General features: G+C 46.5%; 47 protein-coding genes, 7 tRNA genes and 1 other RNA gene (1 of these 55 running past the window's edge). 12 read left to right on the top strand and 43 right to left on the bottom strand.

Going from position 1 to position 57,671, the window contains the following annotated elements; translation table 11 throughout:
* The 3 genes from OXH39_18925 to OXH39_18935 all read left to right on the top strand — a co-directional run.
* The coding region (locus OXH39_18925; GenBank protein MCY3552541.1) for a hypothetical protein at positions 1-277 on the top strand (277 nt) is incomplete at its 5' end.
* Positions 278-446: 169 nt separating this feature from the next.
* Entirely contained in the window at positions 447-1,277 is an 831-nt protein-coding gene (locus tag OXH39_18930) for a LamG domain-containing protein (GenBank protein MCY3552542.1), read from the top strand.
* 50 nt (positions 1,278-1,327) lie between these two features.
* A complete protein-coding gene (locus OXH39_18935; GenBank protein MCY3552543.1) occupies positions 1,328-2,158 on the top strand; it encodes a hypothetical protein in 831 nt (276 codons plus the stop codon).
* 35 nt (positions 2,159-2,193) lie between these two features.
* Here the strand turns inward: OXH39_18935 and OXH39_18940 are convergent, their stop codons facing one another.
* The 27 genes from OXH39_18940 to OXH39_19070 all read right to left on the bottom strand — a co-directional run bounded on the left by OXH39_18940 (position 2,194) and on the right by OXH39_19070 (position 26,257).
* On the bottom strand, positions 2,194-6,000 hold the full coding sequence (locus tag OXH39_18940; protein ID MCY3552544.1) for a hypothetical protein: 3,807 nt from the start codon (positions 5,998-6,000) through the stop codon (positions 2,194-2,196).
* Positions 6,001-6,214: 214 nt separating this feature from the next.
* Positions 6,215-7,297: an NHL repeat-containing protein gene (locus OXH39_18945; protein MCY3552545.1), complete on the bottom strand. Its 1,083-nt coding sequence runs from the start codon at positions 7,295-7,297 to the stop codon at positions 6,215-6,217.
* Positions 7,248-7,883, bottom strand: coding sequence for a hypothetical protein (locus tag OXH39_18950; GenBank protein ID MCY3552546.1), 636 nt, complete (start codon positions 7,881-7,883; stop codon positions 7,248-7,250). Before OXH39_18950 ends, OXH39_18945 begins: the two co-directional genes overlap by 50 nt.
* 45 nt (positions 7,884-7,928) lie before the next feature.
* On the bottom strand, positions 7,929-8,978 hold the full coding sequence (locus OXH39_18955) for an ROK family protein (GenBank protein ID MCY3552547.1): 1,050 nt from the start codon (positions 8,976-8,978) through the stop codon (positions 7,929-7,931).
* Between the two features lie 132 nt (positions 8,979-9,110).
* A complete protein-coding gene (locus OXH39_18960) occupies positions 9,111-10,337 on the bottom strand; it encodes a galactokinase (GenBank protein ID MCY3552548.1) in 1,227 nt (408 codons plus the stop codon).
* A 36-nt stretch (positions 10,338-10,373) separates the two neighbouring features.
* Positions 10,374-11,096, bottom strand: coding sequence for a hypothetical protein (locus OXH39_18965; GenBank protein MCY3552549.1), 723 nt, complete (start codon positions 11,094-11,096; stop codon positions 10,374-10,376).
* A gap of 23 nt (positions 11,097-11,119) precedes the next feature.
* Positions 11,120-11,485 (bottom strand): STAS domain-containing protein, encoded by a 366-nt coding sequence (locus OXH39_18970; protein ID MCY3552550.1) that lies wholly within the window; start codon positions 11,483-11,485, stop codon positions 11,120-11,122.
* A gap of 226 nt (positions 11,486-11,711) precedes the next feature.
* A complete protein-coding gene (locus tag OXH39_18975; GenBank protein MCY3552551.1) occupies positions 11,712-12,410 on the bottom strand; it encodes an ATP-binding protein in 699 nt (232 codons plus the stop codon).
* 187 nt (positions 12,411-12,597) lie between these two features.
* The gene (locus tag OXH39_18980) at positions 12,598-13,842 is read right to left on the bottom strand and encodes a SpoIIE family protein phosphatase (protein MCY3552552.1); all 1,245 of its coding nucleotides are present in this window, start codon (positions 13,840-13,842) and stop codon (positions 12,598-12,600) included.
* Complete coding sequence (locus tag OXH39_18985) at positions 13,835-16,234, bottom strand: ATP-binding protein (GenBank protein ID MCY3552553.1); 2,400 nt, start codon at positions 16,232-16,234, stop codon at positions 13,835-13,837. Before OXH39_18985 ends, OXH39_18980 begins: the two co-directional genes overlap by 8 nt.
* A gap of 78 nt (positions 16,235-16,312) precedes the next feature.
* Positions 16,313-16,651, bottom strand: a complete 339-nt coding sequence (locus OXH39_18990) for an STAS domain-containing protein (GenBank protein ID MCY3552554.1) — start codon at positions 16,649-16,651, stop codon at positions 16,313-16,315.
* 133 nt (positions 16,652-16,784) lie between these two features.
* The gene (gene rsmG / locus OXH39_18995) at positions 16,785-17,456 is read right to left on the bottom strand and encodes a 16S rRNA (guanine(527)-N(7))-methyltransferase RsmG (protein MCY3552555.1); all 672 of its coding nucleotides are present in this window, start codon (positions 17,454-17,456) and stop codon (positions 16,785-16,787) included.
* Between the two features lie 16 nt (positions 17,457-17,472).
* On the bottom strand, positions 17,473-19,350 hold the full coding sequence (mnmG, locus tag OXH39_19000; GenBank protein ID MCY3552556.1) for a tRNA uridine-5-carboxymethylaminomethyl(34) synthesis enzyme MnmG: 1,878 nt from the start codon (positions 19,348-19,350) through the stop codon (positions 17,473-17,475).
* A gap of 128 nt (positions 19,351-19,478) precedes the next feature.
* Positions 19,479-20,447: a M28 family peptidase gene (locus tag OXH39_19005; protein MCY3552557.1), complete on the bottom strand. Its 969-nt coding sequence runs from the start codon at positions 20,445-20,447 to the stop codon at positions 19,479-19,481.
* A complete protein-coding gene (recR, locus tag OXH39_19010) occupies positions 20,448-21,062 on the bottom strand; it encodes a recombination mediator RecR (GenBank protein MCY3552558.1) in 615 nt (204 codons plus the stop codon).
* 190 nt (positions 21,063-21,252) lie between these two features.
* Positions 21,253-21,561, bottom strand: a complete 309-nt coding sequence (locus tag OXH39_19015; protein MCY3552559.1) for a YbaB/EbfC family nucleoid-associated protein — start codon at positions 21,559-21,561, stop codon at positions 21,253-21,255.
* A gap of 125 nt (positions 21,562-21,686) precedes the next feature.
* Complete coding sequence (dnaX, locus tag OXH39_19020; protein ID MCY3552560.1) at positions 21,687-23,435, bottom strand: DNA polymerase III subunit gamma/tau; 1,749 nt, start codon at positions 23,433-23,435, stop codon at positions 21,687-21,689.
* A gap of 75 nt (positions 23,436-23,510) precedes the next feature.
* Positions 23,511-23,775: signal recognition particle sRNA large type (ffs, locus tag OXH39_19025), an RNA gene on the bottom strand.
* A 24-nt stretch (positions 23,776-23,799) separates the two neighbouring features.
* A tRNA-Ser gene (locus OXH39_19030) sits at positions 23,800-23,891 on the bottom strand.
* 91 nt (positions 23,892-23,982) lie between these two features.
* A tRNA-Ala gene (locus OXH39_19035) sits at positions 23,983-24,055 on the bottom strand.
* 77 nt (positions 24,056-24,132) lie between these two features.
* Positions 24,133-24,217: transfer RNA gene (locus OXH39_19040), tRNA-Ser, on the bottom strand.
* 68 nt (positions 24,218-24,285) lie between these two features.
* Positions 24,286-24,744 carry a tRNA adenosine(34) deaminase TadA gene (gene tadA / locus OXH39_19045; GenBank protein MCY3552561.1) on the bottom strand — a complete coding sequence of 153 codons (459 nt, stop codon included), beginning with the start codon at positions 24,742-24,744 and terminating at the stop codon, positions 24,286-24,288.
* A gap of 24 nt (positions 24,745-24,768) precedes the next feature.
* Positions 24,769-24,842 (bottom strand) — tRNA-Arg (locus tag OXH39_19050).
* Positions 24,843-24,948: 106 nt separating this feature from the next.
* Positions 24,949-25,033: transfer RNA gene (locus tag OXH39_19055), tRNA-Ser, on the bottom strand.
* Between the two features lie 115 nt (positions 25,034-25,148).
* Positions 25,149-25,237, bottom strand: a tRNA-OTHER gene (locus OXH39_19060).
* Between the two features lie 20 nt (positions 25,238-25,257).
* Positions 25,258-25,345: transfer RNA gene (locus tag OXH39_19065), tRNA-Ser, on the bottom strand.
* A 267-nt stretch (positions 25,346-25,612) separates the two neighbouring features.
* Entirely contained in the window at positions 25,613-26,257 is a 645-nt protein-coding gene (locus OXH39_19070; GenBank protein MCY3552562.1) for a sigma-70 family RNA polymerase sigma factor, read from the bottom strand.
* A gap of 455 nt (positions 26,258-26,712) precedes the next feature.
* Here OXH39_19070 and OXH39_19075 point away from each other — a divergent pair, with 455 nt between their 5' ends.
* The 5 genes from OXH39_19075 (at position 26,713) to OXH39_19095 (ending at position 33,845) form a co-directional block, all read left to right on the top strand.
* Positions 26,713-28,095: an ATP-binding protein gene (locus OXH39_19075; protein ID MCY3552563.1), complete on the top strand. Its 1,383-nt coding sequence runs from the start codon at positions 26,713-26,715 to the stop codon at positions 28,093-28,095.
* Positions 28,096-28,185: 90 nt separating this feature from the next.
* Positions 28,186-30,117 (top strand): hypothetical protein, encoded by a 1,932-nt coding sequence (locus tag OXH39_19080; protein ID MCY3552564.1) that lies wholly within the window; start codon positions 28,186-28,188, stop codon positions 30,115-30,117.
* A 186-nt stretch (positions 30,118-30,303) separates the two neighbouring features.
* A complete protein-coding gene (locus tag OXH39_19085) occupies positions 30,304-30,780 on the top strand; it encodes a hypothetical protein (GenBank protein ID MCY3552565.1) in 477 nt (158 codons plus the stop codon).
* Between the two features lie 8 nt (positions 30,781-30,788).
* Positions 30,789-32,798, top strand: coding sequence for an NHL repeat-containing protein (locus OXH39_19090; protein MCY3552566.1), 2,010 nt, complete (start codon positions 30,789-30,791; stop codon positions 32,796-32,798).
* Between the two features lie 84 nt (positions 32,799-32,882).
* Positions 32,883-33,845 carry a GNAT family N-acetyltransferase gene (locus tag OXH39_19095; GenBank protein MCY3552567.1) on the top strand — a complete coding sequence of 321 codons (963 nt, stop codon included), beginning with the start codon at positions 32,883-32,885 and terminating at the stop codon, positions 33,843-33,845.
* Between the two features lie 15 nt (positions 33,846-33,860).
* On the opposite strand, the gene OXH39_19100 is transcribed toward OXH39_19095, so the two are convergent.
* Together OXH39_19100 and OXH39_19105 are read right to left on the bottom strand one after the other, a co-directional pair.
* Positions 33,861-34,220, bottom strand: a complete 360-nt coding sequence (locus tag OXH39_19100) for a DUF5615 family PIN-like protein (protein MCY3552568.1) — start codon at positions 34,218-34,220, stop codon at positions 33,861-33,863.
* Between the two features lie 2 nt (positions 34,221-34,222).
* Positions 34,223-34,462 carry a DUF433 domain-containing protein gene (locus OXH39_19105; GenBank protein MCY3552569.1) on the bottom strand — a complete coding sequence of 80 codons (240 nt, stop codon included), beginning with the start codon at positions 34,460-34,462 and terminating at the stop codon, positions 34,223-34,225.
* Between the two features lie 229 nt (positions 34,463-34,691).
* On the opposite strand from OXH39_19105, the gene OXH39_19110 reads away from it, so the two are divergent.
* Complete coding sequence (locus OXH39_19110) at positions 34,692-35,690, top strand: Gfo/Idh/MocA family oxidoreductase (protein ID MCY3552570.1); 999 nt, start codon at positions 34,692-34,694, stop codon at positions 35,688-35,690.
* Here OXH39_19110 and OXH39_19115 read toward each other — a convergent pair.
* The 5 genes from OXH39_19115 to OXH39_19135 form a co-directional block, all read right to left on the bottom strand.
* Entirely contained in the window at positions 35,687-36,778 is a 1,092-nt protein-coding gene (locus OXH39_19115; protein MCY3552571.1) for an ABC transporter ATP-binding protein, read from the bottom strand. The genes OXH39_19110 and OXH39_19115 overlap by 4 nt on opposite strands.
* Entirely contained in the window at positions 36,769-38,034 is a 1,266-nt protein-coding gene (locus OXH39_19120; GenBank protein ID MCY3552572.1) for a DNA methyltransferase, read from the bottom strand. Before OXH39_19120 ends, OXH39_19115 begins: the two co-directional genes overlap by 10 nt.
* Complete coding sequence (locus tag OXH39_19125; protein MCY3552573.1) at positions 38,031-38,720, bottom strand: MvaI/BcnI family restriction endonuclease; 690 nt, start codon at positions 38,718-38,720, stop codon at positions 38,031-38,033. Before OXH39_19125 ends, OXH39_19120 begins: the two co-directional genes overlap by 4 nt.
* 9 nt (positions 38,721-38,729) lie before the next feature.
* Positions 38,730-40,175: an Asp-tRNA(Asn)/Glu-tRNA(Gln) amidotransferase subunit GatB gene (gene gatB, locus OXH39_19130; GenBank protein MCY3552574.1), complete on the bottom strand. Its 1,446-nt coding sequence runs from the start codon at positions 40,173-40,175 to the stop codon at positions 38,730-38,732.
* 170 nt (positions 40,176-40,345) lie between these two features.
* Positions 40,346-41,119, bottom strand: coding sequence for an aldo/keto reductase (locus OXH39_19135; protein MCY3552575.1), 774 nt, complete (start codon positions 41,117-41,119; stop codon positions 40,346-40,348).
* Between the two features lie 318 nt (positions 41,120-41,437).
* Here OXH39_19135 and OXH39_19140 point away from each other — a divergent pair, with 318 nt between their 5' ends.
* Positions 41,438-43,660, top strand: coding sequence for a transglycosylase SLT domain-containing protein (locus OXH39_19140; protein ID MCY3552576.1), 2,223 nt, complete (start codon positions 41,438-41,440; stop codon positions 43,658-43,660).
* 32 nt (positions 43,661-43,692) lie between these two features.
* Here the strand turns inward: OXH39_19140 and nadB are convergent, their stop codons facing one another.
* From nadB to OXH39_19185, 9 genes are all read right to left on the bottom strand, one after another.
* The gene (gene nadB / locus OXH39_19145; GenBank protein ID MCY3552577.1) at positions 43,693-45,375 is read right to left on the bottom strand and encodes an L-aspartate oxidase; all 1,683 of its coding nucleotides are present in this window, start codon (positions 45,373-45,375) and stop codon (positions 43,693-43,695) included.
* A gap of 160 nt (positions 45,376-45,535) precedes the next feature.
* Positions 45,536-45,967 (bottom strand): PaaI family thioesterase, encoded by a 432-nt coding sequence (locus OXH39_19150; GenBank protein MCY3552578.1) that lies wholly within the window; start codon positions 45,965-45,967, stop codon positions 45,536-45,538.
* The gene (locus OXH39_19155; protein ID MCY3552579.1) at positions 45,957-48,623 is read right to left on the bottom strand and encodes a valine--tRNA ligase; all 2,667 of its coding nucleotides are present in this window, start codon (positions 48,621-48,623) and stop codon (positions 45,957-45,959) included. The genes OXH39_19150 and OXH39_19155 overlap by 11 nt, the downstream gene beginning before the upstream one ends.
* Before the next feature lie 226 nt (positions 48,624-48,849).
* Entirely contained in the window at positions 48,850-49,407 is a 558-nt protein-coding gene (gene raiA, locus OXH39_19160) for a ribosome-associated translation inhibitor RaiA (protein ID MCY3552580.1), read from the bottom strand.
* Between the two features lie 70 nt (positions 49,408-49,477).
* Positions 49,478-51,391, bottom strand: coding sequence for a hypothetical protein (locus OXH39_19165; GenBank protein MCY3552581.1), 1,914 nt, complete (start codon positions 51,389-51,391; stop codon positions 49,478-49,480).
* A gap of 67 nt (positions 51,392-51,458) precedes the next feature.
* Positions 51,459-52,229, bottom strand: coding sequence for an LPS export ABC transporter ATP-binding protein (gene lptB / locus OXH39_19170; protein ID MCY3552582.1), 771 nt, complete (start codon positions 52,227-52,229; stop codon positions 51,459-51,461).
* Positions 52,230-52,336: 107 nt separating this feature from the next.
* The gene (locus OXH39_19175) at positions 52,337-53,266 is read right to left on the bottom strand and encodes a hypothetical protein (GenBank protein ID MCY3552583.1); all 930 of its coding nucleotides are present in this window, start codon (positions 53,264-53,266) and stop codon (positions 52,337-52,339) included.
* A complete protein-coding gene (lptC, locus tag OXH39_19180) occupies positions 53,232-53,873 on the bottom strand; it encodes an LPS export ABC transporter periplasmic protein LptC (protein MCY3552584.1) in 642 nt (213 codons plus the stop codon). Before lptC ends, OXH39_19175 begins: the two co-directional genes overlap by 35 nt.
* Positions 53,803-54,675, bottom strand: coding sequence for a lysophospholipid acyltransferase family protein (locus OXH39_19185; GenBank protein MCY3552585.1), 873 nt, complete (start codon positions 54,673-54,675; stop codon positions 53,803-53,805). The genes lptC and OXH39_19185 overlap by 71 nt, the downstream gene beginning before the upstream one ends.
* A gap of 234 nt (positions 54,676-54,909) precedes the next feature.
* Here OXH39_19185 and OXH39_19190 point away from each other — a divergent pair, with 234 nt between their 5' ends.
* Both OXH39_19190 and OXH39_19195 read left to right on the top strand, forming a co-directional pair.
* Complete coding sequence (locus tag OXH39_19190; protein MCY3552586.1) at positions 54,910-56,211, top strand: MATE family efflux transporter; 1,302 nt, start codon at positions 54,910-54,912, stop codon at positions 56,209-56,211.
* A gap of 379 nt (positions 56,212-56,590) precedes the next feature.
* On the top strand, positions 56,591-57,671 hold the beginning of the coding sequence (locus OXH39_19195; protein ID MCY3552587.1) for a hypothetical protein. It continues 2,318 nt past the right edge of the window; only the first 1,081 of its 3,399 coding nucleotides appear in the window; the start codon lies at positions 56,591-56,593; its stop codon lies beyond the right edge, outside the window.

The following is a 57,671-nucleotide window of genomic DNA, read 5'->3' on the forward strand; positions in this document are numbered from 1 at the left end:
TAAACGAGGTAGAGTGACATTTCGTAATTACCCTACACCGTTGGTGTTTTCTCCTGATGGCGCGATTCTCGTCAATGGAACGAGCAGCGGAATGATCCTGGTAAGGGATGTTGAAACGGGCGAGCAAATCGCTGCGCTTGATGGGCATACGCTGGAAGTGGAGACATTGAAGTTTTCTCCTGATGGGAAAACACTCGTCAGCACTGCCATGGATGGTACAATCTTCTTGTGGGATTGGGATGAAGTCTTCAAAGATGTATCCACAGTCAACAAGTAGCACCCAATCCAATAAGGGCGAGGGAACCTTGAAGAAATACCCAAGCAAAAATTCCCTGCGGGGAGGCGAGGATACAATCCTCGCCAGCAGCCGTGGCGTGTTTTGCTTGGGTGTTTCCCTGGCTCACTCTCCTAATTCCGCATGACTATAAGAGGTTAAACAAAACAGAATGAAACGATCAGTTCTCTACGCCTCACTCATCGCTCTGACGCTTATCACAAGCGGATATGCAATCGCAGATTTTGATAAAGGTCTTGTCGTTTACTTTACGTTCGACAACATCAAGGGTAAACGGATTCTCGATGAATCTGGCAATGGGCTTGATGCTGAAGTTGTCAAAGACACCAAATTTGTTAAGGGTAAATATGGAAACGGCATCCATATTACTAATGATACCGAAGATTGTGTGAATGTCCCTACCACTGATGAACTGGAAATCAGTGAAGAAATCACGATGATGGCATGGATATATCACGACGATTGGAAGGGGAGCTCTTCTCAGTGGTTTGATAAAGGGTGTTATAGTGCAAGATCCAATAGCCTGTATGGTATGGGAGTTTTTGATGAAAATGATGATCCAGATCTCGCATTCCTTCCCAATGGTTCAGGAATTGGGATTATTTTAGGGACGCGAGAATTTCACGTGCGAATGGCGGTAGAGAACAAAATGAGGAATGGAAAGTGGCATCATGTTGTCGGCGTATGTGAGGATCTCAACGTGAGAATGTACCTTGATGGTGAAAACATTCTTGAAAATGATGAGAAACCACCTTTTATTTTTAATGGCATAAACGAGGAAGATTTGCGGATCGGATGTGCCAAAGGTAAGTCTGAGTATGCGTTTGAGGGAGGTTCTATTGACGAAGTCGCGATATGGAATCGTGCGCTCAGTGAAACCGAAATCAGAGCTGTGATGCGCGGTGCCTTGTTCGCGGTTTCACCGAAGGATAAAGTCGCCACGACGTGGGGAAATATTAAACGGAAAGCACTTCAACCGTAGCGGAAACTATAATATAATCCAAGCAGCACCCAATTTGGAGTAGCCCCATTATGAGAAGTACATCCACATTTTTGAAGGCATTTTATAGACTTTTCACTGTTTTATGCATTTGTTCCATTTTCCTCTTTCTGGATTATTCTATCGAACCGGATCGAACCTTAGAACCGAAGGAGGCAGTAGCAGAGGAAACAACAGATGGGAATCTTGAAGTTACGAGAAAAGAATTGTACGAGCAGACGTTCAAAGCGTTGCAGCGACAGTTTCAATCCCCAATTTTAGATGAAGAGTTTGAGATCCTTCACCAGATTATTAGTACGAGTCCTATCTATCTGGATTTTCTCAGAGATGTTTATCCGAACGTGCCACATCAAAACTTTAAAACATTCGTTAAAGCATCTGTTGAGAATAGCCCACCAAACACCGAATTGTATAGGGGTGTGTTAAAGAAACACTTTGGGGAGGCTATGAAGGAAGAACTTATTATCATGCACCGTATGCACCAAGCCTTCCAGAGTGCGCGGATTCTAATCTATCATGGAGCAGATAAAACCACAGCGGAGGAAAAAATCCTTCTACCCGTTTTTCAGGAAGGGACAATTTTTGAATGGGGTATCAAACGTCTACAAGGAAATGATAAAATAATTGAGTCATTTGGTGAAGATTTTGATCGGTTGAGTTTAGATATCGAGCAAGCGAATATCGAAAAAATAAAGAAAGTCCTTAAGGATCGGCGTACTGAGCAACGTCCTGATGATGGGTTCATTTGGCTTATGCTAACGGAACCCGTTTTGATGGGAGAGGTCCTCGAAAGCTTTACCGACACCGAGGTATTTCTGAAATGGCTTAAAGGGGAATTTAAGGAACCTGAAATAAGGTTCTAAACGAGCTCCTGATAGGAAAACACTCCGATTCGCGATTAGAGCTCTGCACTGACTGTCATTTCTAAACGGTGTTCGGGTTTCCGCTGTTTTGTGGAGAGCAAGCGGTAATTGAGCCGAAACAGGAGATCGGTGAATTTTCGCAATCTGTAATCTGCTGTCGTACGGACTTCGTGACTGATGCCTTCGTAGAAGGTGTATTGCGCAAAAGGTATCCCGCCGCTGCTCTCGCCATAGCCGAGTTTGTAGTTGACATCAACACGTCCCTTGCCGATGAGGCTGTAGGTGATGCGGTTTTCAAACGAGAAAGTGCGCGTTTTCGCTTCAGGTTCCTCGTCAAGTTGTTCCTCATCAATGGTGCGTTTATATCCGCCAGTCCCACTCCATCTGATTGAATTGCTCAATTCATACCGGAGGCTCAATTCAGTCGTCTGTTCAAATTGGCGCAGGTCTGAGATGGGCATTGACGGCAATTCTGCCACGTTCTTCATAGATTCGGTTTCCCCCGCGAGTTCTTCAAATTGGAATTGACTATACTTCTCGGTTTCTCGGCGTTGTTCCCAGTTGGCACCGACAGATAAGCGTTGCGTTGGGTTCACGGAGAAACCGACATCCCAAGTGTTGTGCAGTCTGTGGCGTTCTTGGTTGTTAATTCGTCGGTTGAGGGTCTCACCCGCGCGAAGGTTAATCTCGAAATTGAACGCCGGTGAGGGTGAAAATTCGAGCCGATGGTGCTGATTCAACCGCCCGAAAAGCGTTTCTGAACCTTGTAGACTTTGGAGCAGATAGAGAGACACCGCATCCTCTACTTCCTGTTCTTCGGTCAGCCACAACCGCGTTTGACCTCTGAGAGCCTTCAGAAACCATTCTACGCGGCTTTCGGCTTTCGGCTTTCGGCTTTCAGTAGAAAAGGGATCTAATGAACCAGAGTCCTCTTGCTGACTGCCGACTGCTGATGGCTGACTGCTATTTCGCGTTGGACGTAAACTATCACGCTTCATCATCAGATCCCGTTGCTGCTGTTGTCTTGCTCGGTCGCGTCGTGCAAAAAACTGACGCGGTTGAAAACGCATTCGGAATTCTGCCTCCACTGCTGTTGTCGGTTTATCTCCGACATTTTGATAGATTTTGATGTAGGTGCCTTCTTCGGGATCCTCTACATAGTGCAAGTCGTCCAACTTCACGTAGTATCCTTCACCGGGTTGGAGCAGCACACCAGTGTGTGGATGGATGTCGGTATAAACTTCGCGCCGTTGACTTGTGAGTTTTTTGTCTAATTCATAGCTGATTTCTATATCAATCGCTCGGCTAAGTGGCGTGAGTTGGAGGTTGACATCCGCGAGTTGAGTTGTTGTATTTGCACCGAGATCGGTGTGTGCTTTCAACATCCGGCGTGCAAGGTTTGCAGTCAGATTCACTCCCCCGCCGAGCAAGGATTCTTGTTGCGATAAGATACCGATTTTCCAAGTCCGTGCAGTGGTACTCCGCTGCCAATCCGACAAACCGATAGGCATGTCATCCACGGTGAGCAACGGTTCTTTCGCAAACGCCTCCTCGAGTTCATAACTCGTGTTGAGAGATGCCCACTTGAACTCAGTCAAGTCAACACGTCCAGTTGCACGGTTCCGCTTTCGGTTGAGCGTGGCGTTACGCGCCTCGTTCGATTCCACTCGTCCCAATGTTCCTAAGATTCTGAACGGACCGAGCGGATACGAAAGATTACCTTCCTGCCGTGATTTCTGCAGCGACTCCGCCCTTGTTGAATCTTCACCTTCCGTCCGAGAATTACTCAGGTAGTTGTCCCAGCGGAGATTTGGTAATTTCTTCAATAACTCTGTTCCCGCAGATGTACGCTGTTCCGATGCGCCGGTATTCGTCTCTTGTCTGTCTCTGCGTGTGTTTGCTCGGATGCCGGTGAGGGGTGCGATTCCACCGCCTGAACGCCGATTGAAGTTGACACCCCAGTTGAAATTGTTGCGGATGGTTGCGTTTGCAACAGGGAAAGGTTCTGTCTCGTCTGTGGGTTCTGTCACCTCCTGAACGGTCTTTTCACGTTCCGGTTCTCTTTCTTCACTCCTACCGACACCAGCGTCAACCTCCAGCCAATCTATCGGAATCATCTGGATGTCAAAGTTCAGGGTCCTCTCGTCCTGAGGTGTTCGCGAAGGGCCTTCGAGATTGAGCAGAAATGCGTCATCGAAACCCTCTTTGGCGTATTGTGTTTCGTAACGGGAACGGGTGCGGTTGCTGCTTGAGGCACCGACAGGCACGAAGCCAGCATCCATTGACCGTATGTCGAGATTTGTGTGTAGGAGGGGCTTGTAACCCTGATTTCGTTTATCTGACCCTATTGGGAATTCCCAATCGGCATAACCGCTCAGTTTCCATGCCCGACTCACCTCTTTCCGATCAACAGTGGAATAGGTATTTTTGTCAAGATTACTGTAAGCGAGTTCACCTTGGATCCACGCTTGTTCAGTGAAATTCAGACGGCTCTCCAATCCCCATACAGTATGTTTTTGTGGTGCTATGAGGAGGGATCCCTCTCCCTCTAAATCAAGGATATTTTGGCGAAGTGCTTCCAACTCCTCATCGTTAAAATCGATTAAAGCCTGTTCTGGTTGATTTAGATCTGCTTCAACAGCATAAGATGCCCCGAAGGTTAAACGTTCACCGGGCAGTGCGAACACGCTGCTAAGTCCGTAAAGATTCTGTTGATACGCACGCTCTTCGGGGATGTATTCAAAATCGATCCGAATTACGTCGTTGCTTGTTATCAGATGTTTGCTGTTAAACTCAACAATCGGGTCCCCGTATTCGCGGATGATGTAATCGTTGTTTTCGCCGCGCCGCATCCTTTCGCCGTTCAACCAGACGATTTCACTCCCGGCTTTCACGATGACGTATTGTCCATCGACGGTGAGCCGATATTCGCTCCGTCCTTCCTCACCCTGCAGGACTAAACTTGTGGATTGCCCCTTCGGAATGGCACTCGGAATGAGGTGAAAGTCTACCGACTTGAAATCGCCTTCAACCTGTACACCCTCTAATGCACGTGGAAAGAAAATAAACTCTGATGGACCGAGAGATCCTTCAAAATCGCCTAAGGTACCCGTCATGTTGGGATGTGTGATACGAATCAGTTTCTGATCGATGTCTTGGATATTTTCGGTTGTTCCTTCGGGTTGGATCGGCAAATCTTGGTCGGAGAGCAGTGCAAGAACACTGATATTTTCAGAGACTTTACCCTCTACGTTGACGCGAAGTTCCTGGTTTTGCGTCACGCCGCGGTTGCTGCCGACTGAGATGCCAAATGTTTGGCTTCCAGACACTTCTAATTGGCTGTCGGTTGCCGGAAGCCGTCGATTGTCAGCAAGAACATCTGTTTGCTGTGGGGAACCGTCGGTTGTCAACTGACTGCTATCTTGTTGACTACCGCCTGCTGTCCCGTAGAGATCGCGTTTATAAACCTGTTTGATCGCGAAGGGCAGTGTTCGGTAAGTTATCTCTAATCTGTACGGACGATCTGTGGACGGTTCGGTCGTGGAATGACGCTCTTCTAAAGTGATTTTTCCCAAATAGAAATCGATCTGGTAATCGACACCTCGCACAAGTACTTTTCCACCCGTTTCCCTTATCTGTTCACTGTTTGGAAGAATTGGTGGATACTTCACCGTAAATTCTTGTGTTTCTGCTTTCAGTTCAAAGCGTTCGGCTTTCTGGAGGACCGAAAAGGTAGGAAGTTCAAGGACTTTTTCTGCATCGTCGGGAGGGTTTTGCGCTGTCCTTCCAAGACTGGGAGGTATACATAAACAGAACGCAAGGAGAAAAAGTAAAATACGCATTTTTTAATTTACCTTGCGGTTCGTTTAGGGAAATTTCGCAAGAACGTTCCTGCCCGTATATCCGGTTTCCCGGCGCGATGCTTGGGCTTACAATCTCTGGCCAAAGACGCTGTAGGGGTAGGTCTTGTGCCTACCTACCATCGGTGAGACTGGATTCTCTCATCAATTGTTATATGCCAGACGTGCATAATTGACCGCAAGGAAGAATAAAAAACTATTTTTTACGGAAAACTTGGAATACCTTTATGTCATTCGCTTCGGCATCGCTCACAAAGACACGTCCTGTTTTTGAGACGGCGATGCCTGCGGGGTCTAAGAGCGCAGCGGCACTGAATTCGGTGATGGTTTTACCATCAGGCGCAAAAACTTGAATACGTCGGTTGCCGCTGTCTGTTACATAAAGATAATTCCATTCGTCCAAGGTGATGCACTTCGGTTCCCGTAGTTGTCCAAGCGCGTCGCCTTCACCGCCCCATGTATTGATAGGGTTGCCACTGAAGTCGTATTTTTTAATGAGATGGTTCCCTGTATCAACGACATAAACGTTCCCGTGAGCATCAACGTCCAAGTCTGTTGGGTTCCAGAGTTGTTCCTTACCGCTCCCGAAGCTTCCGCGTGCGACAACGGGTACCCCTGCGACATTAAATTCAATCCAGCGATGATTGCCCGTATCAACAACGTAAACCTCGCCATTTCGTCCGATACCGATGCCTTCGGGTCGGTCCAATAGAATATCATCTACGCTTTCACTGAGTGGATAGAAAATACGGTCAACGAAATTGCAGTATTGTACGCGATTGTTACCCGTATCTGCTACATAGAGGCGGTAACTGCGTTGGAAACTCAGAGCGATGTCTGTTGGATGGTCAAATTCCCCTGTTTGCCACCCGCGACTTCCGAATTCCGTCATGAAATTCCCAGCATCGTCAATCACTTGCACCCGATTGTTACCAGCGTCGGCGATGTAAATCCTGTCCGCTTCGTCTATAGTGAGTCCCAATGGGGTCCGAAATTCGCCCGCCCCTTGTCCAGTTCTACCGAGTGTTTCAATATAACGGACACCCAATATAGGTGGCGCATTCCGTTCGCGGTTTGAGGGTAGAATTTCAACCGGCTGTGCGACTTCACTTTTGGGTAGACCGCAGCTCACACAGAACAGAAGAAAAAGACAACCGAGACTTCTAATAATGGCACTTTGGGCGGACTTCAGGAGTGATGTTTGAAATTTCACTTCATTGGGGGTTTGTTTAGCCTCGCTGTACCCTGAATTTGAAGACAAATGTCGTTTGCTGTTCATTAAAATCACTTGTGACTCTGGGAACAATGATTCGCAAGTTGCTGTAATTAATGCTTCGTTTACGGAAATAGAGGAAGAATCTCGTATGTTGGCCCGGCATTACTGTCGTTCGCTCAAGGTCTGCTCTGGGAAGAACCGCCGGGGTGCCTTGTACCCGAATAGTTTTGTCCCATCGAAACACTTCTGCCCCAAACTCAGGCGGCAGCTTGGGTCTGAAATTCTTTTTTAAGTAAAAGGATTCTTGGGACTTATCGATTGTCTTCGTAACGTTTCCGGTTCCATCCAACATCTGACAGTCCTCCTTTTTGAAGGAGATCCAGTGATTCGTCCGGTTATAAATGATAACACCGAACGCGTCAACTGCCTTCACATCGTTGAGTGGGACAACCATTGCTGTGATGCCGTTTTTGACATAGCCGACAGTGCCCGTCTGTGGCATAATGTGGGCATCTGGGTCGAACACGGGGACGATCATCTCTGGTTGGAAGGTGTCTTTGATAAAGTCAGGGACCTTTGAACAACTCAGCGAAATTAATGACAGACAAAGGACTGCTAAAATTTGTAACGGATTTATTTTATTTTTCATTTCTTTTCTCCATGGTAGATTGATGAGAAATCTGAGCATTACGTCTTACAATGCCGGTCCCTCACTTTCAAAGGCGAGCACCGCTGCACCTACAATGCCGGCATCATTTCCGAGGTGTGCCTTTACGATTTTCATTTGTGCTGGAATGTCCATGGCACGTTTGGCGAGTTCAGCGCGAATCGGTTCAAAAAGGAGTTTTTCACCGGCTTCCGCTATACCACCTCCGATGATTGCGATTTGTGGATTGAGAATATGCGCTATTGAAGTGAGCGCGATGCCGATATACCGTCCTGTTTCAGCAAAAATTTCCATTGCGAGTTGGTCCCCTGCTTGGGCTGCCTCCGCTATTTGCCGTGGTGTTAGTGATGTTCCGTCGCTGGCGAGGTTTGTAACCTCGCCGAGTAAAATCGTTTCTCGTCCTGTTTTGATTCTTTCCTCAGTGCGTTCAACGATATTTTTCGCGCCAGCATACGCCTCAAGACACCCCTGATTGCCACAGCCACAGTAACGCCCGTTGGGGTCAACGATCGTATGTCCGAGTTCGCCCGCAGTATTTTGACTTCCATGATAGAGTTGCCCATCAATGACAACACCTCCACCGACCCCTGTACCGAGCGTTAATGCGACAATGCTTTTGTATCCAACACCAGCACCGTGACGAAATTCCCCCAATGTCATCACGTTCACGTCGTTATCCATACCCTTTAATATGAGTTTGTAGTTCTTGATTTGTGAGTTACGCTTTACAGCATTCTTCGGGATACTCAACTTCGCCAGTTCTGCGTTCACATAATCCACAAGTGGTATGTCACTCCAGCCGGGGAAGTTAGGAGAAAAATGGACAACACCTGTTTCAGCGATGATAAGTCCGGGTGCTCCTAATCCGATCCAAATCTCACTTGTGTCCCGGTGATTTTCAGGTGCTTTCACAATCACCTGACGAACGGCTTCCGCGATTCGAGCCGCTACGAATTTAGGACCACCTACTTCAACATCTGTAGGAAGAATGACGCGGCAAGAAATATCGCCTACCGATGAGACTAATCCTGCCTTGATGTCTGTTCCGCCGAGGTCAACGCCGATGCTGTATTTCATTTTTTTAATAGTTATCAGTTGTCAGTTTTAACCATCAACTCGCGCCTTAGCAAAAGTATCTGTAGACGAGTTGATGGTTAAAGTCAAGAAATGGCTTAGATAAGTCAGATACCTCTTTAACCGATAACCAGATTATTCCCAAAAAACTTGTGCACCGCCACTGACATTGCAGAGATAAATTTCGGGTTCAATGCCGGTCTGTTTGTGGTATTCCTTCGTCACGAGCGTTCGGAACGTTTCTAAAGCGTCTTCGTGAACGATGCTGACTGTACATCCGCCGAAACCAGCCCCCGTCATTCGGCTGCCGATCACGCCTTCGATGCTGCGTGCAAGGTCAGTAAGCAGATCTAACTCTACGCAACTAACTTCGTAATCGTCCCGCAATCCTTTGTGTGATACGTTCATGAGTCTACCGAATTGTCCAAGCGATTCGTCTGTTCGCGTCTTAAGCGCGAAGACAGCATCAAGAACACGCGCGTTCTCCTCAATCACATACCGACACCTCTTTTGTGTTAACGCCGGAAGTTCATCTTCATATTTTTTGAAATCTGCTAACGAAATATCGCGAAGTGAGGAGATACCGGGTAACCACTGTTCGAGGATGTCAACACCTCTTTCGCATTCTGCACGTCGCTTATTATATTCAGAAGCAGCGAGCTCGCGTTTTACTTTCGTGTTGCAAATGGCAATATGATGCGCTTTCAAATTGAGGGGGATATGCTCGTGTTCAAGCGAGCGGCAGTCGAGGAAAAGTGCTTGATCCTCCCGCCCCAGCAGGGAGATGGTCTGGTCCATGATACCGCAATTAACACCGGCAAATTCGTGTTCTACCTGTTGGCATAACGCGGCGAGTTCTTTGTTATCAATCTTTGGTTTTGACGGATTTTCCAGTGATGAGGTTTCAGAACTGGCGGTTAAAAAAGTGAGCGCAGCTGAGACTGAAAGTGCTGCCGAAGAACTCAAGCCTGCACCAATCGGCACATCGCCTGTAATGACGGCATCTATACCGGATATTTTTTTCCCAGATGCTTGTAGGAGGGACGCGACCCCCAAGAGGTAATGACTCCATGCTGGTGCCTGTTCAGTAGACGGAGGGCTGCTAAGGTTGAATTCGTAAGAATCTTTGACATCCAAGGCGTGTAACCTGACATATCTATCAGATCGTTGACGTGCGGCGATATTGAGATACTTATCAATCGCGACTGGAAACACATAACCGTCATTGTAATCCGTGTGCTCACCGATGAGGTTTACTCTGCCCGGGGCTGATGCGGTGAATGTGGATGGACCACCGAAGATTTCTTCAAATTTCTGCGCAGCGAAGGAGATGCGATTCTCAACCGTTTTGGTTGTTATCATGACAATATCCTTTGTGGAAGGTGTGGTTCCCGCGAGTTATACTGAAAAAAATTTCAGAAATAATCCGAGCGTACTCGGCAGCTCTTCACGAGGGACATAGCAATCAACACTTATGTTAGGCACTACGTCAGTTTCTGATGTCGGTGTCTGCGTCAGCAGTTGTTCTTCCGGTGCGTGCAGTGCGGGTTGTAAATTCGGTGGTGCTGTCTTTTTAGTGGGTGCTGTGCCCTCTGCGATAATTAATTCGCCGACGGGGAGATGCGTAGCGAGTGGATACACCTCTGTTTCAGTTAAAACAGTGATGTGGGGAAGTGAGGCCTCCGCTAACCGCTCCATCTGCATTGTCAAGTAGGTGATTTCTGTCAGAGCTGGTCGCGACCCGTTTGGTTGGCACGCGATAATTGTAATCAATGGTATCTGTTTTTGCAAGGCATTTTCAAGTGCTGTGAGAAAAAAAGAAATATCAATCTCAGTAGGGAGTACATCCATATCTGCGATGAATAGACAAGTCGGATGCTCTGAAATCATCCCTTCGGCAATGAGCCCCGTGTTCTCGGTAACTCTGACTTCCGCGGTTGTTAGATCGTCTAACAGGAACTCAAGCCGTTTTTCAGCAAGTAGTGGGAACAGTGCCCCGCAGTATGAACAGATATATAGGTTACGTTCGAGTTCACTCCTAAAAGCGAACTCTTGACACTGGGTACATTTGTGCCACAGACTAACGCTCTGTTCAGTGTCCTTAGAGATACGCGTTTCCATGTTTTTATCCTGGTGCGAAACATTTAAGCCTTCATAATTCCGGCTATCGCTTCTGCTTCTGTATTATAGCAGTCAAAAATTGTCATCAACTTTGCCATGACAATTAGACTTCTGACGTTGCCACCGAGGTTCAAGAGTACAACGTTTCCTCCACCCCGTCGGATAGCAGTATGAGAAGCGACAAGTGCGCCTAAGCCGGAGCTGTCCATCATCTGGACCCGCTCCATATTTAGAATTAAATTGAGTTTCTCCGCGTGCTCATCTTCACTATCTATTACTTGAATTTGTTGATCAATGATGGTTTTGAGAGCTAAGGCATCTGCCCCAATAATTCTTCCCTCAATATCCAGAATTGTAATACTGCCTTTGTGTCGAAGGTTGACTTGCATAGAAGTTCCTTGAAGATTGAATATACGCCCAAACCTGAAGTATAATTTCGACTTTCGGGCCCCTAAATATTTCCTATGAAGTAGGTTCGGCGATTTTCTAATACGAATAGTTGTCAGTTAATAGTTTTCAGTTTGCCTCACAGTGAGAGTTAAACACTTGGGGCGGTCACTTTTATTGTTACTGCCACAAGACGCCTCTTAACTGATAACTGAGTACTGAGTACGATTATGCGGTTTCCTTATATTTAACCATTTTGATGATGGTACCATTGGCTTCATAGGTTACAGAGTCCATACAGGCTTCCATCAAAAATAAACCTCTACCACTACTTTTGAGCAGGTTCTCTGGATCAAGCGGATCGGCGACTTCTTTGCGTGTAAACCCGACCCCTTCGTCTTTAATAAGGATCGCCAGTTTATCCTCAGCAAGCGTGAATTCGAGGGTCGCTTTTTTGTTCGGATCCTCTTTGTTGCCGTGTTTGATCGCGTTTGTACCCGCTTCAATGACAGCAAGATTAATCTGCTCTTGTATGTCCTCGGTAAAATCTGTCTCTTTCAAAATCTCCGTGACAACAACGTCAAGTAGGTAAACATGTTGCATTGAACTTGGAAGCGTAAGCGTGATGACGTGTTCAGTTTCAGTATCTTTAGGGGTAAATCCTCCGCCTTCGTCCTCGGTGTCAATGGTTAGTTTATCCTCGGCGAGAATTAACTGAAAAGCAATTTTTCTGCCCGGATCCTCTTCGTTGCCATGCTTGGTTGCGTTTGTACCCGCTTCAATGACAGCAAGATTAATCTGCTCTTGTATGTCCTCGGTAAAATCTGTCTCTTTCAAAATCTCCGTGACAATAACCTTGAGCAGACCAACATGTTGCATTGAACTTGGGAGAGAAAGTGTAATAATCTGTTTAGTTCTCTCACCCACGTTTGAAACTCCTTCTTTGGGTTCCCATTGGATATTTTCCAAAGGAAACCCCTACAAGACGGGGTTTGGGAATGATCCCGCCTTTCGTTATTTTTGCCAAGTTTTGGCATTGTTAAGATTCATTATGCCAAAAATACATTATACGGTAGGGGGCGAGGGGACCTCGCCCCCTACCGTCCGTCCTGATTTAAGTGTCTCGTTTGATAATGATTAATGCTCTGTCGTCATGAGGTGTTGTGCTTCCACTAAACACTGCTAAATCGTCAACGACCGCTTCACATAACGCGGATGCTGGCAATGCGGCATTTTTGGAAAGGCAGTCGGCGAGCCTGTCTCCACCGTAAAACATATCCATCGGTATCACATCTTGGAACGCGTCATCTTGTGTTGACTTTGTAGCCTCTCCCTGATTTTCACCGGAAACTGCGCTATCGCTGGCAGCTGTTTCAGTAATACCGTCGGTATAAAAAAGGAGGGCATCGCCCGGAGATAACGAACAGGTCTCGCTGGCAAATGTTGCTTCTTCAAACGCGCCTATCAACATGCCCCCCGTTTTTAGGAGTGTTATCTCTTGCGTATTCTTCTGATGAAATGGATAGCAGTGTCCTCCATTTGAATATGTGAAAGTTGAACTCGTTATGTCCAATATACCGTAAATCATTGTTGCGAACAGATCTGCCTCGGTGTCCCGCACCACTAAATCATTAATTCGTTTGAGGATCAACGCGGGGGTCTCTTCCTCATGACAGAGTAAACGGAGTGCTGTCCGAATCATTACCATTAAGAGTGCTGCCGGAATGCCGTTACCCTTTACATCCCCAAGAACGATCCCCATCCGTGTTTCGCTCAACGGAATGAAATCATAGAAATCGCCAGAGACAGATGTTGAACTTTGAAGTAGGGTTGCAATGTCGAATCCTTTAAGAGTTGGTGCCTGTTCTGGTAATAATTTTTTTTGAATAGCAGCGGCGGCTTGAAGATGCCCCGCGAGTCGTTGTACCCCTTCTTCACTGAACCCGTCCCCCATTGCATGCATTAATGGGTTGATGTATTTGATGGGTCGGGTTCTACCTAAAACTGCTTCGACCCGCGCCGTTACTTCACGGAGATCGAAAGGTTTCGTGATATAATCGTCTGCGCCGGTATCCAAACCGCGGACTTTATCCTCCGTCTGTCCACGGGCAGTGAGCAAAATGACTGGCACGTTTTTTGTGTGTTCCGTCTCCTTCAATTCCTCAATGACTTGGAGACCGTCTTTATGTGGCATCATTACATCAAGAAGGATAAGATCCGGCGGATCCATATATGCGCTTTGCACTGCACTCTCACCGTCATTTGCAGTCCGGACGTTGTAGCCCTCCGGTTCGAGATTCATCTTTAGCAATTCGAGGATATCAAGATCGTCATCGACAACCAAAATCGTTTCAGCCATTTTTCCCCTTTTCCAACGGGATGAAAAACTGGAAGTTGGACCCTATTCCATTATCGCCAGCATCCACCCATAAGCGTCCACCGTGTGCTTCAACGATGCCAGCGGCGATTGAAAGCCCTAAGCCAGTACCTCCGTATGGTTGTCGAGTCTGAACACTCCCAAGTTGTTGGAATTTATCAAAAACCTTTTCCCTCTCTTCAGTGGGGATCCCGGGTCCTGTGTCAACGACTTCAACGTGGACCCCTTCGGTAAGGCTCCCGTTCTGCTGAGCTTTTGATATTCGGACCGTCACCTTTCCATTATCTGGTGTAAATTTGATAGCATTTCCGATGAGGTTAACAAAAATTTGCCCAATTCGATCTGCGTCCGCAATCATTGATGGTAGATTAGATTGTGCCTTCAAGAATAGAGAGATGGCTTTCTCGTCTGCTTGTGGACGAAGTTCCTCAATTCTGCGTTCGGCTACCCAGTCTATTTTTACGTGCTCCTGCTTCAGTTCAATACGTCCCGCTTCAATCCGGGAAACATCAAGTAGATCATTAATAAGGGCGGCGAGTCGTTTCGACTGGCGATGCGCTCGACTCAGACTTTCGTGTTGTTTCTGATTAATTTTGCCAGTTTTCCCATCAAGTATTAGCGAAATAAATCCGATGATGGAGGTCAGCGGTGTTCGCAATTCGTGCGAAACAAGGGAAACGAACTCCGACTTCATTTGTTCTATTTCGTGTTCATTCGTGATGTCATCAAAAACATAAACAGTGCCAGCAACGTTATTGTGTTCATCAGGGAAATGACTTGATATAATGCGAAGAACTCGGGAACTGTCACCGTTTGATTGATTCCCGTTGACGTTCACCTCAGCAATCATCGTTTGATGTTGTGACACTTCACGTTGAGAGGAAGACAAAATTTTCGTATCAACCGTTCTTGTCTCTGTTTTTGTGCCCTCGACACCTTCTGATGTTTTCCTCCAATTGATTACACCTGCCCCTGTGTCAATGACGATAAAGTTCTCGTAATCAGCAGTATTTCCGAGATTCAGAAGACGTTCAGCCACAGGATTGACGTACAGGACCCGTCCAGTAGGTTCAACAACAATCAGACCTTCCCCGAGGTTGTCTACGATAGCAGTAAGTTTCCTTTCTTCCTGTGTGAGCTGATCGACCGCGGTTTTCAGATTCCGACGCATCTCATTGAATTCTTTGGCGAGGACACCGACTTCGTCATCACTGTCAACGGTAATTTCGCTGTCGAATTCGCCTTGCCCAACGTTACGTGCTGCTTGTGCAACTTTCAGGATCGGTGTCGCTATCCGCTGTGCCGCCCACCACGCAATTAGTATAACGATACAACTTGACGCAATGGTAACATAAAAAATATATCTGTTCAATCTGACAACACCAGCGTAAGCGGAGGAAATAGGACGCGAAGTAAAAACTATCCAGTTGCTAAAATTTTGTTGAACCTTCCAAGGTTCTGTATTTAAAGGTTGTGTCCGTGCCCAGCCATAGATGCGCGGTTCAGCGAATGCATCGGTCTCACCTTCCGGTTCATAACCGTAAAACTTTCCATCAACGCCCTTTTTTCCCTCAATAATTGCCTCCTCTACAGCGTTGCTCATCTCTATATAACTGTCTACTTGATACCCACTTTGTGGTGAGCTGGCAACTATCTTGCCAGATTCGTTTGTTAAAATCGTGTATGTTTCAGCCAATTCCGGTTGTGATTCAACTAAACTGGTGAGTTCGGGCAGAAATAGAAACGTTCTCAGCACACCCACCGTGTTATTTTTTTCTTCATTAACAACTGGCAATGCAATTGGAAGAAGATGCACGCCTCGCGTTTTATCATAGATGACATCTTCCACAAATGGGTAACCTATGCCATTGTTATAGGCTCTTTGCCACCAATACCTGTCTTGCACTTGGTGTGGGAGCATTTTTGTTGCGTCGTAATCCAGTCGTTGGTTATTCGAGCGAAGGACATACCCGAAGGCGTTGGTAATGGTTACTTCGGTTTTATAGCCTGCATACGTTTCAAGCAGACGGATGCTATCTTCGAGCCGTTCCCATGCGCTGAGAAATACGATCTGTTTGTCATTAGCAGTATTCGAATACACAACTGCTGATTGAATGTTTGGAAGTTCTCCCTGTATCTTTGTAATTTTTTCGGAGATGGCGTTGTCTGCACGGGCAAGTTTTTCTTGTGCAAGAAGAACGAGGTTTTCGCCAACGGTCTCTTTTAGCGCATTTTCACCTAAAAACTTGATGGTTAATGAAACGACAAACAACGGCATCAGGGCGACTAACAGAAATAGAACCACCTGTTGACCGCGTAAACCCACCTTAAACCGAGAGTGCTTCGTAGGATTTTTATCTTTTATGTTCGCCACGGTAGTTTACCGGCGCGTTTTCTATCTAATACCGAGAGTCATCAAGCAACACGCTACGTGTTGTCTTGAATCAAGTCTCTATGTGAAAGCGGCGCACGCGCCTTCCTCCGTATCATAAATCTCAATGACGGTGTTGAGCTGCGTTACCTCCAAAACTTCCCTAACGGCTTTCTGTGGGTTGAGTAGAACCAACTTTCCACCTGATTGCTGACAGGACTTCAAAGTGATCACGATTGCGCCTAATGCGCTGCTATCGATTAATGGAACGTTCATTAGATTAACCACTAACTTATCACGTCCAGTTTGAAGTTGCTCATTCATTTCTCTGCGAAACACATCTGCCGCATTTCCAAGAATTTTCCCTTCCACGTGAAGAATGGAAATATTTTCTCCCCCAATCGTTGTCTCGAAATTCATAGTATTTTCCTTAGTATTTTTAGTCAGCGTTTTGTATTTTTTATGATTTCGCCTTGAATCACTGTAATATGAGATACTATTGTAATTCCTGTGGAACGTGCTAAACATAAAAAAAATCACAGTGAATTCTGTTCTATAGCTTGACGCGACGCATCACAATATAACTCCGATCGAACTTTGGGTTTTGGAGGACATTTTCAATTGTTCCGCCGAGTGCCCTAAGACACGTAGCACTTTCGTCAATTTCAGATTTGATTGTTTCTTCACCAGACTTATACGCTACCCACTTTCCGGTCGGTTTCAGCAAAGGCATGCAATACACTGCCGAGTCCCGAATCGCTGCGACATAACGGGTAAATACCCAATCGTACGTTCCAATATGTTCCTGCTGTTGCGAACAGACTTCCGCACGTTCCGCGAGGATTTCAACGCTGGCTCTTCGGTGCAGGTCCAATTGCGGAACCAGAAATTTTAGAAAACCCACCTTCTTTTTCGACGATTCAACCAGCGTTAAGCGTATGTCAGGGATGTAAATTTTCAACGCAATCCCTGGGAATCCGGCACCTGTTCCAATATCAATCACGGAATCGTCTGTCTTTAGTGAGATGTGTTCCAAGACGCTCAGCGAATCAAGAAAATGTTTATGAATAATTTCGTCATTATCTGTGATCGCTGTCAGGTTAATGTGTTCATTCCACCGCAGCAGCTCGGTACGATATCGGTCAAATTGTGCTACCTGATGTGCTGTTAATGGAAATCCGTAATGATTGAATGTCTCTTTTAAATGTTGCTCGTACTTCACCACTTGCTATGCACCCAGATTACTGTGCGTTGTGTTGATGAAGGATAACCGTCAAAATTGAGATGTCTGCTGGCGAAACACCGGGCAAACGCGATGCTTGCCCAATAGAGGCGGGCCGAATCTTCGCAAGTTTCTCGCGCGCTTCTGTCTTTAATCCGTGAACATCGGTGTAATCAAACGTATCCGGAATTCGGAAATTTTCCAATTTTTTGAATTGGTGGATCTGTCGCTGTTGTCGTTGAATGTATCCATCATATTTAATCTGAATTTCCACCTGTTCTGCCACGACTGGTGACAGAATTTCAGAGGACGGCGCAATCTGGCTTATCTGCTCGTAACGAAGTTCAGGACGCTTTAGAAGCTCCGCCAACGATGTCGGTTGCTTTAGTTCACCTGTCTCGCGGATGCCCGCCAAGTTATTCAAAGTCGCAGTGTTTGGGTTAAGACGTGTGTCTTGCAACCGTTTCAATTCTGTCTGAATGTCCTCTACTTTCTTTTCAAACCGGTGATATGTATTATCATCAACCAGTCCGATCTGTCTACCAATTTCGGTGAGTCGCAGATCCGCGTTGTCCTCTCGCAGTGTTAACCTGTATTCAGCACGCGATGTGAACATACGGTAAGGTTCACGGATGTCCAAACTAACGAGATCATCGATAAGGACTGCTATATAGGCTTGTGATCTGTCAAGAATAAGTGGTTGTTCATCTTTGACCTTTAAGGCAGCGTTAATTCCCGCCATAAGTCCTTGTGCAGCGGCTTCCTCGTACCCCGTGGTGCCATTGAGTTGTCCAGCAAAATAGAGTCCCGGTACCTGTTTGGTCTCAAGCGTCGGTTTTAATTGCGTTGCTGGTGCGAAATCGTATTCTACTGCATATCCGAAGCGCATGATCTCAGCATTTTCCAACCCTTTGATGCTATGTACCATCTCCACCTGCACGTCTTCGGGTAAACTTGCGGAGATGCCGTTGAGGTAAATCTCATCAGTATCTCGTCCCTCTGGCTCCACAAAGACTTGATGCTCTGTTTTTTCTTCAAACCGGACGACCTTATCCTCGATTGAAGGGCAGTAACGGGGACCGATGCCGACAATGCGACCGCTATACATCGCGGATCGGTGAAGATTCTCGCGGATGACATCGTGTGTTTTTTCATTTGTGTAAGTTAGATAACAGGGGAGTTGCGGTTGCGTAATTCGTTCGGTTGAGAATGAAAAAGGGAGAGGATTCTCATCACCCGGCTGGATCTCCATCTGGTTGAAGTCAACCGTCTGGGCATTGACACGCGGCGGCGTGCCGGTTTTGAGTCTGCCGATCTCAAATCCAAGGCTCAAAAAACTTTCTGAGAGTTTCTCTGCGGAAGATTCACCCGCCCTACCCGCACTATATGAGACATCCCCGATGTGAATTATACCTTTCAGGAAGGTACCGGTGGTCAGAATCACAGTCTGCGCGAAATAAGCGGTTTTCGTCTGGCTGAGGATTCCAATGCATTGCCCGTTTTCCACGAGCAGCTCTTCAACCAACACCTGTTTGATGTCAAGCCGTTGTTGTGCTTCAAGGACTCGTTTCATCTCGTCTTGATACGCTTTTTTGTCGGCTTGCGCGCGACTTGAGCGAACTGCTGGTCCCTTTTTAGTATTCAAACGTCGGAATTGGATCCCAGTTTTATCAATGTTTTTTGCCATCTCACCGCCAAGCGCGTCTATCTCTTTAACGAGATGCCCCTTGGCAAGTCCACCAATCGCGGGGTTGCAGGACATCTTTGCGATGGTATCCAGATTGATAGTGACGATGAGCGTTTCGCAGCCCATTCGTGCGGCAGCAAGTGCGGCTTCGCAACCTGCGTGTCCTGCACCAACTACGATAACGTCATAATGTTTGTTATAGGTGTTCATCTTTTTTAGTGGCTTTCAGCAATCGGTTTGCTTCGCAGTGAGAACTATCAGTTAAGAGAATTTTTGTGGCAGTGAAAACATTTGCGATCGCCACAAGTATTAACTGACCGCTGATGGCTGATGGCTAATTAAAGTCCATCATAAATGATACTGATAACAAGCATGGCAGCAACTTCTAAGCTTTTCGGACTACATTTGTCGACTGTATCTTCGACTGTGTGCCAATACGGATAGGTGAAGTCGATAATATTAACCATCGGGATGCCTACCTCGATTAATGGAACGTGATCGTCCATGATTGCGTCCCCTAAGCGGTATTGAAACGGCGTTAAACCGAGTGTTGCCGCGCGCCGCCAAATTGCCTCCGTGTACCCCTGATTTGCGTTCCAAGAGTAGCGTTCTATCGGGAACGCCAAATCCTTGTCTCCAACCATATCCAGCAGAATTCCATAGTCAGGTTTCCATCTTCCCATGTTTCGCGCGAAGAATCGGGAGCCGATAAACATATGCTCAATGGATCTGCCATAGTCCTCGCCATCGAAAAGAACAATAACAACTCGCCGTGGCGGTGGGTGCGTTTTTAAGACTCTCGCCATTTCAAGAAGGACAGCGACACCAGAGGCACCATCGTTGGCACCGAGGATCGGTTTGTCTTGATTTTCGGGCTTTGGGTCTCTATCAGCGAAAGGACGCGTGTCCCAATGTGCAGCGAGTAAAAGTGTCTCCCCACCAGTTGATGGTCCGAATTCTGCCAAGATATTGTTCAGTTGAAGCGTTACCTTTCCAGCTTCATATTGATGCGGTTGGAAGTCTACGCTGTTCGCGTATTTCTGGAGTTCCGTGAATAGGTAATCCCGCGTCTCATTATGCGCTGCGGAACCCGGCGGTCGTGGTCCAAATTCGCACTGTTTCTTCAATATTGCGAAAGCGCGCTGTGCATCGAAAGCGGCACTCGCCGCGCGTGACGTACTTGCACGAACTCGAGCAGTGTTTTTTGATTCAGCGTTTGGACTATTTGCGTCTGACTCCGCCCATGCGATATTCAATACACTGTAACACACGCTGATTAAAAGTGCTGCAAACCACTGCTTTCTCATTTAAGCCTTCCTTCTACCTTCCAATGCTTTTGCGAGGGTTACCTCATCAATGTACTCCAAATCACCACCCACAGGAATACCATAAGCGATTCGAGTTACAGCGACTTCAAACGCTTCCAAGTGTTGTGTAAGATAGAGGGCCGTCGCTTGTCCTTCTGTTGTCCAGTTTGTCGCGAGGATGACTTCTTGCACCGGTTCTGCGTTTACAGCGGCAGTTTGAATTCGTTGAAACAGCGTGTTAATTCCGAGTTCATCGGGTCCAGTCCCGTCAAGCGGTGAAAGAACACCACCAAGTACATGATAAAGTCCTTTATAACCGTTGGTCCGCTCGATTGCCCAAAGATCATCGGATTCTTCGACAACGCAGATTACCTGCCGATCGCGGCGTGGACTTGTACAGATGTAACACGGATTTGTGTCGGTAATAGTGCCACATACGTCACAATAACATAACTCTTGTTTCACCTGCGCGATAGCTTCAGCAATTTGAGCCGTCTCGGTGTCAGGTAACTTTAGCATAAAAAACGCTAAGCGTTGTGCTGTCTTCTGACCAATCGTTGGCAGCTTTTGGAGCTCTGTGATGAGTTTCGCCAGCGGTTTTGGGTATTCTTGCATAGATTTTTTGTGCTAATTCCCACAGCACGGATGAGGATTAAAAGAGCGGTAGGGTGATGTCGTGACGATACCCACTTCGGTTTGGCAAAAGGGCCTACCGTTGTTAGAACATCGACGAGATTACCCATTTAAATTCTTAATCTTCATGATGAGGTAGAGACACCTGTGCCTTCACCTTTTACGCTTCTTATTACGGGAGCCCTGGAATTTTAATGCCACCGGTTAACTTGCTCATTTCTGCTGACATCATTTCTTGTGACTGTTGCAGTGCTTCATTGACAGCTGCGACGATTAAATCTTCGAGCATTTCCGTATCTTCTGGATCAACGACTTCCGGTGTAATACGGAGCGATACAACTTCCTGTTGTCCATTGACGACAGCGGTTACCATTCCGCCACCGACGGTTGCTTCAACGGTGCGATTTGCGAGTTCCTCTCGAATTTCAAGCATCCGCTTTTGCATTTGCTGTGCCTGTTTCATCAGGTCATTCATCTTCATAATTCTGGTCCTGTCCCCAAGCGGCTTTGTATCATATCTGTGTGGATTTTCGTCTTGGTACAAAAATACTTGGAACGTTAGAAATTTCCTTATAGAATCTGCTTCTCCAATTTGGAAAGAAGCGATTATTGGGTTTCAACAACTGTTGCCTCAAAAAGTTCGAGTGCGGTTTTAAGTTGTGGATCATCTTGGGCTTCAAGTTTACGCATGAGCGGTGTCTTTCGTGTCGCTTCCTTTGTCTCATCCTCGGCGGCTATCGGTTGCGGGACGGTATCTAAGGCAACTAACTCAATTTTCACAGGTTTACCGACTTCTTGCGTTAGTGTTTCGGCTATAGCTTCTTTGTCTTTCTCTACTATCATGGAAAGGTATGAGGGTGAACATGCGATTTGAACTCTGTTTGCGCCGTTCACAGTGGGGACAGCTCCCTCTAACAAGCCATGCCTGAGTTTTACTGGGAGTTTTGATTTTACCGCGTCCCAAAATGATGGCAGATTTGCTAGATCTCGATGTTCAGGTGAGACAGAAAAAGAAGTTGACGCGTTTAAGTCCAATGAAGGGGGCGTTGCGGTTTGTTCTTCGTAATGTGTCCTTGCTGTTTCCTTGGAGGTAGGGGTATCCTGGTTTGTGAGAAGAGGCATCTGTGGTGATGTCTCTTGTGGATGTGGTGCGGATTGCCCCGTTGCGGAAAGTCCTGCTGAATCAAACTTCTGTTCCAACGCAGACAATTTTTTGAGAATTTCCTCAAGTGGGATACCTTCTTCAAGCGAGTTTAGTTGAATGAGTGCTGTTTCTAATTGAAGTTGAGGATAACCGTATTGCTTGATATCGCGACTGGTGTGCATCAAAATCTTGATAATCCGTGAGAGTCTACCTACGGACATCCGTTCTGCCTCTTGCTTGAGTTTAGGCAGATCTGATCTCGGACTCTGAATCTGTTCACTAAGGGCATCATCAATTGCCAAAAGCCGGAGGTCTCGGAAATGGTCTATCAGTTGATCTAAACATTGCGACAAATCAGTCCCTTGTTTCATTAGATTGTTTAGTGTTTTTAATGCGTTTGCCAGATTTCTTTCCGTAATTGCCGCCGTAAGCTCCCCAAGAAGCGAGCTCGAACTAAGCCCGATAGTCTGCTCAACGGTTTCAACCGTCAAATCCTTGCCTACAGAAGATATAAGCCGTTCTAATAGGTTTTCTGCGTCCCGTAAGCACCCCTCGGATTGGCGCGTGATAAGGGTGAGTACGTCCAAATCAGCTGAAACCCCTTCCTCCTTGATGAGTAATTGTAGGCGTTCAATTATCTTTTCATCTTCGAGGTGTCGGAAATCGAAATCTTGACAGCGAGAACTGATTGTTTTTGGGATTTTGGCATGTTCAGTTGTTGCCATGATGAATATGACATGCGACGGTGGCTCTTCAAGCGTTTTCAGCAAGGCGTTGAACGCCTCCGGTGAGAGCATGTGCGCTTCATCTATGATGTAGATTTTGTAGGTACAGGTGGCTGGCGAGAGTTTGACGTTTTCACGGAGGTCTCGGATTGTATCAATACCGCGATTGGAGGCGGCATCCATCTCAATAACATCGAAGGATCTGTCTTGGGAGATGTCGTTACAAAATTCGCATTGATTGCAGGGTTCCGCGGTCTTGATGGAGTCAAATTCGGTTTCTTGAAATCGGTTGGGACAGTTGACAGCTTTGGCGAGAATGCGAGCGACTGTGGTTTTACCAGTGCCACGTGGTCCCCAGAAAAGGTAGGCATGCCCGATACGTCCAGATAGGATCTGATTCTTTAGCGTTGTCGTAACGTGCTCCTGTCCGACAACATCACTAAAGTTTTGGGGACGCCATTTTTGGGCGAGAACCTCGTAAGACATTAGGCAATCCTTTTTTGTACGACCCGAGTTTAGGCATGCAGTGTGGTCAGTCCAACGAATACGCCCGAAAAATGACTATGCACCCAAGGTTGACAAATTCCTCCAAGCGTTGCCCACGTCGTTAACTCAGGCCAGGCACCCTTGCGTCACACGAGGAACTCATCTACCGCTGCTTCCTTCCGGACCTGACGGGGTTCAACAAGCACTCGTTGCTCAAGACCCAACCATCAACACCACGTGCGCGGGACAGGCCCCACAGAAACAGGCCGCATCCTGGGGATTCAGTTCTGCTTTAGCGGATTGCAGATACAGGGCACCGCTACCTCCCCACCTAGCATAGCCAAGGCGTTAATTATTAAAAAACTGGCGGAGAGAGTGGGATTCGAACCCACGGTACTGCAAAACAGCACACATGATTTCCAGTCATGCCAGTTCAGCCAACTCCTGCATCTCTCCGTTTTATAGTTTTCAGTTAAGCGCGAGTTTAAATCGACAAACTCCCCCTTTAACCAGTAACTGACGACTGACAACTGAAAACCATTAAGTATGGAGCAGACGGGATTTGAACCCGTGACCTCATCCGTGCGAGGGATGCACTCTCCCAACTGAGCTACTGCCCCACAAGCCGCAAAAATTAGACATTTCGCGACAGTAAAATCTTTTTGAGTCCTATTATTAAGCGAAAGCGAAAAAAAAACGGAGAGAGTGGGATTCGAACCCACGGTGACTTGCGCCACAACAGTTTTCGAGACTGTCCAGTTCAACCACTCCTGCATCTCTCCTTCTGATGTAAGCTATCTACCCTTTAGCGACGGGATAGTGCGTACGTCCGAACTTTGATAGCCTCTTCTTAAAATGGACGACGACGTTCTTGAAAAAAGGATTTTAACAGGGTGCTGCTCTCTTCTGCTAACACGCCACTCACCACTTCAACCCAATGGTTCAACCGTTCATCTTGGAGGATGTTATAGAGTGTCCCGGCTGCCCCTGATTTTGGGTCTGTTGCGGCGTAAACGACCTTCGGGATACGCGCTAATACGATTGCGCCTGCACACATCGGGCAGGGTTCTAAAGTTACATAAAGGGTCGTATCAGTGAACCGCCAATCGCCGATTTTTTCGGATGCTGCTTGTATGACGAGCATTTCTGCGTGGGCAATAGGACTGCCGCACGATTCTCGCAAGTTGTGCGCTTCAGCCACCAAGGTGTCACCACTCACAAGCAGAGCACCAACTGGAACTTCATCCTTTTCCCCTGCTTGCTGCGCTAATTTAAGTGCTTGTCGCATCCAGAAAGAATCGCTATCCAAATTCTATCCAACAAATGGGTTTGAAGCGCCTGAGAGGATTCGAACCCCCGGCCTTCTGATCCGTAGTCAGATGCTCTAATCCACTGAGCTACAGGCGCGTATAGTAATAGTTATCAGTTAAGACGGGTTGCAGCGCGCAAGCAAAATGGAACTGCCACAACAAGTTACTCAAAACTGACAACCAACAACGGATGATTATTAGAACGGAGAGGGTGGGATTCGAACCCACGATGGCTTTCGCCATAATCGCTTAGCAGGCGATCCAGTTCAACCACTCCTGCACCTCTCCTTATGACGGTGGGAGTAGGATTCAAACCCACGATGGCTTTCACTATAACGCCCTTATCAAAAGACAAGACCGCCGCATTCGTCCACCCCAACCGTTTTATCTTTATCTATTATAATGGCGGTGGGAGTAGGATTCAAACCCACGATGGCTTTCGCCATAACGCCCTTATCAAAAGACAAGACCGCCGCATTCGTCCACCCCAACCGTTTTATCTTTATCTATAATGGCGGTGGGAGTAGGATTCGAACCCACGATGGCTTTCGCCATAACGGTTTTCAAGACCGCCGCATTCGTCCACTCTGCCATCCCACCTATACTACTTAGTTTCCGTATTAATTATACGATATATAAAATATTGTGTCAAGGAAATTATCACTTTTTTCGGCGGTGTATCGTTTCAGCCTATCTTCTAATGGTGTTTCAGGGATTTTCTAAGACGCTTGAAAGGTAAGTTTGTTTTTACGCACTACAATTAAGAGATCATCGTTACAGAATTGCATTAACGAAAGTTTACTTTTTAATGTAGTGCGGGTCGCGGATCCGCAAGCCAATTTCCTTAAATATCTATTGCAGCGTCTACTAAATTTCTCCATGCCACTCCAGTGGTTCGTTTCGTAAATAAGGAAGCAGCATATCTTGGAGCCGCCGATGTGCATGGTGCAAGTGTGTTTTAATGGTGCCTTCCGACCTGTTTAGCAGCACTGCTATCTCTTTAATCGCGAGCTCTCTCCGATGTCGTAGATTGAAAACGCGACGCTGACCCGGCGGAAGTTTCCGCACTGCCTTTCGAATCATTTTACCAAGTTCCTTTTCTTCAAGGAGTTTCTCAGGCGATGGGTGAGAATCCATCATTGTTAGGACATCGTCCGCATCAAGTGGTAATTCTTCAAACGTAAGAAGTTTACTACGGTTACACTGCCTCTGAAAGTCGATGCTGCAATTGATAGCAATCCGGTAAATCCAACTGTAAAACGCGGAGCCACCTTTGAAGTTGGGCAGTGCTTTAAACGCTTTCAGAAAGACCTCTTGGCAAAGGTCTTTTGCTGTCTCCCGATCGCGAACTCGCTGGTACATGAGGTTATAAATTTTCTTTTCATATTTGAGGAAAAGGGGATTAAAAGCCTCTGTGTCCCCATCCTTAAACCGATTGACAAGCGCATCTTCGTCAATCTGTTCAAGCTCCGATTCTGTGTACGCGGTGGCGAATTTCTGCGGATAAGTCATGCTTGTTACCTCCATATTGAACGAAGTTAAATTTGAGGGACCTAAATTTGTAATGCCATCATTGAAAGCAAAATATCTTAAAGATTACACACTATAAGCACCAGAAAGTTCCCATTTTTTTCTGTTTTAAAGTTTCCATTTCCACATACTATTTAGACAGATTTGATTAGGATTTTGTTCGATTAAAATCTTTGTCCGCCGAACCGCATTTCTCGTAAAAATTTGCAAAATCGTAATGTGCTTTTATATATGACCAAATAGATTCGCTATCCTAATTGCTCCAGTTGACAGGTCAACTGCTTTCGGTTATACTAAAGACCACCTTAGCATTTAAAGTTATCTCGTAAGTAAAAAAATAGGTTCCTATTGTTAGTGACGCGATTTGTTGGGTAAAAAGGTGCAAAATTTCAGAAAAACTGAAATTTTGTAGGAAAAATTAAAAAAAGAAGGTCCCGATGCGTCGGTATAGCATTCAAACCAAAATTGTTCTTCCATTTCTGCTCCTTTTTGCTTGTGTCACTGTCTTTGTGCCGTTGCTAACCGTTGAGCTTTTCGCGTGGAAGTACAGTGAGCAGTTTACAAGTGAAACCCAAGGCTGGCTCGACACCATCGTAGAAACTGGGTTTATTCGGGAAGATAGTGAGAAGGTCAAGAAAGCATATAGTGTAGAAATTATGGTTTTCGGTTCCGATTACACGCTTAATGATAGCACATTGGTTGGGCTTTCCGACGCTGAGCGAGATTGGACAAATTTAGCGAAAAAGATGCGGCTGAGTGAGGTAAAAAAGCACTTCCAAGAAGCGGATGGCCCCCCTTTCACGCACGATGTAACGCTCGCTGGAAAGCCTTATAAAGTTTTTTATCTTTCAATCAATCCTGGACGTTTCTACTGCTTGTTGCGTCCGATGGATAAGATCGCCGAAGCGAAGCGAACCCTGACGTGGTATATGTTAGGCATCGCTGTTCTCGTTATGGCACTGATTGCTTTCATCAGTTATCGTATTGGGAAGAATTTGACGAATCCGATTAAAATTTTGGTCGATTCTACGACTCGCGTCGCAACAGGCGACTTGGATGAGCAGTGTGAGATTAAAACACACGATGAAATCGGTGATCTTGCTGCTGCATTTAATCAGATGACGCAGGACCTTAAGCAGTCAAGAGACCAGTTAATTCAAGCGGAACGGTTGGCGACAGCAGGAAAAATGTCTGCCTCGTTTGCCCACGAGATTCGTAATCCGTTGTCGTCGATGCGGATGTTAGCACAGATGTTAATGCAGAAATCTGAAATGTCGCAGGAACAACATCAACAATCTCTCCGCTATATCCTTGAGGAAATTGAACGGATTGACACCATAGTTAAAGGGTTGATGGACTTCGCGCGTCCTTCGACCCTTGACCTGAAGCAACAATCCCTCGCGCCTGTCCTACAATCTGTTTTGGATTTGATGGAAGCCAACTTAGCACATCACAAAATCCAGTTAGTCTTAGACTTGTTACCTGAAACCCCAGAAATCCAATTTGATTCAGATAAATTGAAGCAGGCGTTTATGAATGTGGTCTTGAATGCAATGGAGGCGATGCCGCAGGGTGGTGTATTGAAGGTGTCTACACTTATGGAAGACGACAGCGTGTGCATAAAGGTTGTGGACACTGGCGTTGGAATACCAGAGGAAGATTTAGAATATCTGTTTGAACCGTTCTTTACCCGAAAAACGAGAGGGACAGGACTTGGATTGGCGAATGTCAAGCGGATTCTTGAGGAACACGGTGGTAGCGTAGAAATGGACAGCACGCCGGATGAAGGGACACAAGTATCGTTGTGGTTGCCGTTGTAAGATGTATCGTTGAAATGGAATTAGATTTTAGAGAAAAAGAGACTGTGGTATACTGTGCTGTGTTATCAGGATAGTCTGTAGAAATCTTGTTTGAAAGGCAATAAATTGATTCAGGAACGAACCCGAGATAGTCTCACATGGCGTGCTGTGCTGATCGGTTTGACATGCGCCACTATTGAGTGTCTCTTTGCGCCTTATAACGATTACGTCATCCGCAATATCTTCCTTGCAGGTGGCCACTTTCCTGTCGCGCCCTTCTTTGTCCTAACAATTTTTGTGTTGGGTATCAATGTTTTCCTGAAACAGGTCCACCCTGCCTCGGCGTTCTCACCTGGGGAACTCGTCACAATCTGGTGTATCATGATCGCACCGGCGGGCATTCCGTCTTCAGGGATGATGCGCTATGCTCTCAGTCCAATGGTGGCGTATCAATATCTCGCCACACCGGAAAACGACTGGGAGTCACTATTCCACCACTACATTCCACACTGGCGCGTCGTTCGCGATCACACCGCAGCGCAGTCTTTCTTTGAAGGTTTATTCGCAGGAGAATCCGTGCCGTGGGGGGCATGGATAGTTCCTATCTTAACATGGAGTGCCTATGTCCTGGTGGTCTATTTCGTGATGATCTGCCTCTCTGTACTGCTCCGCAGACAGTGGGTGGAATATGAACGCTGCGCTTTTCCACTTGTTAAGTTACCTGTGGAGATGGCAGCGCAAGGCAGAGGTAGCCTCGGTCCGCTCTTTAAAAACAGCGCGCTCTGGTTCGGCTTTGCGTTCCCAGTATTCCTTCATACGATGAATGGTCTCCATACGTTCTTTCCGTCCATGCCGCATGTTCCACGCGATTTCTGGCTCAATCAATATCTCGTCGAGCGTCCTTGGAACGCGTTACGTCCGTTTCAGATTGTCATTTTCTGGTCGATGGTAGGGTTTAGTTATCTACTCACCCTGGAGGTATCTTTTAGCATCTGGTTTTTCTTTGTGTTCTACAAACTCCAATGTCTTTTGGGTGTAATGCTCGGCTTCCAGCTCACTTCGGGACCCGGTGTGCAGTGGACAGGTAAATCATTTAGTGCTGCACAGGAAGCGGGTGCATGCCTGACGTTTGTTGCCATCGCACTCTGGAAAGCGCGACATCACATTAAAGGCATGTTCCAGTTCCGACCTTCCGACGAAGCCTTACCGCATGGCGTTACAATCTTCGGACTTCTCGGCGGTATCTGTGTGCTTGCGTTTTTTAATCATTTGATGGGGATGTCCCTCATATTCGCGTTCGGCTTCGTTCTGTTTCTGCTTGCGATGTATGTCCTGCTAACGTGGCAGGTGATTAACGGCGGCATTCCGTTCATCAATCCATCGTTTTCACCACAGAGTTTCTTCCTGACCACCTTAGGCACCTCAAAAATTCACCCTTCCACGTTGACTTCGCTGATGATGCACCCTGTGTGTCTCACATTAGACCTTCGCGAATTCATGATGCCAAACATCATGAACGGACTAAAAGCTGCGGATGAGGCACGCGTCAAACGACGGCAGCTACTCATCGCTATGGCAGTTGCAATGGTTATCGGGCTTGGTGTTTCCTATTACTCTGCGATTAAAGTTAGTTATGCACACGGGGCACCTTATACCGGTGGTAGTTGGTTTATGCGTCAACTTGAGGGATTGCTTGTAAGCCCGAAAACAAGCACGAATTGGACAAACACAGGGTTTATGGTATTCGGGAGCGGGTTCACGATTTGGCTGATGTGGATGCGTCAGACCTTTGTATGGTGGCCCCTGCATCCGCTCGGTTATACGATGCTGAGTTCGTGGGCGACGTTTAAACTCTGGTTCTCTATATTCTTGGGGTGGGGCTTAAAGTTTAGTATCGTGAAATATGGCGGCTTGAAGGCGTATCGGAGTGCAAGACCGATATTCCTTGGACTCGTTCTCGGAGAGATGACATGTGCTGGACTCTGGGCGATTATCGGGATGATTACTGGGATTAGCACGGGGTACCGTATCTTGCCGGATTAGATAATAGCAGTTAGCAGTCAGCAATCAGTTACTATTTGGTGGATTGGGATGGTTATTAGGGAAAACGGAATGGCTCTGGTCAGAAGACGTTTTGCCTTGACATTCAGATGAGAAGCATGTACCCTATTAATGGCGTTTAAGGCAGCAGGTAAACACCAATAACCTCTATTACTAAAAGAAATTCTGATGAGAAACTGGATAATAGTGATTTGTCTCTTATTTACGTCTTCGGCGTTTGCCGAATTGACACCCGAAGATATCCTAACGATTTCCGATATTGTAGAAAAAGCCGTTACTGCATCGGAGAAACGGACGCGTGAATATATTGATAAATCGGAGGAACGCATGCGCGCATATATTGATAAATCAGAAAAGCAGACGCGCGAATATGTTGATACAAAACTTGAATCACTTGAACACAAACTCGACGGTAGAATAGGGCGTTTGGAGGGTAGATTAAATGGTACCGACAGAAACATAACGATAGTTGTGGCACTGGTGGTGGGTGTCATGGCATTAATTGTGTTAGCAGTTGGTATACCACAACTCATCCTCGTCTCCAGACAAAGTAATCAAAACGCGATGCAAAAAGAACTTGAAGCGATGCGAGTTGAGATACAACAATTCCGTAAAGAACTTGCCCTTCTGTTGCAGGAGCACTAAGCGAAAAGATGAAAAATACAACTCTTACAATACTACTCACATTCTGTTCGTTATGCCTTGGATTACCTTCCGCTTTTTCGGTGGATTTTATCCAATTAGAGCGTGAATTTGCAGGCAAAGGCTCAACACAAGGACGGTTCGGTAAGGATATTCATCTCGCCTTTGATAAGCAGCATATCTACGTTAGCGACGCTGAGAATCGACTTATCCAGAAGTTGTCGGCAACAGGAGAATTTCTGTTTCAGATCCCGGAAGCACCGGAATCGCTGGATAATATCTTACGGAAACCGGGGCATCTTACTGTGGATAGTTTAGGAAACATCTACGTTGCCGATGTGACCGTGCATCATATTGCTGAGAGCAAGGATCCGAAAGTTTATATGTTCGCGCCGTGTGTCTACAAGTTCAGTGGGACGGGTGAATTGTTAGACACTTACTTTGTTGATCCGGTGGATGTCCATCCCAAGGTTGTTTTGCCAGTGAATCTTATCATTGACGAAGAAGGGAAAACGGCTTTCGCCATTCAGCCCAAGGGACACGACAGAGCTCTCCGCGTCGCTCTCAATTCCCAAAATGAACTTTATGTTTTAGACGCAGAACTGGGGCGAGTTCATAAATTCAGTGCTGATGGAGAAAAGTTGTTTGCCTTTGGTAGATATGGCGCAGGTGAAGGTGAATTTGATATGGATGCCGCGGACATCGCCATTGATGCGCGTGGGAACGTCCTCATTGCAGATACCGGTAACCACCGCATTGTGAGATTCGATGCAGCAGGGAAACCTCTCGGTAGTTTTGGGAGAGAAGGACGCGGCAACGGTGAATTCGTGAAGCCAATGGCACTCGTTACCTTGCCCACTGGCGAAATCCTCGTTAAAGATGCCAGCCAATTTCGTAGGAAAGTCGGTGGACTGCCGGAGGTTATTGCGCTCTCTCCCACATTGACGCAGCTAACGGAGAGTACGCCGGGGCAAGCTGAACTCGCGGATACTATTGTCAATGCGACGCAGTCACGATACGGTCCGTTTGCACAGAGTGCCGCTGCAGCTGCCGACACTGCCGCCTTGAATAGACGTGTACGGTTATTGGAAGAAGCAGAATACAGTCGATATTACGCCGATGAAACCTATGACGAGGATAAAGAAGAACTCGCTGAAGAACTCAAACGGAAAGACATCCGCTTGACCCTCTTTCATAATATCATCTCACGCGTTCAGAAGTTTGATCCCAACGGACGGTATCTGGGACGGATCGTTTATGAAACAGATCAGCTCAGCGAGGAAAAACACGATCTGACCTTCTTGGATTTGGATGCTGCGGGGCACCTTTATCTACGGGATGCCAGCGATTTTACGATCGCGCAGTATTCTGTAAGCGGATTTACCGTGAAGCCCTCGCACATGAACGGATTTTACAGTGTTCGCGCTGCGAGTTTGCACAACAACTATCTGGAAGATTATGAGGACATTGACTTTTCAACCGATGTCCAAGATGAACTCAGCCAGTTGGAACTTAAAAATCTATTTGGATGGACCTACAGCCTCTCGGAGCGGTGGCATTTGACGTTCCTTGACGAATTAACGTACGGCGAACAAGATGAACGCTATGTTACCCCGGCGAAGGTAGAGGATAGTTACGATTTTGAGACACAGGCGTTAGAGAATGCGTTCGCCGCGAACCTGAAGTTTATCACGAATCCAAATCCATATCGGTATAAGGAACTCAATTTGTCTGTTGGGCGCGTTGATGGCACGTCTGATTTGATGCAGGACGCGCTCTTTCCTGACCTCAACAAACAGCGCAGAATAGATACCGGTGATGCAAGTTCTACGGTTGTTGAACTCAATTGGGATATCTGGTCAAGGGCAAATCTTTGGCTTCGCTATGCTGATCTCAACCCTGCTGAAACGAGTCGCAATTTTATCCGTCGGTTTTACGATGTCTCCGGGGACCTCTACGAGGTGTTTGGGAGCCGCAATGAGGCGCGCCAGTTCCTTGGAGAGTTGACCATAAAGTTTTAAAGTAGTAGGCACAGTCCCTGTGCCGTTCCAAAAGTAGTAGGCACAGTCCCTGTGCCGTTCCAAAAGTGAGGTCTATCAATAAAAATGGAGTTTCGCGCCCTTTACCCTGAAGAATTGGAGGCGTGGCTGGACCATGTTACGACTGTCTTTACAGGGGGTCGCCAATATTTTTCTAATCATTGGCACAACGATCCCTGGAGAGATCCTGAAGGCATTCGTGTTGCCGTTGACAATGGTACGATCGTTAGCACAGTGCGGGTTTTTATTCGGAAGATGTTTTTGCATGGGGAGCCGATAACCGTCGGTGGTATCGGTGAGGTCAGCACGCGCTCAGAATACCGGCGGCGTGGACTCGCTTCACAACTGCTTAAGGATTCGATCGAGTTTATGGAGTCCCGTGATATTGCCGTCTCTTTGCTCTTCGGAAGCCAACGCATCTATTCCATTGAAGGATGGGAAAAGGTACCTCGCTATTACGCAAGACAATCTTTCGCAGCTGAAAAAGGTTCGGAATGTGAAGTTCGTCCAGCTAATTTTGATGATGACACCGAAGTTAAGCGAATCGCTGCACTTTATGACGGATACGCCCGCAAATTCAATGGCACCATCGTCAGAGATGAAATAGCGTATTGGACAAAGTGGGTACGAACCGAGTCACCGAATGCTTGGGTTGCTGAACGGGATGGGGATATTGAAGGATATGTTTCCGTCGTTCGGAACGAAAGTCAACTAAACGTTAAGGAGTTCATCGCCTCAGAACCATCCTTTGCCCAGGAGAAAGGTAAACAACTTTTTGAAAGCATGCTCTCTAATATTATAGCCCAAATGGATGTGGAATCATTTGAGGTCGTCTATCCAGCACCTATTGCAGACGGTTTTAATGCTCCAACGATTGACGAACAGAGCAGTGCGATGTATCGCATCAATCGACCCGACGCACTTCCGAATTCTTATGATTCAATCCCGAATCTATTACACAACCAACCACAGTCTTTATCACAAGGCATCAAGTCGCATCATATCTTTTGGTATACCGATGGGTATTAGGGGACATACCTTACCCTAAAGTCGACGAAGCCTTAGGCGTCCAGATCGATACACGGCGATCAAAGGCGGAGTCCAATCCACCTGCATTTTGAGTAACTCTTGTAGGTCATCAATTACTTCAATTGGCGTACGCCCACCTGGACGCAGAAGGATAATTCCTGTAGTAGGGTGTTTCCGATAGACTGCAAGTTTCCCGAAATCGGAATCGTGCGTTAGAACAAACCTACTCATCATATATGCATTAGCGAGAATGTCCTCGTCTTTGTAAAGATGCCACCCCTCTTCAAAAGCAGAAACTACATCAACCCCTTGAGAGCGTAGAAACTGAACAACTGGGGTCGTTATATTCATATCCGCGACAAGTGGGGGTAGCATTGTCAAGATGCTCCATCGCGCGGAAAAGGCATATCTATGAAGATGTCGTTTTGCAATGCGCGTGCTGCGTAGCCAAGGACAGCCCGAATGCTTTCTTCACTTAATATCGGATAAGATTCAATAATCTCCTCGTTTGTCATACCTTTTGCCAATAAACCCAACACCTGTTCCACGCTTATACGCGTGCCTTCAATTACCGGTTTTCCACCAAGTATTTCCGAATTAGCGATAATTCTAACCACAATTATTTTCCTCCATAATGAGATTGGTTAATCTTGCATGGATATTTTATCATAATTTTCGGTTTGTATCAAATCGTTTTGCTGAATTACCTACCGATCCACCACAAAAAATTTGACTTCTAATCTGATGCGGTATATAATCGCTTCCGTAGCAAAATAGTTAATCTCGTAGGCATTTCGTTTGCAGTTTTCCATAGTTTGAAGTTACAGGATATAGGGGGACATAGACATGGCAAATTTACGTGTTGGGGTTATTGGGTGTAGCGGTATCGGCACGACACATGCATCAGGGATCGTCGGGCTGCCGAATGTTGAATTAGCCGCTGGCTGCGATTTTGTTCAGAGTACGTTAGATGCTTTTAAGGAAAAATATCAGGACAATTGGGATAACATCTCTCTGTATACCAACCATCAGGAGATGCTCGCCGCTGAGAATTTAGATGTCGTGACGGTGGCGACTTCTGACCATCGGCACGCGGACCTGGTTGTTGACGCAGCGAACGCCGGTGTAAAGGGTGTTTTCTGTGAAAAGCCGATGGCGACGAGTGTTGAAGATGCGGACAGAATGATAGAGGCAACCGAGCGAAACGGCACGATTCTGTCGATTGACCATACCCGACGGTGGCAACCCTTATGGCGGCATACGCATGATGTGATTGTCGGTGGTGGACGCATCGGGGATGTCCAATATGTCATCGGTACCTTGAGTGGTGGTCGCGCAATGCTTTTCCGTAACGGGACACACCTTGTCGATGCTATCTGCTATTTCGCAGACTCGGATCCAGAGTGGGTCTCTGCCGAATTAGAGGACGGCTACGAGGACTACAACGAATATAAAGGTGATGGCGGACACGTTCCAGCAACGGAACCGTCGGCGCACGGATATATTCATTTCGCAAATGGTGTGCGCGGTTACTATGCTGGCGGTCCGAAAACGACACTCTCCGGGTTCCGTGTAGAGATTGTTGGCACCAACGGCTATATTCTTATCAGTGACAAAGGGGCAACACTCCACCAAGACGACGTTGTCGAAACGATTGAGGCACCGACATGGGATATGACAGGTATCCCCGCAGGCGTTCGAGAGTTGGTAGGTCTTGTTGCAGAGGGTGGGCAACCCGTTTCGCCTGGGAGCGAAGGTTATAAGGTCGTCCAGATTATCATCGGCTTCTTGACCTCGCAACAGCAAGACAATGGGAAAGTCAAACTGCCGTTGTCTGGCGGTTAGTCTTCTTCAGTTTTCAGGACAATCGCATTTTCAGGTGCCCATTGCAGATAGACCTTATCACCGCGTTGGAAGTGATGTGTGTCTCTCATACCTGTATTCTGTTGCTGAGCGATAAGTGGCGTTGGGTAATCGGTCTGCACCGTATATTGAAGCGTCGTGCCGAGGTAACTTTCGTCCTGAATCGTGCCTTGTAAGAGATTCACGGCATCAGTGGTCGGAGTTGTTGTTAAGTCAATACGTTCTGGGCGAATCGCAACGGTGACAGGTGTGTTCAAGGGAATATCGCTGGTCGGTGCGCAGACAATTTTAGACGGTGGTTCTATTGTCAGGGCAACCGCGTTTTCGCTGATAAGTGTTCCTTCAAGGAAATTGGAGGTGCCGATAAAGTCCGCGACGAAACGACTCTGCGGTGAGTCGTAGATTTCAGCGGGTGTTCCGACCTGAAGGATTTTCCCGCCATTCATTACCGCTATGCGATCAGAGAGTGCCAACGCTTCACCTTGATCATGCGTGACATAAACGAACGTAATACCGACTTTACGTTGCAATGCCTTTAGTTCCGATTGCATCTGTTTTCGGAGTTTTAGATCGAGTGCTGAGAGCGGTTCATCTAACAGCAGGATGGTGGGTTCATTGATTAATGCACGCGCGAGTGCCACGCGCTGTCTCTCGCCACCGGAGAGTTCGCTCGGTTTCCTATCCGCGTACCCTGGTAACTGAATTAAATCTAATGAACGTTCAACGGCATCTGAAATTTCTGATTTCGATGCCCTTTTCATTTGTAGTCCGAATGCAATATTCTGTGCGACGGTTTTGTGCGGGAACAGGGCGTAATTTTGGAAGACGGTGTTGACTGGACGACGATAAGGCGGTGTTTCTGCCATCAATTCATCGTTGATGTAAACCTCTCCAGTGGTAGGGTACACAAATCCACCGATAATACGAAGCGTTGTCGTTTTGCCGCATCCACTCGGTCCGAGCAGTGAAAAAAACTCGCCGCCCTCTATCTGTAACGATACATCATCAACGGCGACCGTATCGCCGAACCGTTTTGTTACAGATGTAAGCGTAATCTGTCCTACAGACATGTATGAGTCGTCCTTTGGCAAACGACGATGTTTTCTTCGTGCATTGTTGTGGAGGTTTGACCTGCAATATTGGAAGGGCTGTTCTTCTTTGGCATCCGTTTGTTTGGAATGTTTCTGACAATAGTTGCCTTATGGGTAAAGCCGTGCTGACCAAATGCTGAAACAATAAAGGCATCAGTTGGCAGCATAACCTCTTTGACGCGACGATTGCCAACAACATAGCAAATTGTAGCATTTGATGAAAGCATTTGTGCCACTGAATTGATGCTACGCTCAAGATCAATATAAAACGCTGACACTTCACACGCTCGTTTTTTGTCAACCGAATGAATTTTCTCAATGGCAGACGATACTGGTGAGCCTGTCAGCGTTTCTTTTGAACGCTGCCCACCCATTGCGAGTTTGTCGATTTTGCGAGCATTCGGCAAGCCTATCCATTCCGCTGCAAGTCGAGAAAACTGTCCATAAGCTACCGTGGTATGCGAATCTCCATAAGGAGGCGATGTAATCACCATGTCATAACCGCCGAGTGGACGCGGTAGTGGGAATTCACCTTGAACAGTGTTTGCATCGGATACTGATGCCTCAACGCTTTTCCGTTTTTCGAGAAACGCTGCCAAACCTTGCCGATTTCTGTTGAGTTTTTTGCTAAAAATTCCGAAAACGTCTGGGTTGAAGTCCTTGAGTTTGTCAGTAGGCATGCGGTATAATTTAAACTCTCCGTTCCGCGTATAGGAGACTTCACGAACCGTTTCCGAAAAAGCGACCAGTATGAAGTTTTGGGCAGTTTTGTCTTCTACCTTGTTAATCCAATCACGTAGATAAGCGAGACATTTGATAACCTCTTCAGAGAACCAATACGTCAGATTGAGGATATTCGGAATCGGCGCGTCAGGTATCTTGTCCGTTCCAAACTCGACCTGAAAGAGATCGGCATTCAACCTGTTCAGCACTTTGTCTAAGGTAGATAGGCAAATCGGAGTTGATTTGGCAGTTGCTATGAGGCGCACGAGGGGGTTAATGTCACATCCAACGCTGTGCATGCCGAATAGAGATGCCTCAACCAGAGAGGTACCGGTCCCACAATACGGATCAAGCAGCCATCCGTTTTCTATACCATACTCCTTAAGAAGTTTCCGTGCGATTTGCGGGATCATCATTGCTGGGTAGGTGTGGAAGCAGTGGGAGTACTCTTTGGTATCAGCGACTCGGAAGTCCCACGTTTCATCTTTATATTTCAGATTGTCTGTGCTCATATCAGTTTTTCCCGATTACCAAAGCATAGATTCCAGAATCTTTCGTCAATTCTAAAAGCGGTGCCGTGATTTCTAACTGATCCACTTTCTTTTAGGTGCATTCTCACATCAACGACAATAATATCCTGTTTAATTAAATCCAGTAAATTATCTTCATTTGGTTGTGTTAGGTAGAATGCCTCATTAAACCAAAACTCTTCCTTTTCTTCTGAATTGATACGGGTATCTGCATAAACAATAACCAGGGCAGGCATCTTCTTCATGAAACTATTAATTAAGTTTTCACCTGCCCATTCAGCACCGAGGGACCCATCTACGTGATAGAGCCTGACTGCTTCCTGCTCAACTTTCACGTAAAGTCCCTGATTGTTCGGTTTGCTATTGACGGTGCAGTATAAGGACGAACGGTCGTTTGTATCTATATAACCGTATTTCTCAATCAAGGACTTCTGTTTCATCTTCCAAGTCCCACGGTTGAAAGTGAACATAGTTACCCGATTGCTAACTCCATTTCTCTGGGATTTCAGTTCGACATCCCCAAAATCAGGGGTCTTAAGATTGTTTTCCTCCAATCCAAGTAAAGTCTCCAGCGTGTAGCCTATGCCAGTATTACTTCTCCGCAATGAAACGACAAAGCCCATCTGTTTAATCTCAGACAGTTTGTCTTTTAACTGGGCTATGTCCATTCGGGGCCCTCAATCTGTCGATAAAACCCGCGCCAAAATCTGATTCACGAGTTGTGGGTTCGCCTTTCCGCGAGTGGCACGCATCACCTGACCTACAAGAAATCCAATCGCTTTTTTCGTGCCGTCTCGGTAATCTTGGGCGGGACCGGGGTTTTCCTCTACAACTTGTAAGACGATCGCTTCTATTTCCGAGGTATCCGTAATCTGCGCTAACCCTTTTTCCGAAACAATCTCTTTCGGCATTTTGCCTGACGCAAATGCGTCGTCAAGCACGGATTTAGCGATTTTACCGCTGATGGTCGCATCTTCGATTAACTGGATGAGTTCATTGAGGTGTGCTGGCGTAACCTTTGAGTCTTGAATCTCAATTTCCACCGTGTTAAGTAGACGTGTCAAGTCTCCCATCATCCAGTTTGCACAGGCGTTAGGTTCACCACTGAGTTGGGCAGCTTCGTCAAAGAACTCAGCGAGTTGTCGGGTACTGGTCAGGAATTCGGCGTTTTCGGACGAGATGTCGTAGTCTGAAATGAAACGCTCTCGGCGGGCAGCGGGGAGTTCGGGGAGTGTTGGCTGAATTTCCTCAACCCATTCGTCTCTTATTTCGACATGGACGAGATCCGGTTCAGGGAAGTAGCGGTAATCGTCCGCTTCTTCCTTACCACGCATCGCAACGGTTTTGCCCGTACTTGCGTCAAACAGGAGTGTCTCTTGGACAACTTCCTCACCTGCATCTAAAATTCGCGCCTGCCGTTTTACCTCGTACTCCATTGCTTCGATCAACTTTTGGAATGAGTTTTTATTCTTAATCTCTGTGCGTGTACCGAGTTCTTTACTGCCCTTGGGTCGCAGGGAGAGATTCGGCTCGCATCGCAGGCTTCCCTCTTCCATGTTGCAGTCGCTGACTTCAATATATTCTAAAATTTCCTTAACAGCACGGCAATAGGCAATAGCCTCTTCGGGAGAGTGGAGTTCCGGTTCACTGACGATTTCAAGGAGGGGCACCCCAGCACGGTTGAAATCCATAAAACTACGGGTTGGATCGCCAGTGACTTCGGCATGGATGGATTTCCCAGCATCCTCTTCCAAGTGAATTCTACGAAGGGCAACAGTGCGAGTTTCCTCTTCAAATTCAAATGTTACTTGTCCGTTTTGGCACAAAGGGATGTCGTATTGCGAAATTTGGTAGTTCTTCGGCAGGTCAGGATAGAAATAGTTCTTCCGATCAAATTTACTGGAAGCGGTGATTTCACACTCCATCGCCAAGCCTGCGCGAACCGCGAACTCTACCGCGCGTCTATTGATGACCGGTAATGTTCCCGGCATCCCCAAGCAGATCGGGCAGGTGCAATCGTTCGCCGCTGCCCCGAAAGTATAAGCACAATTACAGAAGAGTTTACTCTCTGTGCACAATTCCGCGTGGATTTCCAATCCAATAACTATCTCATATTTTTCCATATTTTTAATTTACCTTGCGGTTCGGTAAGCGTGGATTCAACTGCCCAAGCACCTTTCCGTATATCCGCCCTCCACTGCGTTACGGGCTACGGTATTTGCCGCAGATGCGCCAACCTACTAACTCCGCATCTTTAATGTTCCTTGCGGTTCGGTAAATGTGGATTCAACCTCTAAATACCCTTCTCCGACAGTTCGTTAACGACAGCAACATTCGCTTCCACTTCACTCTCAGAAGTCATACCGATGGTCATCGCGTGTACACATGGAAGCCCCATCACAAATTCAATTGCTTCCCGCTGGCTCTCCGCATCTTGTGCCAGTTTCCCCATACCTAAGACTTTCATACCGTAAATACCCTTGCCAGCAAATGCCATCTGTTCCATTGTTCGGATAACATCAGCAGGCGATGCGTCCATGCTAACCCCGGCGTGATTAATCCGTGCCAACACAACTTCGACCCATTCTGTCATCGCGGAGGTTTGGAACGCACCGTAGTCGTGACAAGATACGCCGTGCGCCCGAATCAATCCCTGTTCCTTACAACGTGCGAGTGCTTCCATAGCATCTGGATAGCGTTGTGGCCAGTCTACCTGCGTGAGACAGTGGAGCAGTACAATATCCACATAATCAGAGCCGATTTCTTTGAGAAATCGCTTTACGTCTGCTTCTACGGTCTCTCGCGTTCGAGATGTAGTTTTTGTGGTGATAGTGACACTCTCACGCGGTAATTCTTTCAGGGCTGCCTTGACGTGTGGGTGACTTCCGTACTGGTCGGCGGAATCCCAAAACTTTACACCTTTTTCATAAGAAAACAGCAATAGGTCCCGGAACGTTTCAAATCCTAAATCTGTCTGATTTGAACGACCATTCCAACCATTTGATCCGGTTCCAATTGAAAGCCGTGAAACGTTTAAACCTGTTTTTCCTAATGCTACAATTTCCATTGCGATTTCTCCTTTATTTCAAGGGACAATTTGGTTAACTGCAGTAAGTATAACATAATATATCCAATTTGACAACCGAATTTATAAAATTCGCAGGTTCACTTAGTTCTCCATATTTTTGCTGGTTTGTTCACTTTTTTGTTGCTTTTCGTCTTTAAGAAACGTTACAATATCATTATGATAATGGAGTCAAGAAAAATCTATGTTCATTTCAATTGAATCCGCAGGAACTGACATGAGGAGGACCCAAAAAAGGGCGAAATGAAATATTTGAAGTTTTTTCGCAGAAACCGAATACGATCCAGCAGAAAAATAGGTTTGAGTGCTGCGTTAGATACTATCATAATCCAAAAGTTTTTTTTAGGTTTGCTCGCGCTGGTTTACGGCTGCTTATCCATCGGAATATCGGTTTCAGCTGATGAGGTTCGTAGTGCTGCATGGCAAGAGGCTTTCGCATTGGTTGATAAAGGTAACCGCAGAAAAGCAGTCCTGAAACTGGAGGCTTTATTGCAAACCGACTTGTCTGAGTCAGAAAAGCTTGAAATTCATCATGCACTCGGCTATAACTATGAGAAGCTTCGGAACCGTCCGAAAGCGGTTGGTCACTACGCACGAGTTGCCACGCGGAGTTATCCGCTGGCGGATTATGCTGTTTATCGCTTAGCAAAACTTTACGAAGATATGAATAACAACACGCGGGCGATAAAGTGGTACGCGCAGCTTGTTGAAGATTATCCTACAAGTTTTTATCTCTTAAAGGCAAAGTGGGCTTTATCGCAGCTGCATCTGGAGCAGAAAAAGTATGCGGCGGCGAAACCACACTTGGTGGATCTCGTCGATCATCCACACTATGCGAGAGCGGTCAACTTCGGCTTGGCACGCTGTAATGAAGAATTTGGTGACATTTCCGCAGCGTTCGAGGCTTATCGCGAACTTATTACAGAGAAACACTCCGATGGTGTCGCAGAGGAGGCACTCGGTCGACTCAAACAACTTGTGAGGACCAATAAAACTCTAAAGCTTACTCCGACGGATCGGCTTAATTGTGGTTTAGTCTTTTTTTCTCATAAGCAGTGGCGGGCTGCCGTGGCAGAATTGGAATTAATTCCTAAAACTGTGGAGTTCAATCTACGAGCACATGCGCTCTATCTTATCGGACAGAGTTATCAGGGACGAAAGTGGTATAATACAGCGATTAAGAGGTTTGAGGCTGTGATTGCACTGGGTGATAAGAATAAGTATATTACGCGTGCTACTTATCAAATAGCTCAATGTTATCGTCGGAAAGGACATATTAGAACTGCTATTACTCGACTTGAGAATTTTGTGAAGACTTATGCTTGGAGTGAGTTAGTGGATGATGCATTGTACGATATTGCACAGCTCCGCGAAAAGCAGGGCAAATCGGAGTTAGCACTTGATGCGTATTCACGCTTGATTAAGGTCGCACCTAAGAGTCCTTACGCGGATGTTGCCGCATGGCGAACCGGTTGGAAGCGTTTTGACGAGCGTCGTTATGAAGAAAGTTACAATGCGTTCAAGGTGTTGAAAGAAAACTTCCCCGGAAATCGCTATGCGATGGGCGCGCACTTTTGGATGGCGAAGATCCGCGAACGTCAAAACAAGCCTGCCCTTGCACACAAGTTGTATAAAGAAGTCGCAGAGGCGGATTATTGGTACTACACAGCAAGGGCGAAGGTGATCTTGGATATTTCTATACCTGCGTTAGATCCAAAAGCCGTTCAGGATGCAAAATTGCCAGCACGTGCGGAATGCCCACCACAGGTGTCAGTGTTGATGGAACTTCGGCTCTATGACGACGCAATCACACAATTGAACGAACATATCAATACAACTCCGCTCTCCGAACGAAAGTGTTTTTATGATTTGATCACCTGTTATGAGGGACTCGCGATGTACGATAAAGCGAGAAAAGCAACGGAACAGTCCCTTAAAAACCCTGCTTTTGCAAATGCAACGCGTGTGGATTTAGAGACCCTTCAGCAGAAACTCTATCCACGCTACTATGCTGATACGGTTGAAAAATATGCGAAATTATATAACGTAGACACTTTCTTAGTTGCCGCAATGATTCTGGAAGAGAGTCGATACAATGCAGCGGCAGTTAGTTGGGCAGGCGCGATTGGACTGATGCAGATTATGCCAGCGACTGGAAGGGAGCTCGCACAGCAACTCAAAATTCGTCGCTTCCGAACCTCAATGCTTAAGCAGCCCGATGTTAATATTCGGATGGGGACGAAGTATATAGGAGACCTCAACTCGTGGTTTGATGACAACGCGATGCTCGTAATCGGTGCATATAACGGTGGTCCCGGACGAATGAGACGGTGGGTGAAATCCAAGAATATTAAGGACATTGATGAATTTGTTGAGAAAATTACGATCCGAGAGACCCGACTTCATATCAAGAAGGTCATTGACAGCCACGACCGCTATGTTGCACTTTATGGAAAAACGAAAGAACCGCCTGCCATGAATTCAGCAACGGAAATCGGAGAAAAGCGGTTAGAAGGTTTTTAAAAGTTGTCCCTAAATCGTAACTTCGTGTTTTGCTATAAGGGGATTACTTCTGGTGAGTTATCGTGTGTCATAAGGATACGGTGGTGCCAATTCGTATCGTCTTGTGTCGGACAGTCAGCACGGTAGTGTGCACCGCGACTTTCAGTCCGCATAAGGGCAGATTGTGTTATCATCAAAGCAACATCAAGCATATTAACCGTTTCGATCACCCGGATAGCTGTCATTTCTGGTGCTGCTCGCACCTCTTCTAAATGCACCGCTAAATCTTCCAATTCGGCGAGGGTTTGTCTTAAACCTTCGCCGTTTCGTTCAATACTCACATTTTCCCAGAGCGTTTCCTGGATCACATCCTTTACCGCTTCTATAGAATAGTTATCGGTTTTCAGTTTTCGGTTATCAGTTAAAGAATCTCTCGTGGCAGCTCCAGCCGCGTCTTGTAACTGACGACTGATAACTGATGGCTGATGACTATTTGCAAAAGTTGCTGCGTTTGTACCAGCGCGGGTCCCATAAACGAGGCATTCCAGCAGAGAGTTGCTCGCCAAACGGTTTGCCCCGTGCACGCCAGTGCATGCCACTTCACCACACGCGTAAAGCCCTTTAAGGTTCGTTTCTGTATCGGTATTCGTGCGGATGCCACCCATCATAAAGTGAGCACCGGGACGGACGGGAATTAAGTCAATGCTTATATCTAATCCGTAGCGTTTGGTAGTATCAGAGATGGTTGGAAATCGCTCGTGGATAAACTCGGCAGGTTTGTCGGTGATGTCAAGGTAGACGCATGGGAATGCAGTCAACTCCATCTCTTTCTGGTTGGCACGGCTAACGACATCACGTGGTGCGAGTTCGCCTTTTTCGTGATATTTCTCCATAAAGCGTTCACCACGAATGTTAATGAGTCGGCCACCTTCACCACGGACCGCTTCAGAGATTAAGAAGTTGGGGGCACCATCTAAGTAGAGCGTCGTTGGATGGAACTGAACGAATTCCATATCAACCATTTCGCATCCAGCGCGCCATGCTGCAGCGAATCCATCGCCTGTTGCCACTTTTGGGTTAGAGGTACAGGGATAGACACGTCCGAGACCACCAGTCGCGAGTATTGTGGCTTTCGCACGAATACAAACGACTTCTTCTTCTACAATTGCAGTAACACCGTAGCATGTAACAGGTTCTCCACGCTCCTTTGCAACGTCTGCATCCGTTAAAAGGTCAATAGCAAATGTGTTTTGCAGGACATGAATGCGTTCAGTGTTAAGGACACGCTGAATGAGAACATCCGTTGTTTCGCGTCCGGTTGCGTCCCCTTTGTGGACGATACGGCGACGACTGTGCGCGGCTTCTTGCGTGAAGCGCGGGAGCGTACCTTCCCAATCAAAGTTTGCACCCCAATCTAAAAGTTCGGCGACGCGTGGAATGCCTTCAGATACCATCATCTCAACAGCTTCAACATCACAGAGTCCAGCACCTGCATCGCAGGTGTCCTTTATGTGCAAGGCGATCGTGTCATCAAGATTCATGGCAACTGCGATACCGCCTTGGGCGTAGTGTGTGTTGCTCTCTGTCAGCGTAGTTTTGGTGATTAACGTCACATTCGCATGCTCACTCGCAGCAAGAGCAGCACGTAACCCTGCAGCACCGCTACCGATGATGAGAACATCCGTGTCCCAATTTGGATGCCCTTTTGGATTCATCGCAGATGTTGAATTTTCCATAAGTTTCTTTGATAGACAGGTAAACCTCGCAATCAGTCGTCAGTTAAACGTGTGGTCCTCGCAGACGTTTTCAATTCCACAAATGGGTTACTGAAAACTGATAATTATTCCGCAAAAGTGTTTCTTCAACTTTTCTGTTGCACTTTTTTCAGGTAGACGCTTATGGCGTTGGTGAGTGAGGTGCGAAACTCTCACCAACCGGTACGACCTTACCAGTACCCGTAGCAATGAGGGTACCATCACTGAGTGTCACCTCTGCTTTCGCCTCGACTAACCTTTTGGAAACCTTAATACGCTGTGCACATACATGGAGTTTCACACCGGTTGGTGATGGTTTGCGAAAACGGACTTCAAGTTGTGCTGTTACCGCGGGTTGATCAAAGGTGCCTATTCCGACATAAGTAATCGCTTCATCTAATAGCGTGCTGAGGATGCCGCCGTGTAGAATATTTGCCCAACCTTGTAAATGTTCATTGGGCGTACATTCAATGCGAACAGATGCCCCGCCATCTATAATTTCAGGTTTCACCTGAAAGCCGAACGGATTTTTCATGCCGCAAACAAAGCAGTTGTCATTGTTTTCAATCGCCATTTTCACTTCCTGATTCGGTGAGCATTGTGAGGCTCCGTGCTAATTTTTCCTGCTCCATCATTAGCCGCGCGAGTTGCGCTCTTTTTTGTTCGACAACTTTTTCGGGGGCGCGCTGAATGAAGTTTGGGTTATCTAAAGTCTTCTGTGCTGCTGCAACGTCTTTAACTGCCTGTTGATGCCGTTTGCTGAGTCTCGCGTATTCCGCCTCCAAATCAATGATGTCAGCAAGGGGAATATAGATGGCAAGCTCACCGATCACTGCTTCCGCTGAGGCAGTGGGTTTCGGCAGTGATTCGGCGATAGTAATGTCTGCTACTTTTGTGAAAGCGGGCAAGTACCGTGCGAGATATGTTTCCAGGCGTTGACGCACCTCAGCCTCTGGTGATTGGATGTGAACGTCTACAGATGCCCCGATTGGAACGTTCAACTCACCTCTAATACTACGAACACTATCAATGACTTCCATTAGCGTAGTCATCGTGGTTTCCGCTGTCGGATTTTCCGCTATCGGTTCTGGCCAAGAGGAAACTGTTACAGAGCCTTCTTCTCTTCCACCACCGTGAGGGAGTTGTTGCCAGATCTCTTCGGTTAAGAAGGGCATGAGCGGGTGAAGGAGTCGCATTGTCTGCTCTAAAACATCGGCGGCTACCCAGAGTGCCTCTGGTTCATCTTGCGCGATCCGCTGTTTGGCGAATTCCAGATACCAATCACAGAATTCATGCCAAAGGAAGGCATAGAGTGTTTGTGCTACTTCATAGAACCGGAAATTTTCAAGGGCATCGGTTGCTGTCTTGATGGTATGGCTAAGACGACTCCGTATCCACGTGATTTCTAATGTTTCCTCTGTAGTTTTCAGAGCTTCCGTTTCTGTAGGAACCGGGTGTTTCTCTAAATTCATCAAAATGAACCGAGCGGCATTCCAAATTTTGTTAGCAAATCGCCTGCCTGCTTCAATCTGAGGTTCTTGAAGCGGGACATAGGGAATTGGGGTGCTTGTGCTTGCGAGTGCGAATCGGAATGCATCTGTTCCGTAGGTGTCAATCGTTTCCAACGGATCGATGCTATTTCCCTTCGATTTGCTCATTTTCTGCCCCTTTTCATCGGCGACAAGCCCGTGTAGATAGACAGTACGGAACGGAACTTCGTCCATACACCCTAATCCTAACATAATCATTCTCGCCACCCAGAAAAATAGAATGTCCCAGCCGCTTACAAGAACGGAGGTCGGATAAAAGGTTTTCAGTTCTTCCGTTTTTTCTGGCCATCCCATTGTAGAGAAGGGCCACAACCCAGAGCTGAACCATGTGTCTAAAACGTCTTCTTCCTGATGAAAATTGGTGGCACCACACTCACATTGCTGAGGAGCTTCCATTGCTGCGACGACTGCCTCACATGCGTTACAATACCATATTGGGAGTCGATGTCCCCACCACCGTTGGCGTGAGATGGGCCACGGCTCGATGTTTTCCATCCAGTGGTAGAAGCGCGCTGTTTCCCGTTCTGGGATAAACTTTACTTCACCTTTTTGGGTTGCTTCAATGGCGCGCTGCGCGAGCGGACGGACATTCATGAACCATTGCAGCGATATAGTGGGTTCGACAATCGTGCCGCACCGATCATGATGTCCAACGGCGTGCCGATGCGGTACAATTTTGACGAGATAATCCGAATCTTGCAAATCTGCAACGACCCGTTTGCGACAATCCCATCGTGCTAAACCGACGTATTTCTCAGGTGCATTTTCGTTTATGTATCCATCTCGTGTGAAAATCGTGAGCTGTTCGAGGTTGTGTCGTCCGCCGATTTCGTAGTCGTTGGTATCGTGCGCGGGTGTAACTTTGAGGGCACCGGTGCCGAATTCTCTATCTACATAAGCGTCTGCGATTATCGGAATTTCTCTGTCACAGAGCGGTAGGAGTGCCGTCTTTCCTATCAGATGTTGGTAGCGTTCATCGTCAGGATGCACAGCAACAGCGGTGTCCCCCAACATCGTTTCTGGACGTGTTGTGGCAATTTCAAGTACGACATCACTGTCCCTGATTGGGTAATGGATGTGATAAAAGTATCCATCTATCTCAATAGGTTCGACCTCAAGGTTACTTAAGACAGTGTTACAATTCGGACACCAGTTTGCCATATAAGTATCGCGATAGATAAGTCCTTGATTGTAAAGCTGAACAAAGGCAGTATTTACTGCTGTAACGAACCCTTCATCATAAGTGAACCGCTCCCGCGCCCAATCGCAGGAGCATCCGATCCGTTGGAGTTGAGAGATAATATAATCGCTAGTTTCCGCTTTCCACTGCCACATCCGTTCGACAAACTTTTCTCTGCCGAGCGCGATCCTACTGGTGCCTTCATCAACGAGATTTCGCTCCATGATGAGCTCAGTCATGATACCTGCGTGATCGGTACCGGGCATCCAGAGCGTGTTATACCCTTGCATGCGCCGCCATCGGATGAGGCAATCCTGGAGTGTATTATCAAGCGCGTGCCCAATGTGTAGGCTGCCCGTAATATTCGGTGGCGGGATCACGATCGCGTAAGGCGGTTTTTCAGAAGTCGCCTCCGCGTGGAAGTAGCCGTTTTTCTGCCAAAATTGGTACCATTTCCCCTCAATTTCCTGAGGGGTATAGGTTTTCGGAAGATTTGTCATTTTTTTAGTTGTCAGTTATCGGTTAAGAGATTTTCGTTTAAGAACGGTTCCTCTTAGAACTGATAATTGATAACCATTCCTCATATTTGCAGTTTTTAGTTTGCCTCGCAATGAGAGTTGTCCGTTAAAAGTGGTTTGTAACAATTGATCGCTGCCCTGAAATATGTAGGGGTTGGGTTTCCCAACCCGTGCGGGCGAGGTGACCTCGCCCCTACAGAGATAACCATTAGGCAAAGAGGGGTTCTACCCACCCGTATTTTCCCTTTTCCATTTCATAGAGTAGATTTACCTGTCGAGTTTCAGCGTTTAAAAAAAGAAGAAAGTCCGAATTTGAGGCTTGAAGTTCCATTGTCGCTTCTGCTACAGTCAGGGGTTTCGACGCAAATTTGTCTTGTGTTGACACAACAACCGGGGCATCATCAGTATCAACTTCTGGCAATGTTTCTTCCATGTTTGGATTGAGTCGCTCCACCACTTCTCGGTGCGGTGCGTTATGTCGTCTGTCTTTCACTCTATCCCTGTATCGTCGGATCTGGCTGACGATCTTATCTGTAACGCTGTCCAATGCAGATAAAATCTCATGTGTCTCGCTTTTTGCATAGAACGATACGCGTGGCGCTGTCACTATCATCTCAGCATCAAAACGATGCTTCTCGGATTTAAGCACCACATTTAGTTCCTGCATCCCGTCGAAACGTGATTCGATTTTATCGGCACGCTTGAGGATGTATGCGTGAATGTCATCGGTAATCTTTAAGTTATGTCCGGAGTACGTTACTTTCATTTCAAGCCTCCTATTTTTTCTTTTATGAATAATTTGAAAAAATGAATCCCTGCTTGTAGGGAATCTGAAATCAGCCAGCACGGGGGCTATCGGGTGAAGCAGACCTTTCACGTGATGTAGGAATGCCTAATTCGTCCCGATATTTTTGGACAGTTCGCCTCGCGAGCAAAATACCCTTCGCCTTCAAGGCGTTACTAATTGCCTGGTCGCTCAGTGGTTTCTTCGGTGCCTCAGCACCAACCATCTCTTGAATGAGGTTTTTCACCTGTTTGGCGGAGACACCTTCTCCTTGTGTAGTTGCCAATTCATTGCTGAAGAAAAATCGGAGTGGGTACATGCCGTGTGGAGTTTGCACGTATTTGTTGCTTGTTACCCGGCTAACTGTTGACTCGTGAATGCCTACTTTTTGAGCGATGGTTCTCAGCGTTAGGGGTTTAATACTTTTAGCACCCTGTGTTAGGAATTCCGCTTGCACCTCAAAAATCGCTTCGGTGACTCGGGTGATTGTGCTGCCTCGCTGAGCGAGACTGTTGAGCAAATTTGAGGCATCACGATACCGCTTTTCTATCCATCCTTTTGTCTCCGCGTCTAAGGTATCTTGACGGTTCCGCATCAAATTCAGATAATAAGGATTCATCTGTAAGCGTGGTATGTAACTGTCAACAGAGATGGCTTGATATTTCCCGTTAAGGTATTGTATCTCCACGTCCGGTGTGGCGAACTCTGTAACGGAGGATTTTCTGAACGAGCGAGTTGTTGGATCAGTGAAGTAGCGACCCGGATAAGGCGATAGTTTGCCTATCCACTTTGCGACTGTATCAATCACTGTGAGGTCAACTTTTAGCGTTTCCGCTATGCAATCCCATTGCTGATTCAAAAAGGCATCGTAATGATTTTCAATGACTTCTCGGGCAAGGCACTGCAAAGGCACATTTTTATGTAAAAAATCACGCGGTGCGTTACATTCTACTATAGGGGTTGTATTGTTCTCTGCTTCGACCACATCAGAAATCTGCAAGTCGTACGCTATATCCACTCCTTCTTCTGGCTTCCGGTTGCGGATCTGGATGATCAGTGCTTCCCTAACATCTCGATGTGCTATACCGAGGGGTTCAAAGGTATCTTGTATCTTACGAAGGACAGTTTCAACGAGTTGCGTATCACACCCAACTGCTTCGGCGATGTCCTCCAATGTCAGTTGATAGAAGTTAAGGGCTGCTTTGTAGGGAATTGGTGTCTGTTCGTATAGAATCGTATACGTTTTTTTATTCTCTGGATCGTTAATTTTCCACGCGCGATTCGGGCATACACCTCCGTTTTCTATGGAGATGTACCCGGTATTTTTCACGGTAATTGTGGCATCTGTTGAGAATTGGATGTCCCTGTTGCCTGTGGTCGTTTGTAAATTTTTCTGAATAACCCTATGCAGTTCCGGCGAAAGGTTTTCTTGATCCAGTTCTGTCAGGAATTCGCACGGGATTTGAAACAATTTGAGTTCCAATTTCCCGTCATCGTTTAGATTTCCGAGAATCTGTTCCCCAATGGCGCGTTCCGTTTCTGATCCTATAATGTGGAGAGGGGCAAGTTCTAATTGTTCGGCGAGATGATCGTATAGCGAGCATTCGTATGGTAACTCTGATAGTGATTCCTCGTCAGCGTCTGAGTATCTGGAGTTCGTCCCTTCACTAAGGGACACACGGTCTTCAAAAGCAGCTTCCCAGTCGATATCAATGGTACTATCTTCGCGATCAATATCTTCTTCCGGTTCACTCCATTCGAGTGCCGGATCGAATTCCTCAGCGGTCGGTGCTGTTTCATCGTCTTCTTCGAGTTCGAGGAATGGATTCTGTTCGAGTTCTTGGGCGACGAAATGTTTCAGTTCCTGCAGCGGCATGTTCAGCACTTTAAGTGCCTGTTGTAACCTCGGTGTAATAGACTTCTTCTGCGTCAGTTGAGGGGTTTGGGTAAGTTGCGCTTTGTACATTTCATCAAATCTCCCGATTATCAGTTATCGGTTTTCAGAAAGGGAATCCTCTCTGAGTAATAACTAACTAATAATCTGTCGATGTTCCAGGAGCGTTGCTACCCAGCCGATAGGAGAAATTGTGTCCAAAATAGAGATCTCTTGCAGTCTCACTGTTTATGAGTTCCATAGGCGTTCCGGTAAGGGTAATTTTTCCGTCAACAATGATGTATGCCCTATCAACAATGTCAAGAGTTTCAGCGGCATTATGGTCCGTAATAAGTACCCCCAAGTTGCGGTCACGCAAATGTGCAATGAGCTGCTTAATGTCAGCGACAGCAATCGGATCTATTCCAGAAAGCGGTTCATCAAGTAAAATGAAATCGGGTTGTGCAGCGAGGGCTCGTGCTATCTCTGCCCGACGACACTCACCCCCTGAAAGCGTATATGCTTTGCGTGATAAAAGATTTGAAATACCGAGTTCGTCTGTCAATTCACGGATACGAGGCTCCCGTTCTGATTTCGGTACGCCTTGTACTTCGAGAATCGCCTCAATGTTTTGTTGAACCGTCAGTTTACGGAAAATTGATGTCTCTTGTGCAAGGTAGCCGATGCCGAGTCTCGCGCGTTTATACATAGGGTAGAAGGTGATGTCCTTATTGTCATAAGTGATCCTACCAGCATTCGGACGGATCAACCCTACAACCATGTAAAATGTGGTCGATTTTCCGGCACCGTTGGGACCGAGTAAACCGACGACTTCGCCCTGCTGGACTGACAGGCTTACCTCGTTAACAACGATGGGACCACGTCGTGTATAACGTTTTACGAGTCTGTGTGCTTGTAATTCTATTGTCATGATTTTTTTAAGAGTTATCGGTTTTCAGTTTTCAGTTAAGAGATTTGCGTTTAACACGGGAAATCCACAAAAACACCTTCTTGTCACTGACAACCATTCCTTATATCTTAATTATCTTCAGATTCTTCCGTTTCGGTGTTTGAATCTGCGTCATCAGGATTTTCAGCATCCGTATCAGTTTCTTCTTCCGAATTCATATCCTCAGAGTTGCCAGCATCTGCATCGGATTCTTCTTCTTCTGCATCACCTTCAGCAGTGTTGGTCTCAGTGTCGATGTCTTCTTGAGTCTGATCTCCAGTTTCTTCAGGAGCAGTTGTAGAAGTTTCTTCTTCGCTGGTCTCTGCGCCACTCTCAGTGTTTTCGGTTTCTTCTGTAGTTACCGGTGCTGCTTGTGTAACAGTAACCTTAAATTTGACATCGCCCTCAGCAGTCTGTTTTCCTGTTATCCGATTGAAAGTAAAGAATTTAGTTTCGAGCCGGTCCTTATTTTGTAAGACGACGACGTTATCTTTAAGGATAATAGTACTTGTGAGGTTGTCCATGGTAGCGTGGTCACAGGTAGCAAAGATATCTTGATCGCGGATTTCTACATTGCCCTCAGCGACGATTTCTTTTGTATCTCCGGTTTCTAAGTCACGCTTGAGGGTGATTCTGTCGGCGTTGAGAAACCCGATCTCAATTCCCTGCTCGTTACGCCGAACCGTCTTGGCTTCGCCAATAAGAATCGTTATGCCTTCCTGCTCGTAACTTTCCATCCTTTTCGAGGTGCCGGTGATTATTTCTTTCGCCATTTCTACTGGAGCACCGGTAACTTCAGCAGCACCGGTTTCTTGTTCAGTGTTCTCTGTGGTTGGCGTTCCCACACTGCTGGCTGAAGAAGATTCTTCCGTTGCCGTGTCCTCCGCGGCGAGAGTCAGGGAGACAAGACAGACAAAAAGGGTTAGGAAACCGATATATGTGCAAAGATTACAAAATTTGCGAAATTGAGATATGTGTTCGTACCTACTCTGGTTCAGTTGGGGTTTTATGGTGTTCATGCGTTTTCTCATCTTTTGAGTGAAGTTTGAATTGATTGTTTTTCATTTCTACGGTTTCCAGGGTCGGATTTGCGTACATTTCTACACCGACCCAAGTGGAATCTCCGCGTACGAGTGTCGCTTCGTCAGGAGCGTATAGTCTGCCCATCCGGTTTTGCCAATGGAGTGTATCGGTATACAAGGTGCCATCTTTACCGATACCGACGACGTTACCTGAGAGGTGCAGATTGTCCTTTTTGCCACCCGTGAGAAATTGTTTGCCTTTCTGGCTACTCACAGTGATAGAAACGGCACCATTTTCAAAAATTTCGACAGTCGGGTTTTCCACTTCAATGTAACTTCCATGGAACGTTGAAGCGTCTCCGACAAGTGTCCATTTAATAATGCCTGCCTCGGTGTGTTGCGTAGAAAACCCTTCCAATTTCTGTGTTGGAACCGCTTCTACAGATTCGTCAGTTACACTGACCGGGATGTCTGTGTTTTTACAACAAATTACGCAAAGTAGCAGACAAACGGACAACCACGCGCCGATCTTGCTAAGGTTGTGTTTTCCACCGTCGATGCATCCAAATCCACTGCGCTGGGTATTGTCGAATGTAAGATTCAATGATTTTTGTGAATCTCTGTGTATTGATAACAAGATCTTTCTCTTTCGTATCTGTCCGTTTCAACGCCAAGGGTGGTTCAATAATTGCGCGGTGTGAGCCATTGGGTTGACGAATAATAAACGTTGGCAGTATCGCCGCCCCTGTTTTGAGGGCAATAGCAACTGGGCTATACGGCGTATAGGCGTGTCGACCGAAAAAATCGACAAAAACGCCGTTCACGGCTGTATCTACATCGGCAACGATTCCAAGCAATTCGTTACGCTTGAGACACCGAAGGGCATGGCGTACCCCTGTATCTCGATCAATAGTAGCATATCCCGCTTTCTCTCGGTAACTGGAGACCAAGGCGTTCAAACGAGGCGAACGCAATTCACGAACAATAGGCGTGAGAGGAGCAACTGTGGCGGAAATACTCGCAGCGAGAAGTTCCCAATTCCCAAAATGCCCAGTTAGAATGATTGCCCCTTTCCCTTTTGCAAGCGCTTGCTCCACATGTTCAGTCCCTTCAAAAGTAACATATCGTTGAATCTGCTGCTTGTCTAAGCGTGGGAACTGCATGAACTCTATGACAGTTTTCCCTAAGTTTTTGAAGCACTGTTTTGCTATTGCTTTGACCCTGCGTTCGTCCACGAGCATCAAGCTGCACCTTAAATGTTCACATGTCAATTTTCTTTGCTGGGATGCCAGCCGAAATATGAAAGCACCTAACCATCCACCCATAGTCAGTGTTACTGGGCGCGGCAGTCGAGACACACAGAATCCGATCAATTTGGCAGCAAACTCATAACACCAGTCTTTCATCAGTTAAATAGTATACTAAATTTCTGGCAAAATTACAAAGAAAAATGCAAAGCAACCCAAATCCTTCCGCATACACGGCAGAATTTGATATTTTGTTGCATTACAAGTAGATTTCCTTTGTTTTTTAGAATATATTCTACGGGAACCGAATGCGTCTGCCCGTAGCGGAAATATCGCTTGCTTTTCATCGTAACCCGTGTTAAGTTATGCGACAGAAATGGAACGGAAATCTCTATGAGCAACCCAAAAGATATCAATAAGCAGGTTTATCAACTTGCCCTTCCCAACATCATTAGTAACTTCTCCATTCCACTTTTAGGTGCTGTGGATACCGCCTTGATGGGGCGGCTGGAATCCGAAGACTACCTCGGTGCAGTCGGTATTGGTGGTATTATCTTCAGTTTTATCTATTGGGGGTTTGGATTTCTCAGAATGGCAACGACAGGACTGACAGCGCAAGCCTTCGGAGAAAAGGACCTCCGAGAATGCGGACGCTTGCTGCTAAGAGCGATATGCCTCGGCATCACGTCAAGTCTATTACTCCTTATTTTCCAGTGGCAGCTGATTGATCTCAGTTTCCTCCTCATTGATACGAGTCCTGACGTGGAACATCTCGCACGCATCTATTTCCATATCCGTATCTATGCGGCCCCAGCGACGTTATGCCTACACGCCTTTCACGGTGTCTTTTTGGGGTTACAGAATGCCCGCTATCCGATGCTATTGACGATTGTGGTGAACGTCGTTAACATCGTCCTGAACCTGGTGTTTGTGTGGTTACTCGATATGAAGGTGGCGGGGATCGCTTTGGCGACTGTTATTGCACAATATGTTGGATTATTTGTAGCAATTCTACTCTTTTCAAGATACTATCGCGGTATTTTGCCAGCATGGGATTTCTGGGAAATCTTGGCATTTTCTAAACTCAAGCGATTCCTTAACATTAGTGCGGACATTTTCATCAGGACCTGCTGTCTTGTGTTTAGCCACGCCGTTTTCACAGCGAAATCTGCGGCTTTGAGTGATACTCTCCTCGCGATTAACACGATCTTACTCCAGTTTATCAACCTCTTATCTTATGCGATTGACGGACTCGCTTTTGCTGCCGAGAGTCTTATCGGTAAGTACAAAGGGGCACAGGATATAGAGAATCTGAAACGGACGACGCGTCAAATCTTCCTCTGGGCATTTCTGTTTGGCGGAGTACTCATGTTAATTTTCGTGCTGTTTGGGGAGCATTTGCTGCATCTTTTTACCAATCAGATGTCGCTCATTGAACAAGCAAAACCGTATCTAATTTGGATAATCATAGCACCTGTTATCAATGTTGCCGCCTACATTTGGGATGGTATCTTTCTTGGAGCGACTGCTTCTAAGGCATTACGAAATTCTGTGATTGTCTCAACGATGCTCTTTTTAAGTGCTGTTTATCTACTGATACCCTTTGGCAATCACGGATTATGGGGTGCCTACACACTCCTTCTGATTGCCCGCGGTGTCTCGTTGACGGTGTTGGCACCGAAATATTTATTTTAACAAGAGTTCGATAATAAAAACCCAAGTACAAGTTTCTCAATGAACCTTGAAAGCCATTTTTTCTGTGCGACTTTCGGTAAGTTCCCGTTCAATCCAGTCTACGTGCTTAAGTTGAACTCATATTATCCTAAAAACTTGAGAAAAAAATGAATTCGTGATATGCTGTAATTTAAGTCCCATTTTGACAAATAGAATTACTGTCATCTTGGGTTTATTTTCTGTACTTGTTGTTACCACACTAAGCCGTTTAAATAGATAGAAAGTTAGAAGGTTTACCCAAGTATACTGAAGGCTAATAACGCATCTCGCCAAGAGCCACCCCATCCGACCACAAAAGGTGCTACGCAGCAATTAGGTACCACAGTTGACTAAATAAATTATGGATTTTTTAAAAGATGCCATTCAGCGTTGTCATCAACGACACAGAAATCCGCTTCGGCAGCGGAAGACAATTGTAACACCTGCCTTGTACAAGAGTCTTCCTTATCATTTCAGGGTCTATTGCGCGTGGAGATATCCCGTAAGACTCTATGAACTTGAACAGGCAGACATCTCCTTCATGCCGATAGGATTTGCCCCTCAACACGACCACGGTCCGCGGAATTTTGGAGGTAAACGGTTTTTAAAACGCCAAGGCATAGAAGATTGGGAAGCCGGACAATGGCACAGATCGTGGGGAATTCAGGTATATACCGGTGCTCCTTCCGAACGCGATGGTGCGCAGTGGCACGATATTGATTTTAAATATGAAGCAATCTGTGCCGCACCCGACGCTGTATTAGCCTGCGTGGAGGCACTCGTCAATGCTGTTGCGAACCCACTATTAACATTGTCAAAGTCCGGTGGGTTGCGTTTTTCTTGCAGAGTGCAAAATTATCTCCATCCGAATACTGATGAAGCGAAGCAGTATATCTATAAACATGCACCGACAGCAGAAAATCCATTCTATCGTGATGTGTATCTTGAAATTTTTGGTGACGAAAGTTACAGTCGCTGGGACGCACGCTACGAGATCCTGCATGGAAATCTTGTAGATCCACCTATTATTTCCAAGGAAGTACTCTTTGCCCCCATTGATATACTTCGTGCTGCACTTCACGAACCTGCACCACCTCAACAAGAAAAACTGAACCTTGTTTTGCAAACCACCAGTGCCCCGCCATCTTTTGGTTCATATAACCTAAATCTCGCGAAGGAAGCACTTCTGAAGCGCGGGTTTTCTTACGTCCAACAAAAAGACAGTATTTACCACTGGACACTACCCGATGGCAAAATAAACGATGAACACCTATCGTTATGGGAGCAAGAGGGGACTGTGTGGATCCGCGCATCTATGTCTGATGCTGGACTACCAATAGAAGCAACACGCATAACAGATGTCTGGGACGATACTGGTATTCTTCCATCAATATCGGATGCTGGATTACCTGTGCCGGATAAGGTGCTCCCTGTACGGGAAG

The organism is Candidatus Poribacteria bacterium (genome assembly GCA_026702755.1).
Classification (GTDB): Bacteria; Poribacteria; WGA-4E; order WGA-4E; family WGA-3G; genus WGA-3G.

Coding starts and splice junctions, on each gene's coding strand:
- OXH39_18930 (MCY3552542.1), top strand. CDS start 447: ATGAAACGATCAGTTCTCTACGCCTCACTCATCGCTCTGACGCTTATC.
- OXH39_18935 (MCY3552543.1), top strand. CDS start 1,328: ATGAGAAGTACATCCACATTTTTGAAGGCATTTTATAGACTTTTCACT.
- OXH39_18940 (MCY3552544.1), bottom strand. CDS start 6,000: ATGCGTATTTTACTTTTTCTCCTTGCGTTCTGTTTATGTATACCTCCC.
- OXH39_18945 (MCY3552545.1), bottom strand. CDS start 7,297: ATGAACAGCAAACGACATTTGTCTTCAAATTCAGGGTACAGCGAGGCT.
- OXH39_18950 (MCY3552546.1), bottom strand. CDS start 7,883: ATGAAAAATAAAATAAATCCGTTACAAATTTTAGCAGTCCTTTGTCTG.
- OXH39_18955 (MCY3552547.1), bottom strand. CDS start 8,978: ATGAAATACAGCATCGGCGTTGACCTCGGCGGAACAGACATCAAGGCA.
- OXH39_18960 (MCY3552548.1), bottom strand. CDS start 10,337: ATGATAACAACCAAAACGGTTGAGAATCGCATCTCCTTCGCTGCGCAG.
- OXH39_18965 (MCY3552549.1), bottom strand. CDS start 11,096: ATGGAAACGCGTATCTCTAAGGACACTGAACAGAGCGTTAGTCTGTGG.
- OXH39_18970 (MCY3552550.1), bottom strand. CDS start 11,485: ATGCAAGTCAACCTTCGACACAAAGGCAGTATTACAATTCTGGATATT.
- OXH39_18980 (MCY3552552.1), bottom strand. CDS start 13,842: ATGGCTGAAACGATTTTGGTTGTCGATGACGATCTTGATATCCTCGAA.
- OXH39_18990 (MCY3552554.1), bottom strand. CDS start 16,651: ATGAATTTCGAGACAACGATTGGGGGAGAAAATATTTCCATTCTTCAC.
- mnmG (MCY3552556.1), bottom strand. CDS start 19,350: ATGAACACCTATAACAAACATTATGACGTTATCGTAGTTGGTGCAGGA.
- OXH39_19005 (MCY3552557.1), bottom strand. CDS start 20,447: ATGAGAAAGCAGTGGTTTGCAGCACTTTTAATCAGCGTGTGTTACAGT.
- recR (MCY3552558.1), bottom strand. CDS start 21,062: ATGCAAGAATACCCAAAACCGCTGGCGAAACTCATCACAGAGCTCCAA.
- OXH39_19015 (MCY3552559.1), bottom strand. CDS start 21,561: ATGAAGATGAATGACCTGATGAAACAGGCACAGCAAATGCAAAAGCGG.
- dnaX (MCY3552560.1), bottom strand. CDS start 23,435: ATGTCTTACGAGGTTCTCGCCCAAAAATGGCGTCCCCAAAACTTTAGT.
- OXH39_19070 (MCY3552562.1), bottom strand. CDS start 26,257: ATGACTTATCCGCAGAAATTCGCCACCGCGTACACAGAATCGGAGCTT.
- OXH39_19075 (MCY3552563.1), top strand. CDS start 26,713: ATGCGTCGGTATAGCATTCAAACCAAAATTGTTCTTCCATTTCTGCTC.
- OXH39_19085 (MCY3552565.1), top strand. CDS start 30,304: ATGAGAAACTGGATAATAGTGATTTGTCTCTTATTTACGTCTTCGGCG.
- OXH39_19090 (MCY3552566.1), top strand. CDS start 30,789: ATGAAAAATACAACTCTTACAATACTACTCACATTCTGTTCGTTATGC.
- OXH39_19095 (MCY3552567.1), top strand. CDS start 32,883: ATGGAGTTTCGCGCCCTTTACCCTGAAGAATTGGAGGCGTGGCTGGAC.
- OXH39_19100 (MCY3552568.1), bottom strand. CDS start 34,220: ATGCTACCCCCACTTGTCGCGGATATGAATATAACGACCCCAGTTGTT.
- OXH39_19110 (MCY3552570.1), top strand. CDS start 34,692: ATGGCAAATTTACGTGTTGGGGTTATTGGGTGTAGCGGTATCGGCACG.
- OXH39_19115 (MCY3552571.1), bottom strand. CDS start 36,778: ATGTCTGTAGGACAGATTACGCTTACATCTGTAACAAAACGGTTCGGC.
- OXH39_19120 (MCY3552572.1), bottom strand. CDS start 38,034: ATGAGCACAGACAATCTGAAATATAAAGATGAAACGTGGGACTTCCGA.
- OXH39_19125 (MCY3552573.1), bottom strand. CDS start 38,720: ATGGACATAGCCCAGTTAAAAGACAAACTGTCTGAGATTAAACAGATG.
- gatB (MCY3552574.1), bottom strand. CDS start 40,175: ATGGAAAAATATGAGATAGTTATTGGATTGGAAATCCACGCGGAATTG.
- OXH39_19135 (MCY3552575.1), bottom strand. CDS start 41,119: ATGGAAATTGTAGCATTAGGAAAAACAGGTTTAAACGTTTCACGGCTT.
- nadB (MCY3552577.1), bottom strand. CDS start 45,375: ATGGAAAATTCAACATCTGCGATGAATCCAAAAGGGCATCCAAATTGG.
- OXH39_19150 (MCY3552578.1), bottom strand. CDS start 45,967: ATGGCGATTGAAAACAATGACAACTGCTTTGTTTGCGGCATGAAAAAT.
- OXH39_19155 (MCY3552579.1), bottom strand. CDS start 48,623: ATGACAAATCTTCCGAAAACCTATACCCCTCAGGAAATTGAGGGGAAA.
- raiA (MCY3552580.1), bottom strand. CDS start 49,407: ATGAAAGTAACGTACTCCGGACATAACTTAAAGATTACCGATGACATT.
- OXH39_19165 (MCY3552581.1), bottom strand. CDS start 51,391: ATGTACAAAGCGCAACTTACCCAAACCCCTCAACTGACGCAGAAGAAG.
- lptB (MCY3552582.1), bottom strand. CDS start 52,229: ATGACAATAGAATTACAAGCACACAGACTCGTAAAACGTTATACACGA.
- OXH39_19175 (MCY3552583.1), bottom strand. CDS start 53,266: ATGAACACCATAAAACCCCAACTGAACCAGAGTAGGTACGAACACATA.
- OXH39_19185 (MCY3552585.1), bottom strand. CDS start 54,675: ATGAAAGACTGGTGTTATGAGTTTGCTGCCAAATTGATCGGATTCTGT.
- OXH39_19190 (MCY3552586.1), top strand. CDS start 54,910: ATGAGCAACCCAAAAGATATCAATAAGCAGGTTTATCAACTTGCCCTT.